Origin of the sequence: Roseovarius sp. ZX-A-9 (assembly GCF_028369135.1) — a bacterium.
Classification (GTDB): domain Bacteria; phylum Pseudomonadota; class Alphaproteobacteria; order Rhodobacterales; family Rhodobacteraceae; genus Roseovarius.
In genome coordinates, this window is record NZ_JAPWHW010000009.1 from 56,077 (window position 1) to 111,794 (window position 55,718).

Sequence of the window (55,718 nt, forward strand, 5' to 3'; positions counted from 1 at the left end):
GGCTGCTGACCCACGGGCTGGCCCCATGATTGCGCATGTCCACGGCAATGATCTTGCGGGTGTCTGACAGCCGCTTGGCGATCACGCCCCAGTTGCGGGCCGAGCCGTAGAGGCCATGAGCGATCAGCAGACCGGGCAGATCGGAGCGGGTTCCATGTTCGATGAAGTTCAGCATGATCCCTAGATAGGCGGTTTGTGCGCAAAGCTGAATGGCCGAATTGCGCGCCCCCTGAAATCTTTCGACAAGGGCAGGCCAGTGCAGCCCGGAATGCGCGTGGCGCGATTTGCCATGCATTGAGGCTTGTGCGGGCGCGCGGTATGATGCGCGTGACTGGATGGGCAGGGCTGGAACAGTGATCGATCAGGATCGGTTCGCGCGCGATATCGCCGCATTGATGGACAAGCTGGGCGACAGGCTGGGCGTGCGCGGCGCACGGCTGAGCACGCGGCTGCGCCGGGCAGGGCGACGTCTGCCGAAATCCGGCCATCAGGCAGGTACGGTTCTGGCCGAGGCCGAAAGCTGGATGGCAAACCCCAAGCTGCGGATACGTCTGGATGCGGCCCGTATCAATGCGGCGTTGGCCGAGATCAACGGTCAGCTTGACGGTATCGATCCGGCGGACCGGCGCAAGGGCATGCTGCTGGGCATGGCAGGCGGGATGGTGTTCAACCTGATGCTCGTGGTGGCCGCTTTGATCGCGGTCCTGCGGTGGCGGGGCCTGATTTAACGCAACTTGCCCTGATGATCTGTGGTCATGCGCGGACCACCGAAAACGGCGGCACCTTTGGAAGGCGCCGCCGCGTTTTGTTCAGAGGTTGGGGTAGAGCGGGAACCGGGCACACAGTTCGGCCACTTCGCCGCGCACCTTGGCCTCGACTGCGCCGTTACCTTCGGCACCGTTGGCGGCCAGACCGTCCACCACTTCGACGATCCAATCGGCGATCTGGCGGAACTCGGCCTCCTTGAAGCCGCGCGTCGTGCCAGCAGGGGTGCCGATGCGCACGCCCGAGGTCACGGTCGGCTTTTCGGGATCGAAGGGCACGCCGTTCTTGTTGCAGGTGATATGCGCCCGGCCCAATGCGGCGTCGGTGATGTTGCCGGTCACTTTCTTGGGGCGCAGATCGACCAGAAGCACATGGGTGTCGGTGCCGCCAGTGACGATATCCAGCCCGCCCTTCATCAGTTGATCGGCGAGGGCCACGGCATTGGCGCGCACCTGCTTGATATAGGTCTTGAACTCGGGGCGCAGCGCCTCGCCGAATGCAACGGCCTTGGCCGCGATCACATGCATGAGCGGGCCGCCCTGAATGCCGGGGAAAATGGCCGAGTTGAATTTCTTGGCCAGTGCCTCGTCATTGGTCAGGATCATGCCGCCACGCGGGCCGCGCAGCGTCTTGTGCGTGGTGGTGGTGGCCACATGAGCATGCGGGAAGGGCGAGGGATGCTCGCCTGCTGCCACGAGGCCGGCAAAGTGGGCCATGTCTACATGCAGATACGCGCCGACCATATCGGCAATCTCGCGCATGCGTTTGAAGTCAATCTGGCGCGGGATGGCGGAACCACCTGCGATGATCACCTTCGGCTTGTGCTCTTTGGCCAGCGCTTCAACCTGATCGTAGTCCAGCAGATTGTCCTGACGACGCACGCCGTACTGGATCGCGTTGAACCATTTGCCCGACTGGTTGGGGGCTGCACCGTGGGTCAGGTGGCCCCCTGCATCGAGGCTCATGCCCAGAATGGTATCACCGGGTTGCAGCAGGGCCTGCATCACACCTTGGTTGGCCTGGCTGCCCGAGTTGGGCTGCACGTTGGCGAATTCGCAACCAAAGAGCTGCTTGGCCCGGTCGATGGCGAGGGTTTCGGCCACGTCGACAAATTGGCACCCGCCATAGTAGCGCCGTCCGGGGTAGCCTTCGGCATATTTGTTGGTCAGGACCGTGCCCTGTGCCTCCATCACGGCGGCGGAAACGATGTTCTCGGACGCGATCAACTCGATCTCGCCGCGCTGGCGACCAAGCTCGTCAGTGACGGCTCCAAAGATTTCGGGATCGCGCGTGGCGAGGGATTCGGTGAAAAAACCGGAATCGGACATGGGGGCAGGCTCCGTCTGGGGTTGCGGTTGCGCGATTTCGTATCGGAAACCCTGATAGTATGTAAGGCTGTAAAGCGACAAATTCCCTTGCAGGACCGTCATGGCTGGTGCAGGGGAAAGGGATGTGCCGTTTGGCGCAAGAAGATGTGCCGTTTGGCGCAAGAAATGGTGGACCAAAATCGGAACCCTTGAGGCCATGACAATCAGGATCGCCTTTGTCGCCAGTGAGACCCCGACCGCGCAGATTGCGCGCGCGGCGCTGGTCTGTCGCTTCGGTGAAGTGGCCGAGGATGCGGCGGATGTCATCGTGGCACTGGGGGGCGACGGGTTCATGCTGCACACGCTGCACCGCACGCAGGGTCTGGATGTGCCGGTCTACGGGATGAACCGGGGAACCGTCGGGTTCCTGATGAATGACTACAGCGAAACGGACTTGCCCGATCGGCTGGCTGCTGCCGAAGAAGAAGTGATCAACCCGCTGGCCATGGAAGCCGGATCGGTGGATGGCGCGATACATCATGCGCTGGCGATCAATGAGGTCTCGTTGCTGCGGGCGGGCCCGCAGACGGCACAGTTGCGCATCACGGTGGACGGGCATCTGCGGCTGGAGGAGTTGATCTGCGACGGCGCGCTGGTGGCGACGCCCGCAGGGTCCACGGCCTATAACTATTCTGCGCATGGGCCGATCCTGCCGATCGGATCGGATGTGCTGGCGCTGACGGCGGTGGCCGCGTTTCGTCCCCGGCGATGGCGTGGGGCGCTTCTGCCCAAAAAGGCAACCGTGCGGTTCGATGTGACTGATCCGGACAAGCGGCCCGTGATGGCGGTGGCAGACAGCCGCTGGGTGGAAAACGTGCTGTGGGTCGAGATCAGGTCAGAGCCGCTTATCGGGCACCGTATCCTGTTTGACCCGGGCCATGGCCTGGAAGAACGGCTGCTGCGCGAACAGTTCGTCTGACCCCGACAATTTTTCTTTGCCAGTTTCGGAACAAGCACGGGCGTGCCGGCGTTTTGATTGCGAATACCGGTACGGTGATGATCGCCGTGCCAGAGCGCAACCGAAAGGAAAGGATACCTGTCATGAATTGGGATCGTATCGAAGGCAACTGGAAGCAAATCAAAGGCTCTGTCCAGGAAAACTGGGGCAAACTGACCGATGATGAGGTCGACCAAGCGCAAGGCAAGCGCGATCAGTTCGTTGGCTTGATTCAGGAGAAATACGGCGTCGCCAAGGATGAGGCCGAGCGTCAGGTCGATGAATTCGCTGCCAGGCAGTAACGCTTTGCAGGAATGAGAGTCGACAGGGTGATCCCGCTGGGGTCACCCTGTTTCCGTTACAGGCTGCGCATCTCGTCCGCCCTTGCGGGCGTTATCGGCAGCGAGAGTGTTGGCTGCCCAATAAAAGACGGGTCGCGCGCTACTTTGCGTAGCCGATGGTTTGCAGCGCTGACTTGATCTCGTCCAGAATGGCCGGGTCGTCGATGGTGGCGGGCGGCTTGAACGCCTCGCTATCGGCGATCTTGGCGATCGTGCCGCGCAGGATCTTGCCCGAGCGGGTCTTTGGCAGGCGGTCCACCACCAATGCCAGCTTGAACGCGGCGACCGGGCCGATCCGGTCACGCACAAGTTTCACGCATTCGGCGGCAATCTCTTCGTGCGGGCGATCCACCCCTTTGGACAGGCAGACGAAACCAACGGGTGCTTGGCCTTTCAACTGGTCCGCCACACCGACGACGGCACATTCGGCCACGTCCGGATGGCTGGCCAGCACTTCCTCCATCGCGCCGGTCGAGAGGCGGTGGCCCGCCACGTTGATCACATCGTCAGTGCGGGCCATGATGTAGAGATATCCGTCCTCGTCGATCAGCCCCGCATCGCCGGTCTCGTAATAGCCGGGGAAGGTGGTGAGATAGGATTTCACGTATCTCGCCTCTGCATTCCATAGCGACGGCAGCGTGCCGGGGGGCAGCGGCAGCTTGATGGCGATCGCACCCAGTTCGCCGGGCTTCATCGGTTGGCCATTGTCGTCAAGGATCTGCACGTCGTAGCCGGGCATTGGCACGGTGGGCGAGCCGATCTTGACCGGCAATGCCTCGATCCCTGCCGGGTTGCCGACGATGGGAAAGCCGGTCTCGGTCTGCCACCAGTGATCGTAGACAGGCACTTGCATGACCTTTTGCGCCCATTCGATCGTGTCCGGATCGGCTCGTTCACCCGCAAGATAGAGCGCGCGCAGGCAGGAGATGTCGTAGTTCTTGATCTCCTCCCCCTTGGGGTCCTCGCGCTTGATCGCACGCAGGGCGGTGGGGGCGGTAAAGAAGCTACGCACGTTATGCTCGGAAATGACCCGCCAGAACGTGCCCGCATCGGGCGTGCCGATGGGTTTGCCTTCGAACACGACCGTTGTGTTGCCGTGAATGAGCGGCGCGTAGCATATGTAGCTGTGGCCAACGACCCAGCCGACATCCGACGCGGCCCAGAACACATCGCCCGGATCGACGTTGTAGATGTTCTTCATCGTCCAGTTCAGCGCCACCAGATGCCCGCCCGTTGGGCGCAGCACGCCCTTTGGCGCACCCGTGGTGCCGGAGGTGTAGAGGATATAGGCCGGATGGTTGCCTTCGACGGGCACGCATTCAGCCGGCTCGACCCCGTATTGGAAGCCGTGCCAGTTCACGTCGCGACCTTCGATCAGGTCGGCCACCTCTTGTTCGCGTTGAAAGATCACGCAAAATTCCGGTTTGTGGCTGGCCATCTCGATGGCGCCGTCCAGCAGTGGCTTGTAATGGACCACACGGCCGGGTTCGAGCCCGCAGGACGCGGCGATAATGGCCTTGGGGGTGCAATCGTCGATGCGGGTCGCCAGCTCATTCGCCGCGAAGCCACCGAAGACCACCGAATGGATCGCGCCCAAGCGTGTGCAGGCCAGCATGGCCTCCAGCGCCTCGGGGATCATGGGCATATAGATGATGACGCGATCACCTTTTCCGACGCCCTTGGCGCGCAGGGCGCCCGCCAGGTTGGCAACACGATTGCGCAGCTCGACATAGGATATTTCGCGCTTGGTGTGGGTGATGGGGCTGTCATAGATGATGGCGGTCTGTTCGCCGCGCCCGTTTTCTACATGGCGGTCCACCGCGTTGTAACAGGTGTTGACCATGCCATCACAGTACCACTCATAGAGCGGCGCATTGTCATCAAAGAGCGCTTTGGAAGGTTTGCGGGTCCAGTCGATCGCCTCGGCGGCCTGCATCCAGAACGCTTCGGGGTCAGCCTTCCAGCTGTCATAGACGTCTTTGTATGCCATCGTATCCTCCTCCAAGGCGTTGGTTTGTGTTAGGCCCGCGATATCCTTGCGGCAAGCGGCTTGCGCTGTTGCGCGGCGGAAGGACGCAGGATTTTGCAGTCTCGCCGCGCAGCAAGGTGCAAATTTTTGCAAACTCTTATTTCAGGCATGGTTTTCGCGCCGCGATTATCCATTTTTGCAAACTTGCAAATGCCATCATGCAAAGCAGCCCCGAATCACACTTCAACCGTAATGCGCTACTGGCGTGCCTGCGATGGCCGCCATGTTCAGCAGCCCGCGCGCCGTCACGCCGGGAGATACGATATGCGCGCGGTTGCCCATGCCCATCAGGATCGGGCCGACTTCCAGCCCGCCGCCCTTCATCTTGAGGATGTTGCGCACCGCCGATGCAGCATCGGCGTTGGAGAAGATCAACACGTTGGCCGACCCTTCCATCCTGTTGTCGGGCAGCAACCTGGCGCGCAGTTCCGCATCAAGGGCCGCATCGACGTTCATTTCGCCTTCGTAGCAGAAGTCGCGCGGTTCGGAGTCAAGCAGTCGCAGCGCGGCGCGCTGGCGCTTGCCGGAATCCTCGCCCTGATTGCCGAATTGCGATTGCGAGCAAAAGGCGATCTTGGGTTCAATCCCGAAGCGACGCACATGGCGCGCCGCCCCGATCGCGACCTCGGCCAGATATTCGGGGCTGGGATATGTGCGCACATGGGTGTCAGCGATAAAGAGTGGGCCGTCTTCCAGTATCATCAGCGAAAGCGCACCCTGTGGGCGATATTTGTCATTCCCCAGAACCTGGGTGACGTAGTTCAGGTGCCAGCGATATTCGCCGAAGGTACCGCAGATTAGGCTGTCCGCTTCGCCGCGATGTACCATGACCGCACCGATTGCTGTGGAGTTGGTCCGCATGACCGCCTTGGCGAGGTCGGGGGTGATTCCGCGTCGCTGCATGATCTGGTGGTAGGTTCCCCAATAATCGCGGTACCGCGGATCGTCTTCGGGGTTTACCAGATCGAAATCGCGCCCGGGCCGGATATCGAGCCCCAGACGCTCGCAGCGGGAGTCGATGACCGATGGGCGCCCGATCAGGATGGGCCGTTCTGTCGTCTCTTCCAGGATGGCTTGTGCGGCGCGCAGTACCCGTTCGTCTTCGCCTTCGCTAAAGACGATGCGGCGCGCGTCCTTCTTGGCGGCCTCGAAGACCGGACGCATGAGCAGCGACGATTTGAATACAGATGCATCGAGCCGGGCCTTGTAGGCTTCCAGATCGGGGATCGGGCGGGTGGCGACACCGGTTTCCATCGCGGCGCGCGCCACGGCGGTCGAGACGATCCCCGAGAGACGTGGATCGAAAGGTTTGGGGATGAGGTAATCGGCGCCGAATGACATTGCCTCGCCCTGATAGGCGGCGGCGGCCTCGGCCGAAGTGGTCGCGCGCGCAAGGTCAGATATGCCTTGGACGCAGGCCACCTGCATCGCATCGTTGATCTCGGTCGCGCCCACGTCGAGTGCCCCGCGAAAGATGAACGGAAAGCAAAGCACGTTGTTGACCTGATTGGGGAAATCGCTGCGGCCGGTGGCGATGATGGCGTCTGGCGCGACCTCGCGGGCGACGTCGGGCATGATTTCGGGCGCGGGGTTTGCCAGCGCAAAGACGATCGGACGGTCAGCCATTTTCGCGACCATTTCGGGGGTCAGGACATTCGGGCCGGACAGGCCAAGGAAAAGGTCGGCCCCCTCTATGATGTCATCCAGCGTGCGCAGTTCGGATTTCTGCGCAAACTCCGCCTTTTGCGGATTCATGTCCTCGGTTCGGCCTTCGTAGACCAGCCCGTTGATGTCGCACAGCCAGATATTCTCGCGGCGCACGCCCAGTTTCAGCAGCATGTTGAGGCAGGCAATTCCAGCCGCGCCGCCGCCGGTAGAGGCGACCTTGATGTCCTCGAATTTCTTGCCGGCCACATGCAGTGCGTTGGTGGCCGCAGCCCCCACGACGATTGCGGTACCGTGCTGATCATCGTGGAAAACCGGGATGTTCATCCGCTCGCGGCAGATTTTCTCGACGATGAAGCAGTCGGGCGCCTTGATGTCTTCAAGGTTGATCGCGCCGAAGGTGGGGCCGAGCGCGCAGACGATTTCGGCAAGGCGTTCCGGATCGGATTCGTCCAGTTCGATGTCGAAACAATCGATATTGGCGAATTTCTTGAACAGGACGGCCTTGCCCTCCATCACCGGCTTGGAGGCCAGCGCCCCGATATTGCCCAGCCCCAGAACGGCGGTGCCATTGGTGACGACGCCCACAAGGTTGCCGCGCGAAGTAAAGCGGCTGGCATTGGCAGGATCATCCCGGATTTCCAGACAGGCTTCGGCCACGCCCGGTGAATAGGCGCGCGCCAGGTCGCGGCCATTGGCCAGCGGCTTGGTTGCGCGAATTTCCAGTTTTCCGGGTTTTGGGAATTCGTGATAGTTCAGCGCCGCCTGACGGGTGGTCTCGTTGGCATTATCGTTCATGTCCTGATCCCCTGACGCTAATTGATTTAGCATTCAACTATATCGCCCGACTGTGACGGTCGGCGTGATCTTGTTTGGTATGTTCTACGCCAGCTTGCATCTTTGAGACGCTGCGCGCAATCTTTGGATGGGTCTGTAGGGGCAGGAGGAAGACAGGATGGATTTGCGCGCGGCAGCAGCAGAGGTGCGCGCCATGGCTTATGCCCCATATTCGGGGTTTCGGGTCGGTGCGGCGATCCGCGCGGCATCGGGCAAGGTTTATCGGGGCTGCAATGTCGAGAACGTCGCCTATCCCGAAGGCACCTGTGCCGAGGCGGGCGCAATTGCCGCGATGATTGCGGGTGGGGATGCGGAAATCGCAGAAGTCACTGTGATCGCGGGCGGCCCGACACCGGTCGCTCCCTGTGGTGGATGCCGTCAGAAGCTGGTCGAGTTTGGCGCAGGTGATGTGCCGGTGACGATGTGCACGGTGGACGGGCAGGCGCAGACGGTGGCACTGCGCGATCTGTTGCCGGGGGCGTTTGTCGCCGATCAGATGGGCGGCAAGTAAGGAATGGATGCACGCCAGATTATCGCCGCGCTGCGCGATGGCACCGATCCAGGGGCCGATGCGCTGCGTTGGTTCGCGCAAGGTTTGGCCAGCGGTGTCGTCAGTGATGCGCAGGCCGGGGCGTTTGCGATGGCGGTACGTCTGCGGGGACTTGGGCCAGCGGGCCGCACGGCCCTGACGCTGGCAATGCGCGACAGTGGTGACCTGCTGGAATGGGATCTGGACCGGCCGGTGATCGACAAGCATTCGACCGGCGGGATCGGCGATTGCGTCAGCCTCGTTCTGGCGCCGGCGCTGGCGGCCTGTGGCGGGGCGGTGCCGATGATCTCGGGCCGGGGGCTGGGCCATACCGGCGGCACGCTGGACAAGCTGGAGGCGATTCCCGGCCTGTCCACCCGCCTGAGCGAGGCGCATCTGCGCCGAATCGTGTCAGAGGTGGGCTGCGTCATCGCGGCGGCCAGTGCGCAGCTCGCGCCCGCCGATGCGCGGCTTTACGCCGTGCGCGACGTGACCGCGACTGTGGATAGTATCGACCTTATCTGCGCCTCGATCCTGGCCAAGAAGCTGGCGGCAGGGCTGGATGCGCTCGTGCTGGATGTCAAGACTGGCAGCGGGGCTTTCATGGCGCGACCCGAGGACGCGCGCGCCCTGGCCGGGGCGCTGTGTGAGACGGCCAATGCCGCCGGGTGTCGTACCAGTGCGGTGATCTCCGACATGAGCCAGCCTCTCGCCCCGGCGCTGGGCAATGCGTTGGAGTTGGCAGAGGTGATGCAGGTGCTGACCGGAGTACGACGCGGGCGAATGGCAGAGCTGAGCACCCTGTTGGGCGGCGTGTTGCTGGAACGCGCCGGACTGGCCGCGACGGTGGATGACGGTGCCAAACGGATCGCGGCAGCGATCGCGGATGGGCGTGCCGCCGAATGCCTTGGCCGGATGATCGCCGCGATGGGCGGTCCCCGGCGATTTGTCGAGGATTGGCAGCGGTTCCTGCCCGAGGCGACAGTGATCCGCGAGGTACCCGCTTGGCGGGGCGGTTACATCACTGCGATGGACGGGACAGCGCTGGGCATGGCGGTCGTGGAACTGGGTGGCGGCAGGCAGGTCGAGCGTGATCTGGTGGATCCGTCTGTTGGCCTCAGCGATGTGCTGCCTCTGGGCACGCAGGTCAGTGCGGGACAGCCGATCTGCTGCATTCATGCTGCGCGCGTGGCGCAGGCGGACCGCGCCGAGGCAGCGTTGCGGGCGGCGATCACGATCAGCGATGCGTCGGCGCCGGTGCCCGATCTCATCCGGGCGCGGGTCGACTGATGGCGCGCGCATTCCTCATCGTGCTCGATTCCGCCGGTATCGGTGGTGCGCCGGATGCCGACCGGTATTTCAACGGCGATCTGCCCGACACGGGCGCGAACACGGTGGCTCATATCGCGCAGGCGGTGGGTGGGCTGCACCTGCCGCATCTGGATGCGCTGGGGCTGGGCGCGGCGGTCATGCTGGCCTCTGGCGTGGCCGCGCCGGGGCTGGGCGCAACACCGACCGGCCTCTGGGGGGCGGCAACCGAAATTTCGCGCGGCAAGGACACGCCGTCGGGGCATTGGGAACTGGCCGGTGTGCCGGTTCCGTGGGGCTGGCATTATTTCCGCGCGACCGATCCGGCATTCCCGCCCGACCTGTCACGCGCCGTGGCCGAAGCGGCAGGCACGGCCGACATTCTGGGCAATTGTCACGCGCCCGGCACCACCATCATCGAGCAGTTGGGCGCTGAGCATCTGCGCACAGGTTGGCCGATTTGCTACACCTCCGTCGATAGCGTGTTTCAGGTCGCCGCGCACGAAGCGGTCTTTGACCTGGCGCGGCTCTATGACCTTTGTGCTGCGATTGCGCCACGATTACATGCGATGAACGTAGGCCGGGTGATCGCGCGCCCCTTCACCGGCGACGCGACGCGCGGCTTCCGACGTCTGCAGGGGCGCCGCGATTTCGCGATTGCGCCGCCCGCACCGACATTGTGCGATTGGGCCCATGATGCGGGCCGGGCAGTCCATGCGCTGGGCAAGGTTGGCGACATCTTTTCGATGCGCGGCATTGATGATGTCGTGAAGGGCGGCGACGCGGCGTTGCTCGAGGCGCTGACCGGGCTGATCGACGATGCGGAGGATGGCAGCCTGACCTTCGCCAATCTGGTCGAGTTTGACAGCGACTATGGCCACCGGCGTGATCCGCAGGGATACGCCGAAGCGCTGCGACGGTTTGATCAATGGCTGGGCACCGCACTGGGGCAGTTGCGCGAAGGGGACATGCTGCTAGTCACCGCCGACCACGGCAATGATCCGACGTGGAGCGGCACCGACCACACCCGCGAGCGCGTGCCGGTTCTGATTGCCGGGCGCGGCACCGGCACGCTGGGCCATGTCGCGATGACCGACATAGCTGCCAGCGTTGCGGCGCATCTGGGCATTCCGGGGCAGGGGCCGGGGCGCAGCTTTCTCTGAGTGACGGCCCGTCAGAACGCGCGGCCCATTGCTCTTTGCTACCGCAACTGTCTAAAACCGGCAGAAGCGCAGACCGGAGGGACCCCATGCAAGACCATCTCACAATCGTCAAACACCCGCTCGTACAGCACAAGCTGACCCTCATGCGGGAGAAGGGCACCTCGACCGCGGTCTTTCGCCAACTTCTGCGCGAGATCAGCCAGCTTCTGGCGTATGAGGTGACATACGAGTTGCCGATGGCCACCAAGATCATCGAAACACCGATGGAGGAAATGGAAGCGCCGACGCTTGCCGGGCGGAAGCTGGCGCTGATTTCGATCCTGCGCGCCGGCAACGGCCTGCTGGATGGAATGCTGGAGCTGATCCCCTCGGCGCGGGTTGGGTTTGTCGGGCTTTACCGCGACGAGGCGACACTGAAGCCCGTGCAGTATTACTTCAAGGTGCCGGACCGGCTGGAAAAGCGGCTGGTCATCGTCGTTGATCCGATGTTGGCCACGGGCAATTCGTCTGCTGCCGCGGTGGACCTGCTGAAAGAGGCCGGCGCGCGCGATATTCGCTTCCTCTGTCTGCTCGCCGCGCCAGAAGGTGTCGCCCGGATGAAAGAGGCGCACCCGGATGTACCGATTGTCACAGCCTCGCTCGACGAGAGGCTCAATGACGCTGGATATATCCTGCCGGGGCTAGGAGATGCGGGTGACCGCATGTTTGGCACAAAATAGGCTGCTTGGCTGTTTACTCAACGTTCTTTTTGAGGCACAGTTTCCCCACATCTTGTGGGGGCAATATGAAAATCACTAGAGCCATCGCACTCGCGGTCATCGTAGCGTCTTGCGGCTTGGGATATGCTCAGGCAAAGGCGCTGAAAGATGCCGGCGAGCCTGCCGAATTTCCGCCTTCGTCCTATACCGGTCGGCAATATGTGGACAGCAAGGGCTGCGTCTTCATCCGTGCCGGAATTGACGGAAATGTAACCTGGGTGCCGCGTGTCTCGCGCGGGCGTCAGACCGTCTGCGGCTACCAGCCATCGCTGGCAAAAGCGCCTGCGCCAGCGCCTGCGGCGAAACCGGCAACGAAGCCTGCCAGCGTCGTTGCCGCGGCTCCTGCGCCCAAGCCAGCGCCGCGTGTCGTGAAGGCTGCGCCGCAGCCGGTGCGCGCCAAACCTGTGCCCACTGCGCGCGTGCCCGTGGCCGCCGCGCCCGTCGTCGTCACCGCCCCGGCACCGAAGCCAAAACCAAAACCGAAAAAGGTGGTCGCCACGGCCCCCGCACCGGAACGCCGTGTTGTTCAGGCACCGACAGGCTGCCCCGGACGCAGCGCGGTGTCGCAGCGCTACATGGGCGGCAGTTACGCGGTCCGCTGCGGCCCTCAGAGCGAGGAACACGTCACCTATTCGACGAATGCTGCCGCGCCGCGCCGGGTCGCACCCGTGCCGATCGTGACACAGGTTCCGACCTACACCGCGCCCAGCTACCAACCTTCGGACACCGCGCCCCGCTACCAGACGTCGGGGACAACCCAGGCGATGGCACCCAGCGCCGGCTACACGACCGCTACACGAGTCGCGCCCAAGCATGTCTATGAAAACCAGGTGGCCAGTTCGAGAGGTCTCAGCGGCATACCCGAAGGGTACAAGCGGGTCTGGATGGACGGGCGGCTGAACCCGCATCGTGCGCATCAGAATTTTGCCGGCAAGGCGCAGATGGATCTGGTCTGGACCAAGACCGTACCGCGCCAACTGTTCGTCCGTGAAACCGGGCAGGTGGTCACGCCGGCCTATCCTGGGCTGATGTACCCCTATACCAGTTACGAACAGCAAGCGCGCGCCAACGTCTCGCCCGCCTACGCCGCCCGTCAAGCGCGTAGCTATGGGTCGACAGGGGCCGCGCCTGCCTACGTCACCCAGACGCCGACGGTTTCGACACGCTCCAGCGCCACCGTGCCAAGTCAACCGGAGGCTGCCGCCAGCCACCGTTTCGTTCAGGCGGGAGTCTTTACGACACGGGCGCAGGCTCAGCAGGCGGCGCAACGTGTCGCGGGCTCCGGGCTGCCGGCGCGGCTTGGAACGATGCGGCGGAACGGGAAGACCTACAGCCTTGTGTTGGCAGGGCCTTTCAGCAGCCAATCGAAACTGAACTCGGCGCTATCGCGCGTGCGCGGTGCGGGCTTTAACAACGCAAAGCTGCTAAAATAAAGCAAGTTCGCCGATTGTAGACAACATCGCAGGGCCGATCCTTCCCCGGGGTCGGCCCTTTTCCTTTTGTGCCAGCATGTCGCGTCAAATCAGATCAGCTAGCGATCCGCGTCAGCTGCCGCAGATCCCCTGCAGACGCAGCCAATCGCCATCGCTGAGGATTGGTTCGGGGGATGCGGCCTCGAACGGGTCTGCCTCGATCAGCGGCAGAACTGTCTCGCCCGAGATGTCACGCGCATAGGCGTAGGGTGTCGAGCGCACGGACCAAGCGCGAAACCCGTCGAGCAGAACCTCGTCATCAAGGGGCGCAGGTGGGGCTGTCAGCAGATGCTCGGCATAGCGTGTCAGTGCCGCATCGCCGGGATGGCCGGTGGTCATCAGGCGGAAGGTTGCGATCAACCCGGCATGACCGAGAAGCAGGTCGAGCGGATCGTGGTCGCGGGCGCGCAGACGTTCGGCGATGATGTAGCCGGCTACCACGTCGGGCTCCTCGTGGTCCTCGACCAGCGAACGATTGAGCACGATGGTGCCGCCGGGCAGGGTGATCGCATCGGTCCCGCCGTTGCGCACAACCACCAGACTGCCCGCGCGCTTGTCCGAGGGCAGACGTGCTGCGAGCTTTGCCAGTGCTGCAGTTCCTCCTGCCGCGCGGCAGGGCGGGCCGGTGACCGGCAACATGTGCAGCAACAAGGTGTGGCCGATCTCGGCGCGTTTGACATCGGGCACGACCGAGACCGCATGGCTGCGCACCGCGCCGGGCAGCCAGAATATCGCCAGTCCTGCCACCGTGAGCAGCGACGCCAGCAACACGACCAGCCGCAGCCGCCCCGGGTGCGGGCGGCGGCGTTCGACGGCGGCGCGCAGTTTTTCGATGGCGTCGATCATCGCGGTTTCGGAGGCGGCCAGCTCCAGTGTTTCACCGGGATCGCCGTCAGGGTGGTAGATTGCGGGACGGTGGCCCGGATTGGCACGGGTGATGGCGGGGATCGACCAATGGGTCAGCGGCCGGTCACGCAGGTCACTGATGATCAATGTCGCATCACCGATGGAAACCACCACTTCGGTGCGCTGCGCATCAGGTGCGACGCGCCAGAGGCCGGAGGCTTCCAGCCGAACATATTCATCAAGTGCGGTCATATTGCGCCGGGCCTGCTCTGCCTCGTTCCGCCCAGCCTAACACGTTGCAACCTGGCGCTCAATTGCGCGATATCCGGCACCGGGGCCGAGGACTTTCGCCGAAAATTCTCGCTCGTGGCGAGGAATCAAAGGTCTTTGGCACGTTTGCGCAATTCGAATTTCTGGATCTTGCCGGTCGATGTTTTTGGCAGTTCCTCGAAAACGACCTTCTTGGGCGTCTTGAACCCGGCCAGCCGCTCGCGCGCATAGGCGATGATGGCGGCCTCATCCGTTTGGGCGCCTTCCTTCAGCTCGACGAAGGCGCAAGGCACTTCGCCCCATTTCTCGTCTGGTTTCGCCACCACCGCGCAAAGCAGGATCGCGGGGTGGGTCATCAACACGCCTTCGACTTCTACCGAGCCGATATTCTCGCCACCCGATATGATGATGTCCTTGGCGCGGTCGGAAATCTGCAGATAGCTGTCGGGATGCTGGATCGCGATATCACCGGAGTGAAAGTAGCCACCTTTGAACGCTTCTTTGGTCGCTTCGGGGTTCTTGAGATACCCTTTCATCACCGTATTGCCGCGAATCATGATTTCACCCTGGGTAGTGGCATCCATGGGGGTCTGGGTCATCGCATCGGGGGCCATTGCGGTGATGTCTTCGACCATGCACATGGGCACACCGGTCCGGGCTTTTATCGCATAGCGTTCCTCGTCGTCCTTGTCGTCCCACTCGGCATGCCATGTGCATTCGGTCACGTGCCCGTAGGTTTCGGTCAGCCCGTAGACTTGCGTTACCTTGAAACCCAAAGGCTCGATCGCGCGCAGCGTGGCGGCGGGGGGCGGGGCGCCGGCGGTAAAGACATCGACGATGTGATCGAACGGGCGCCGGTCTTCATCCTTGGCGTTCACGATCGCATTGAGGACGATGGGCGCGCCGCCAAAATGGGTCACGCGCTCATCTGCGATGGCGTCATATATCGCGCGGGCATTGATGTCGCGGCAGCAGATCACTGTGCCGCCCAGCAGGGGCATCATCCATGTATGGTTCCAGCCATTACAGTGAAACAACGGCACGATGGTCAGGTAGCGCGGGTGGCGCGTCATCTGCCAGCTGAGCGCCGTGCCCATGGTCATCAGATACGCGCCCCGGTGATGACAGACGACGCCCTTGGGGCGCCCGGTGGTGCCGGAGGTGTAATTGAGCGCGAGGCTCTCCCATTCATCCTCGGGCATGCGCCAGTCGAAAACGGGATCGGCGCCCGCCAGCAGATCCTCGTATTCGATATGGCGCCCGGTGGCCGCATGGCCTGCCTGGGGGTCAGCCACCTCGATGATCGTCGGCGCCGTGCCCTGCATCTGCGCAATCGCGGCCTCGGCCAGCGGGATGAACTGCGTATCAACCAGCACCACCCGCGCCTCGCCGTGACCAAATATGTAGCTGACGGTATCAACCTCCAGCCGGGTATTGATCGTGTTGAGCACAGCCCCGGTGGCCGGTACGCCGAAATGGGCCTCTGCCTGGGCGGGAATGTTGGGCAGGATCGTGGCCACCACATCGCCGGATTCAACACCCATCGCGCTCAGCGCGGAAGCGAGCCGCGTGCAGCGATCATGGTACTCGCCATAATTGCGTCGGATGCCCTTGTAGACCACTGCTTCGTAATCGCGGAACAACGTCGCGGCGCGGCGCAGATGCGACAACGGCGTGAGCGGCACGAAATTCGCGGCGCATTTGTCCAGCCCTGTCTCGTCCTTCATCCACCCCATGCCATCCTCCCCGATGATCCGATTCTGGTCGCGTTCAACCTGTTGAGGATATTAAGTTTGGCGCGGTGTTCAATTGCTTTCTCTTCCGTGCCTTTCGGCTGAGGAGATGATGCTGGCCCTGAGCCGAAAAGTGACATTCTGCTGCTGCGGTTCCTGTTGCGATCAGTCCAGGTGATAGCCGCGAAACTCCTTGACAGTCGCCAGGCTGAGCAATGTCTTGATCTGCAGGACAGACGGGATCTGCGAGATCCGGTTGCGGTAAAGATCGGCGTAGGCGGCGGTGTTGCGCGCGGTCACACGCATAAGGTAATCCAGCTCGCCTGAAACGAGATGACATTCCAAAATTTCCGGCATCCGCGCGATGGCGGTTTCAAAGGCCTGGATGTCTTCCTGCCGCTGGCTGGTGAGGCGGACTTCGATGAACACCTGGATTTCGAGTCCCAAAGCCTCGCGGCTGAGGCGCGCACCATACCCCTCGATCAGACCTTCAGCCTCCAGATTCTTGACCCGTCGATGGCAGGCCGAGAGCGACAGTCCGACCCGCTCTGAGAGGCGTGCCATGGAAATCTGACTATCATACTGAAGTATGGAAAGAATTCGCCTATTTGTGTTATCCACGATAAAATTTCCGAACAATTGGCTGTATTCCACCGATAATTACAGAAAAATTTCCAAAAGGGAAGGAAAGAGCGCGCCATTTACATTTGACAGCCGGGTAGAGTGGTGGAACGCCTAGAAGGGCGGGAATAAACCCATAGGGAGGGAAAGAATGTCTCATACAATCGTCGTCGGGTACGACGGCAGTGACAGTTCGCTGCGCGCGCTGGACTTTGCCGTTGACCGCGCCAAGTCTGAAAAGGCCGAATTGGTCGTCGCCCATGTGCTGGAGTGGTCGCCTTACTCGTTTTTGACTCCGACCGAGCTGGAAGAGCGGCACAAGCGCCGCACGGAAGAGCTGGAACGTGCCCGCAAATTCGTTCTGGAGCCGCTGATGAAGCGGCTGAGCGACAGTGGCGTGAAGGTTGCAACCGAACTGCGCTATGGTCGGTCGGCGGACACGCTCTGCGGGATCGCAGTGGAAAAAAAGGCAAGTCAGATCATCGTTGGCCGTACCGGTGAGGGGGGTCTTGCCGCGCGGCTTTTTGGCGCCGTCGCCGGCAGCGTGGCGCAGATTGCGACCGTTCCGGTCACGATCGTTCCATAATTGATAAAAACGAGGGACATATGACACAATTCATGAAATCCGCGGCGCTTGCCGCGACGGGCCTTGTGGCGGCATCTGCCCCCGCGATGGCCCTAACGCTGGATGAAAAGGTGAACCAGGTGTTCGCCAGCGCAACCGGCTGGTTCGTCAACTTGATCTTCAGCCCATTCCCCGGCTCCGAAGCATTACTCGGCTATGCCTTCCCGTGGATCGTGCTTTGGCTCGTCGTCGCGGCGACGATCTTTACGCTCTATTTCGGTTTCGTGCAGTTTCGCGCCTTTCCACATTCCATCTCGTTGGTGAAAGGCGACTATTCCGACCCCAACGACGCGGGCGAGGTCAGCCACTTTCAGGCGCTGGCAACGGCGCTGTCGGGCACCGTCGGTTTGGGTAACATCGCCGGTGTGGCGGTGGCGGTCGGTATCGGCGGCCCCGGTGCTACATTCTGGATGATCCTTGCGGGCCTCATGGGCATGGCATCGAAATTCACCGAATGTACGTTGGGTGTGAAATACCGGAATGAATATCCGGATGGGACCGTCTCTGGTGGTCCGATGTACTATATGACCAAGGGTTTCGAAGAGCGTGGCCTGCCGCTGGGCAAGTTCATGGCGATCCTTTTCTCGATCTTCTGTATTCTTGGCGCTCTTGGTGGCGGCAACATGTTCCAGGCCAATCAGGCACATGCGCAAATCACCAATGTGGTCGGTGACTATCCCGGCTGGATCACCGGCATCATCTTTGCGGGTATCGTGTTTGCCGTGATCGTGGGCGGCCTGCAATCCATCGCCAAGGTGACCGAGAAAATCGTGCCGATCATGGGCGTGCTTTACGTTGCGACGGCCATCATCATCCTGCTGATCAACTATGACAAGATCGGCTGGGCCTTCGGCCAGATCTTCGGGGGGGCCTTTACCGGTCTCGGCGTTGCTGGTGGTATGGTTGGTGCGCTGATCCAAGGCTTCAAGCGTGCTGCGTTCTCGAACGAAGCGGGCGTTGGCTCGGCGGCGATTGCCCACTCGGCAGTGCGTACCAAAGAGCCGATCACCGAAGGTTACGTGTCGCTGTTGGAGCCGTTCATCGACACTGTCGTGATCTGCACCATGACGGCGCTGGTGATCATCATCACCGGTCAGTTGGTCTCGGACCCGACGACGGGCCTGTATATGCTCAATGAAGCGGGTAACGCGATCCAGACGATTGACGGCAATTCGGGTGTGGCCCTGACCTCGGCCGCGTTCTCGGCTTCGTTCGGTTGGTTCAAGTACATCCTCGCGATTGCGGTGATCCTCTTTGCCTTCTCGACGATGATCAGCTGGTCCTATTATGGCCTCAAGGCATGGACCTTCCTGTTTGGCGAAGGCAAGAACAAGGAACTGGTCTTCAAGATCATCTTCTGCATTTTCGTGGTTATCGGTGCTGCGGCCAGCCTTGGTCCGGTCATCGACTTCTCGGATGCCGCGATCTTTGCGATGGCGGTGGTCAACATCGTCGCCCTCTATCTGCTGATGCCGATCGTGAAGCGCGAGATGAACAGCTACATGAGCCGTCTGAAGTCGGGCGAGATCAAGAAGTTCCACTGACCCCAGAGGGCGGTGGTGTGAAACGGGGCAGGGCGCGCAGGCGCCCTGCTTTTTTGTGCTCTGCGGTGGGCTGGAACACCGCGCTGCGCCAATGCGGCAGATGCGAGCGCGGCGCGACCCGATTGAAGCGCGTCATTTGAGTTGAGACACAGCTTGAGCCCGAAACGCGCGCAGCCTACTTATGTCGTGGGCGTTTCGACAGATTGCCGTGTTTCAACAAGATGCCGAAACGCTTTAGGGTGATTTCATGATCATCTCACCGGGCCGCAATTATATCTTCGTGCACATCCCCAAGACCGGCGGTACCGCGATGGCGCTGGCGCTGGAGGGGCGGGCGATGAAGGATGATATCCTGATCGGCGATACGCCCAAGGCATTGCGGCGGCGCGGACGTCTGAAGGGGGTGACCGCCGCCGGGCGGCTCTGGAAACACTCGAGGCTGGCGGATATCGACGGGTTTGTGGATATGGCGCAGATCGCGGACGCATTTACCTTTGCGTTGGTGCGCAATCCCTGGGATCGGATGGTGAGTTATTATCACTGGTTGCGCGTTCAACGGTTCGACCATCCGGCGGTTGCCTTGGCGCAGTCGCTGGATTTCTCGGCGTTCCTGCGCCACCCACAGACGGCTGCCGCATTCCGCGCAAGCCCCTATGGGCACTACATGACCGATGCCAAGGGGCGCGAGCAATGCCGGAGCTATATCCGCATCGAACATCTGGAGGCGGACGCGGCGGCGCTCTGGGCGCATCTGGGGTTTTCATTGCAACTGGCGCGCGCGAACCCCTCTGACCGTGACCCGGACTATCGCCGCTATTACACGGACAGGGATGCCGCGCATCTTTCGGATATCTGTGCTGCGGATATCGCGCGATTCGATTACGAATTCTGATCGAGACACGCGGTGGGTGTGTGATTGTTTCTGCTTTCACGCCAATCACTTGCGCAAAGGGTGCTCCGTTGAGCAAGTGCGGTCAATGACAGGATTAAGCCGTAATTTTTTCTTAACCGTACCCTTTTCGTTTGGCTCAGTGACCACACCAAAGTGTTTGGCAAAAGGCCGGGGCACCAAGGACCGTTGCATCTGTTTTGCGTTCGCCCGCTGGCTCGGAAAGAACGTCAGGCACTTCGAGGGCTCTTTATGCTGCACCGGGCCGGACCATAGGGGATAAAGAGGATGTTCGACAGGAGCATGGCAAACGACGTTGCACTGCAACCCTCAGAAATGACGGGGATCATGACCGGTACGCGGGTGGCGACACGCGCGGGCTGGTGTCCGATCGAAAAAGTGGACGCCGGCACCGAAGTTCTGACCTTTGACGCCAGCTTTCAAGAGGTGCGCGATGTGCAGCGTGCGCCGATCTGGACGGACAATAAAGCCTGTCCGCAACATCTGTGGCCCCTCGAAGTACCGGCGGGCGTTCTGGGCAACCGGGACACGCTGATGCTGATGCCGGACCAATCCATACTTGTCGAGATTGATGCCGCCGAAGTGCTGTTCGGTGATCCGTTCGCCTTGATCCCGGTGCGCGCGCTGGATGGGGTCTGCGGTATCACGCGGGTTCCGCCGGAGCCAGAGATGATAGCAACGACTTTGCGTTTCGATGCCGAACAGATCGTGTTTGCCAATAGCGGTGCGATGTTCCTTTGCCCGTCCACGAATAACCTTCTGGATATCGCGCTGTCTGACTCGGCGCCGGAACAGGAATACGCTGTATTGCCGATGGGGGCTGCGCAACAATTGGCGGCTCTGCTCGGGGCGGCGATCCATACCGAAGCCCCCCAGAACTGGCCAGAGGCTGCAGCCGCGCCGGTTTCCTGACCGGAACGCTGAAATTGACCCGATGACCCGGCAGTTCGGCCAGCGCACAACGTTGCGCGGGCTGGCCTGATCTTGCCCATGGCTAAATTCTCGTGTGCCAAACCTGGGTTTTTCATGTGCCGTACCCTTGCAACACTGAAGGGCGGCGGGCGTTTTGCATTTTCCGGATCTCAGGAAAACCGCGGCCCGGGCCGCTGAAACGCGGCCCGGACACTGAAACGGGGGATCAGGCGGCCGCTGCTGCGTCGGCAAACCGCCCGTAGAAGCTCTGGCCTTTTTTCGCCATCTCGCGCAACAGGTCAGGGGTCGCAAAGCGCGGGCCGAACGCTTCGGCCAGGGCATCGCACCGTTCGGCGGCATAGGGTGTGCCGAGGATATCGAGCCAGGAGAACGGACCGCCCGACCACGGCGCAAAGCCCCAAGCCAGGATCGCGCCCACGTCACCCTCGCGGATATCCTCCAGCACGCCTTCCTCAAACGCGCGGACCGCTTCGAGAACCTGCGCGAACATCAGGCGATGCTGCACGGTGATCAGATCGGGCTGCTCTTCGGCACGCGGGTATTTCGCTACCAGACCTTCCCAGTAGCCCTGACGCTTGCCCTTTTCATCATAGTCGAAGAAGCCGGCGTTTGACTTGCGGCCCAGTCGGCCTTCGCCTTCCATCCAGAAGATCACTTCGTCCACGGCCGCATCGGGATAGGCGTCGCCCATCGCGGCCTTGGTCGCGCGGGCGATCTTGGCGCCGAGGTCGATCGAGGTTTCATCGACCAGTTGCAGCGGGCCAACGGGGAAGCCCAACTGCCGTGCCGCGTTGTCGATCAGCGCTGGTGCCACGCCCTCGGCAACCATGCGGATGCCTTCGTTGATGTAGGGGATGATGCAGCGGTTGCAGTAGAAGAACCGGGCGTCATTCACCACGATGGGCGTCTTGCGGATCTGGCGCACATAGTCGAGCGCCTTGGCCACCGCACGCGGGCCGGTCTGCTCGCCCTTGATGATCTCGACCAGCATCATCTTCTCGACCGGGCTGAAGAAATGGATGCCGATGAACTGCTCAGGCTTGTCGCTGGCCTTGGCCAATTCGGTGATCGGCAGGGTCGAGGTGTTGGTGGCAAAGATGCAATCGTCGCCGACGACCTTCAGCACGTTCCTGGTTACCTCGGCCTTGACGGCAGGATCTTCGAACACCGCCTCGATGATCAGGTCGCAGCCCTTGAGCGCGGCATAATCCGTGGTCGCGGTGATCCGGTTCAGCGCCTCTTCCTTCTTGGCCGCAGTTGCCTTGCCGCGCTTGATGCCCTTGTCCATGTAGTCGGCGGTATAGGATTTGCCCTTGTCCGCCGCTTCCTGTTTCTGGTCGATCAGGACAACCTCCATTCCGGCCATGGCAGAGACCAGCGCGATGCCTGCTCCCATCATGCCTGCGCCCATGACGCCAACCTTTTTCACCCGTTGATCGGGGACGTCGGGGCGGTTCGCGCCTTTCTCCAACGCTTCTTTGTTGATGAAGAGGCTGCGGATCATCGCCGAGGACGACGGGTTCAACAGCACATGGGTGAACCAGCGCGCCTCGATCTTCAGTGCAGTGTCAAAGGGCACCAGCGCGCCCTCGTAGACCGCGCTCAGCAACGCCTTGGCGGCGGGGAAGGCACCTTGGGTCTTGCCGTTGACCATTGCCGAGGCACCGACGAAGTTCATGAAGCCGGCGGGATGGTAGGGCGCGCCGCCGGGCATCTTGTATCCCTTTTCGTCCCAAGGTTTCACAATCGTGGGCTCGCTCAGCACCCAGGCGCGGGCGGCGTCCATCAATTCGTCCGCCGGGACGACCTCGTCCACGACGCCTGCCGATTTGGCGCGCTTGGGATCGTTCAGCTTGCCTTCCAGCAGCAACGGGGCCGCGCCGATCGCGCCAAGCTTGCGCACCAGCCGGGTGGTGCCGCCCGCGCCCGGAAAGATACCAACCATGATCTCGGGCAGGCCGATCTTGGCCTTGGGGTTGTCGGCGGCAAAGATGCGATGGCAGGCCAGCGGAATCTCCAGACCGATGCCCAACGCAGTGCCGGGCAGGGCGGCGGCAATCGGCTTGCCGCCCTTGTTCGTCTTGGGGTCCATGCCCGCGCGCTCGATCTTGCGCAGGATGGCATGCATGCCCATGACACCGTCAAAGAGGCCGCGCGCGGGATCGTCGCCCGCGTCATCCTTCATCTTGGCGATGACTTTGAGGTCCATGCCACCGGCAAAGCTACCCTCCTTGCCGGAGGTGATGACGATGCCCTTGACCGCGTCATCGGCCAGCGCGTCATCGACCAGTGCCTCGAGGTCAAGAAACCCTTGGGCGTTCATCACGTTCATTGACTTGCCGACCGTGTCCCAAGTGATGATCGCGACGCCGTCGGCGTGTTTTTCCATCGTGAAATCTGTCATCTCGTGTATCTCCTCTTTGCCGGGCTGCTGGTGGTCAGCTTGCGTCGGCGATGTGGGTCTTGATCGCGCTCAGCATCTCTGCTGCGGGGGCAGGGGCGAGCGTGATATGCGTGTGGTAGTCAAATCTTTGCCGATCCATTGCACTTCCCGGATCGCCGTTCAGGCGAAAGACGATATCGGGTGCGGAAGTATAAAGCCGGATCAGCGCCCCATCGTAGACATTCACGATTTCAAGCGTGCCAAAACTTTGCGCATCGGCAAGGGCTTTGACCGCGACGAAAGGGTGATCGTCTCCGATGGGGTGGGTGAATGACATTTGTCAGACCCGCTCGATGATCGTGGCGGCACCCATGCCGGACGCGATGCACAGCGTGGCAAGGCCGGTTTCCTTGTCGGTGCGCTCCAACTCGTCCAGCAGCGTGCCGATGATGATCGCGCCGGTCGCGCCCAGCGGGTGCCCCATCGCGATGGCACCGCCATTCACGTTTACCAGCGCCGGGTCCACGTCGAATGCCTGTTGAAAACGCAGGACGACCGATGCGAAGGCCTCATTCACCTCGAAGAGGTCGATATCACCGATCTGCATACCGGCATCGGCGAGGATCTTCTGCGTTGCGGGCACGGGGCCGGTCAGCATGATCGTGGGATCGGTACCGATCTTGCAGGTCTGGCGGATACGCGCGCGCGGCTTCAGGCCGTATTTCTTGCCAAATTCCGCATTGCCGATCAGCACACCGGCCGAGCCATCGACGATGCCCGAGGAGTTGCCGGCATGGTGGATGTGATTGACCCGCTCCATATGCGGGTATTTCAGCTTGGCCACGGCATCGAAGCCCGGCATCACCTCACCCATCTGCTGGAAACTGGCATTGAGGCTGCCCAGCGTCTGCATGTCGGTGCCAGGGCGCATGAATTCATCATGGTCCAAAATGGTCAGACCGTTTTGATCCTTTACCGCGATGATCGACTTGGCAAAGCGCCCCGCGTCCCATGCCGCCTTGGCGCGCTTCTGGCTTTCTACCGCGAGGGCATCGGCCTGATCGCGGCTGAAGCCGTATTCGGTGGCGATGATATCGGCACTGATCCCTTGAGGGACAAAATAAGTGTCCATCGCAACGCTGGGATCGACGGCAATCGCCGCCCCGTCGCTGCCCATCGGCACGCGGCCCATCATCTCGACCCCGCCGGCGATATAGGCCTCGCCCGCGCCACCCTTGATCTGGTTCGCGGCCAGGTTCACGGCCTCCATGCCGGAGGCACAGAACCGGTTGATCGCAAGGCCCGGGATGGATTCGTCTAGATCAGAGGCCAGCACGGCGGTCCGCGCAAGACAGCCACCCTGTTCCATCACCTGGGTGACATTGCCCCAGATCACGTCCTCGACAGCATGGCCATCGAGGCCATTTCGTTCCTTGAGTGCGTTCAGAACCTGGGCGCTGAGGCGCACGGCCGTCACTTCGTGCAGTGCGCCATCCTTGCGGCCCTTGCCGCGCGGGGTGCGCAGCGCGTCATAGATAAATGCGTCAGACATCGTGTGTCTCCTTGTTCAGGCGCGGTCAGCCGGGCTGCCGGGCATCAGGTCATAGGGGTGTTTCCAGCCGGGGGTGTTCTGGATGTTTGAAAGCCACCGGTCGATTTGGGGCCATTCCGCGCGGTCAAAGCCGAAAGGTTCGGGGTAAAAGAGGTACCCGCAACAGGAGATGTCGGCATTGGTGATCGCACCTCCCACGATCCAGTCGCGCCCCTCGAGATGCGTGTCGAGCGCAGCATAAGCCGCCTTGAGACGGCCCTGGATAAAGCCGATCACCTCTGCGGGGCGCTTCTCTGCCGGCAGGAAATTCATCAGGAAACGAGTCACGCCCGCCTGGGAGCTGAGCTTGTGATTGTCCCAGAACACCCAGCGCATCACTTCGCGCTGTTCTTCGGGGGTGGCGCCGCCGAATTTACCGGTCTTCTCGGTAACATGCATCTGCATGACGCCCGATTGGGTGAGGGTCACGTCGCCGTCCACCAGCACCGGCACTTCGCCCATCACGTTGAGCTCGCGGAATTCGTCGGTGCGGGTTTCTCCGCCGAAGAAATCCACATAAACCGGTTCCCAGTCCAGTCCCGCCAATTCCAGCGCCAGAGCTGCCTTGTAGGCGTTGCCGCTCTCGCCCATGCAGTAAAGTTTGATCGTCATCTCGTTCCTTTCGCCGGTGCGCCCGGCACGGTCTGTGGGGTTGAGTATTTTCGGCAAAATGAAGTTTGGTCGGATTCACCTTTTATTAATCCAGATGCAGTCTGGTGAGAGATGCGGAACAGGCTGGAGAGCCGATGGCCGTGCAAAGTGAAGCTCTGCCCCGCTGCCTGATGCCAGTCGGCCCGTGCGCGGGGCAGGGTGGACTTGTCCCTTTCATTTTGCGGAAAATACTCCCCGCGGAGCGTCCCGAAGGGGCTGTATTGATCTTTCGCTGTCTGCATCAGAGGGCCCTCGCAATCAGTTCCTTCATGATCTCGTTGGTGCCGCCATAGATGCGTTGAACGCGCGCATCTGCCCACATTTCGGCCACCGCGTATTCCTGCATGTAGCCGTAACCGCCATGCAATTGCACGCAGTCGTCGAGCACCGCGCATTGCGTGTCGGTCAGCCAGTATTTCGCCATCGCGGCTTTTTCGACGCTCAGCTTGCCGTCGAGATGCTCGACGATGCATTCGTCGAGAAAGGCGCGCGCCACCTTGGTGCGGGTCAGGCATTCGGCCAGCTTGAACCGGGTGTTCTGGAACTGGGTCAGTGGGCCGCCGAATGCTTCGCGTTCCTTGCAGTAGCGGATGGTGCGTTCGACCGCGCCTTCCATTGCACCCACCGCGCCGCAACCGATGATCAGACGTTCCTGCGGCAGTTGCTGCATCATCTGGTAGAAGCCCTGGCCTTCTTGCTGTCCGAGGATGTTCTCGTGAGGAACCTCTACATTGTCGAAGAAAAGTTCCGAGGTGTCAGCCGCGTGCAAACCGATCTTGTCGAGGTTGCGCCCACGGGTGAATCCCGTCGCGCCGTCGGTTTCCACCACGACCAGAGATATTCCTTTGGCACCCGCCTTGGGGTCGGTCTTGGCGGCGACGATAATCAGATTGGCGTGCTGCCCGTTGGTGATGAACGTCTTTTGTCCCGACAGGCGATAGGCGTTGCCATCGCGCAGGGCCTTGGTCCTGATGCCCTGTACGTCCGATCCGGCTGCGGGTTCGGTCATCGCCAGCGCGCCGACCATCTGGCCCGAGACCATCTGCGGCAGCCAGCGTTTTTTCTGCGCCTCGGTGCCATAGGCAAGGATGTAATGCGCAACGATGCCCGAATGGATCGGGTGGCCCCAACTGGCGAGGTTGGCCCGCGGCGCTTCCATCAGGATGACGGCCTCGTGGCCGAAATCACCGCCGGCGCCGCCGTATTCTTCGGGGATAGAGGGGCAGAGCAGACCCAATTCACCCGCCTGGGCCCAAGTTTCACGATCCATCTCGCCCGCTTTGCGCCAGCGCTCGAAATGCGGCGCCCACTCGGTTTCGATGAAGCTGCGGGTCATCTCCGCCAGCATCGTGTGTTCGTCTGTCATCCATCCCATACGGACGGCTCCCTCTTCAGCGTTTGCGCGCATCAAGCTCGGAATTGAAGATCCGAAGCCGGTGCGCGAACGTGTCCTCGTCAATCACGCTGTCGAAATTTTCAAACAGGAAGGACAGTGCCTCGCCTTCGTCCAGACCGGCCTGCTGGCTGAATTTGCGCAGGCGGCGATAGCCGTCTTCGGTCATCGCTACGTTGAAACGCCGTGTCAGGCGAAAGCGTTTTGGCATCTGCCGTCCTCCCTTGGGGTGAGTTCCGAACCCACCTTAGCTTCAGAACTGGTCGACGCTCAGCCCCATTACCGGGTCTGCACCCGATTGAATCCGCGCCAGATGCATCCCCGTCGCGGGCAGGCGGCGCTGCATGTAGTAACGCGCCGTCACCAGTTTGGCCTGATAGAATGCCGTGTCGCCGCTGCCGCCCTCGAGTTCCACCAATGCGGCTCTGGCCATGCGGCCCCACATCAGCCCGAGGCAGACATGCCCGAAAAGATGCATGAAATCATAGCTGCCCGCCAGTGCCGCGTTGGGGTTTTTCATGCCATTCTGCATGAAGAACATGCCGGCGGCCTGCAGATCCTTGGAGGCGGCTTTGAGCGGCTCGATGAATTCGGCCATGCCGTCCATGTCGGCATTGTCCTTGCAGAAGCTCTTGACCATGTCGAAGAAGGCCATGACGTGCTTGCCGCTGTCTAGCGCCAGCTTGCGACCCACCAGGTCGAGCGCCTGCACACCGTTGGCACCTTCGTAAATCATTGCGATCCGGGCGTCGCGGGTAAATTGCGACATGCCCGATTCCTCGATGTAGCCATGCCCGCCATAGACCTGCTGCGCCTGCACGGTCATGTCGTAGCCCTCATCGGTCAGGAAGCCCTTGACGACAGGGGTCATCAGCGAAATCAGCCCTTCGGCCGCCGCGTCATCGCCGCGGTGCGACCGGTCGATCAGCTGCGCGCTCCACAGCAGGAACGCCCGGCCGCCTTCAACGAAAGACTTCTGGTCCATCAGCGAGCGGCGGATATCGGGATGCACGATCAGCGGATCGGCGGGGCCTTCGGGGTTCTCGGTGCCGGTCACGGCACGGCCCTGCAGCCGGTCCTTGGCGTATTCCAATGCGTTCTGATAGGCAATCTCGGCCTGCGCCAAGCCTTGCATGCCGACGCCGATGCGGGCTTCGTTCATCATGGTGAACATCGCGCGCATGCCCTTGTGCTTCTCGCCCAGCAGCCAGCCCTTGGCACCGTCATAATCCATCACGCAGGTTGAATTACCGTGGATGCCCATTTTCTCTTCGATCTTGCTGCACGCCACGCCATTGCGCTCGCCCAGGCTTCCATCCTCGTTCACCAGAAATTTCGGCACAATGAAAAGGGACACGCCCTTGATGCCCTCGGGGCCGCCGGGGATCTTGGCCAGCACCAGATGGACGATGTTGTCGGCCATGTCATGCTCGCCGGACGAGATGAAAATCTTCTGCCCGGAAATCTGATAGCTGCCATCGTCCTGCGGTTCGGCCTTGGTGCGCATCAGTCCCAGATCGGTGCCGCAATGCGGCTCGGTCAGGTTCATGGTGCCGGTCCAGTCGCAGGAGAACATCTTCGGCAGATAGGTCGCCTTTTGCGCTTCCGTGCCATGCACGAGGATGGCAGATGCCGCGCCATGGGTCAGGCCCTGATACATGGTAAAGGCCTGGTTTGCCCCCGAGAACATCTCGCCCACGGCAGTGCCCAGGATATAGGGCATGTTCTGCCCGCCGAATTCCACGGGCAGGTCAAGCGCAGTCCAGCCGCCTTCGCGCATCTGATCTAATGCCGCCTTGAAGCCGGTCGGGGTGCGCACGACGCCGTTTTCCAGCTTGCAGCCTTCGGTGTCGCCGACGGCGTTGAGCGGCTGCAGCACTTCGGAAGCAATCTTGCCCGCCTCGTCGAGAACCGCCGCCGTAAATTCAGCGTCAAGTTCGGCGTAACCCGGGATATCTGCCTGAGACACGTTCAGTACATTGTGCAGGACAAACTGGATGTCCTTCGTCGGGGCGGTGTAGTTCGGCATGTCGTACGTTCCCTGAGTTGATCCTAAATGTATGGGCTGTAAATCCTGAGCTTATTCAGCGGCCTCACTGAGGTTGTTCATCGACGAGAGCGTCTGCTCTACCCAAGCCATCTGCTTGCGCAGGTCGGAAATGGCATTGTCGAGCTCAGCGCGCTGCACTTCCAATTCGCGTAGACGCTCGGACCCCAATTCGAGGGTACGCAGCATCTGTGTGTGCTGCCGGTCGCCCGTGTCGTAGAGATCTAGAAGCTGGCGGATTTCTTCGAGGCTAAAACCAAAGCGCTTGCCGCGCAGGATCAGCTTCAGCCGCGCGCGGTCGCGCTTGGTAAAGAGGCGTTTTTGCCCGTCGCGGATTGGCGCAAGAAGTTCCTTGGATTCGTAGAAACGCAAGGTTCGGGGCGTGACGCCAAAGGCATCGCACATTTCGCGAATGGTCATGATTTCGACGGTCATTTCGGTCCTGCAGTATCGTTAGGGTTGCACTTGATATGTGCTTTGAAGGGCTGCTTACAACAGGTGTTCGGGTTGACGTAAGTCCGACGTAACGTCACTTTCAAGGGAAGTGTCTCGGGAAGATCAATTTGTCGGGCTGAAGCCCGGCACGTTCCTACCCCTTGAGCGAGGCTGCCGTGTCGTCGCGCAGTTTCTGAAGCTCTTCCATTGCTTCCTCGATCTGCTCGCGCTGATCGGCCAATTCGCGCAACTGCTTGTCCGCCAATTCGATCCAGCTGCGCATCTGCGCGGTTGTGCCGTGTTTTTCGTAAATCATCAGCCACTGGCGGATTTCTTCGAGGCTGAAGCCGAATTTCCGGCCCCGCAGGATCAGGGTCATCCGCGCCATTTCGCGCGGACCATAGAGCCGCGCGCGGCCGTCACGTTCGGGCTGAAGCAGCTCGATATATTCATAATATCTCAGAGTGCGCGGCGTCACGTCGAATTTCGCGCACATCTGCTTCAGGGATAAACGTTCTTCGGTCATGGTTTCTCGCAACAAACGCGTGATAAGGGACCAAGTTCCGACAGCGTGCCTCAATTTCCGGCATTGTTAAAGCCCCTAGAGCCCTTTGCATTTTATCTTAAACAAGGAACGCGCAAAAGGCCCACGCTCATTTAAAGTTGTAGACGTTTCACATCTGATCTGTGTCTGGGGGTAGCGTTCAAAACGCTTTGGATGGCCGTATCACGCTGCTGGGCGCGATCGGCAAGGCAGGGCACGGCAGACGGCTGGCCCTTGCGTGCGCGCGGATGAGTGTCAATAACGGTCAGGTGACCGCGAACCAGATCCAAGGCGAGGCCCGAAATATGAGCAGCACAGCGACCGGCGACGCAAACCACCCGGGGTTGCAGTTCTTTCGCGAATTACCGCATGCGGTGGCGCTCGGCATAAAGGCGGATTTGATGAAAGATGGCCGTGCCGAGATGTCCATGCCCTGGAATGAGAAGCTGGTCGGTGATCCCGAAAGCGGCGTCATTCATGGCGGCGCGGTCAGCGCGTTGATGGATACCTGCTGTGGTGCTGCGGCGATGAGTCATCCCGGTGCCAACGGTGGCACGGCGACGATTGCCCTGCGGATCGATTACATGCGCCCCGCCACGCCCGGCCAGACGATCCGCGCGCGTGCCGAGTGCTTCCATATCACGCGGTCGGTCGCCTTTGTCCGTGCCACTGCGCTTGACGATGACGACGATCGCCCGGTGGCCACTGCAACCGGAACCTTTACCGTGGAGGGCAAGTGATGGCAGAGCAACCGCGCCGCCCACGTCCCGAGCCTGTGCAGGTCGTCAAGCAGCGGCGCGATGCCGCGCTGACCGCGTTGGTGGAAGGCGTGCCCTATATCCGTTTTCTGGGGATCAGCTTTGACCGGCGCGGCGACGAGCTGACCGGCGTTCTGGCCTATCAGGATGCGCTGATCGGCAACCCTATGCTGCCCGCGTTGCACGGCGGCGCGACGGCTGCGTTCATGGAAGTGACGGCGATCATCAGCCTCAGCTGGTCGATGCTCTGGCCCGAAATCGAAAGCGGTACAACGCTGGCCGAAACGCTGGTTGCGGGGCAGATGCCGCGCCTGCCAAAGACCATCGATTTCACTGTCGATTATCTGCGCACTGGCCTGCCGCGCGATGCCTATGCGCGGGCCAAGATCAACCGGTCGGGGCGGCGCTATGCCTCAGTGCATGTGGAGGCGTGGCAGGACAACCGTGACCGCGCCTTTGCCCAGGCGACGGGGCACTTCCTGATGCCGCGCCGCGATGGCTGACAGCATGGCACCTGCCTCCGGGCCGTTGACGCATGCGCGCGTGCTGCGCATTGCGGGGCCAATCGTGATTTCCAATGCGACGGTGCCGATTCTGGGGGCGGTGGATACCGGTGTTGTGGGGCAGTTGGGACTGGCCGCGCCGATCGGTGCTGTCGGGATCGGCGCGATCATCCTCACCGCGATCTACTGGATTTTCGGGTTCCTGCGGATGGGCACCAGCGGGATGACAAGTCAGGCCAATGGGGCAGGCCAGACCGGCGAAGTGGCGGCGATGCTGACCCGGTCGCTGATGATCGCAGCGGTGGGTGGTTTGACGATCATCGCGCTGCAACTGCCGCTTTTCTGGGGCGCGTTCAGCATTGCGCCAGCCAGTGCCGAGGTAGAAGGCCTGGCGCGCGATTACATGAATATCCGCGTCTGGAGCGCGCCCGCCATTATCGCCCTTTATGCCGTGACCGGCTGGCTGATCGCGTTGGAGCGCACCGGTGCCGTCCTGATGATTCAGGTATTGATGAACGGGGCGAATATCCTGCTCGACCTGTGGTTCGTGCTGGGCCTCGGCTGGGGCGTGGAGGGCGTTGCCTGGGCCACCTTCATTGCGGAATGGGGCGGGTTGGGCCTTGGCCTGTGGTTCTGCCGGGCGGCGTTCGGCGTGCCTGCATGGCGCGACTGGGGGCGCGTCTTTGATCGGGTCCGGCTGCGCCTGATGCTGGGGGTGAACCTTGATATCCTGCTGCGGTCGATGATGCTGGAGGTGATGTTCGTCTCGTTCCTGTTTCTTGCCAGTGATTTCGGCGACGTGACGCTGGCGGCCAACCAGGTGCTGCTGCAGTTCTTGCACATAACGGCCTATGCGCTGGACGGGTTTGCCTTTGCCGCCGAGGCGCTGGTGGGGGCCGCGTTTGGCGCGCGCTCTGCCGTGCGGGTGCGCCGGGCGGCGCTGCTGACCAGTCTCTGGGGGATAGGCTGCGGCGTGGTTCTGGCGGTGGGGTTCGGCATTGTCGGCGTCTGGGGGATCGGCCTGATGACCACAGCGCCGGATGTGCAGGCCGCCGCGCAGCTCTATCTGCCCTATATGATCGCGGTGCCGCCGCTGGCTGTGGCGGCCTATATGCTCGATGGCATCTTCATCGGCGCCACGCGGACGCGCGACATGCGCAACATGATGGCGATCAGCCTTGCGGTCTATGGCATCGCGGTGTTGCTGCTGCTGCCCGCCTTTGGCAATCACGGGCTCTGGATCGCGCTCCTGATTTCCTACGTGACGCGCGGGTTGTCATTGGGCGCGCGCTATCCTGCGCTGGAACGAGCGGCGGCAGACTGATGCGCTGCATGTTCGCCGCTCGGGCCCCGCTGTGCTAGACTTCCCGGAGATAGCACAGAGGGCAGAGTATGGAGCTTGGCGCATTTTCGGTCAGTCTGGCGGTCAAGGATCTGGCCCGCTCACGCGCGTTTTACGAGGCGCTCGGGTTCGCAGAGGCAGGTGGCGCGCCCGATCAGGGCTGGCTGATCCTGCGCAATGGCGACACGGTGATCGGTCTGTTCCAGGATATGTTCAAGGGCAACATCCTGACCTTCAATCCCGGCTGGGACCAGAGCGGTGTGTCGCAGGCTGCGTTCACCGATATCCGGCAGATCGAGGCGCGGCTGAAGAAGGCCGGGCTGGAGATCGAGCGCGAAACCGGCGGCGGTACTGGTCCGGCCAGCCTGATCCTGCACGACCCGGATGGGAATGCGGTGATGCTCGACCAGCATGTGGATGCGCCAGACACCTGACGCACCGGGTGATCAGTCCGTGGTGTGCAGCCGCGAGCGTTGCACCAGCAGGATCGTCAGCAGCGGCAGGATGAAGCCCAACGCGCCGGTAGTGATCAGCAGCCAGCCGAGCTGGGTGTAATCGGCAGGCACCTCCACGCCACCGGTGGTATCGGTGATCTCGCGGTTGACCACGAAAACCTGGTTCAGATATTTCGTCGCCAGGGAACTGGCCGAAAGCGCGAGATTGGTGAAGGATGCCATGACCGCAAAAAACGTCGCCTTGAGGTTGTCGGGCGCGTTGCGCGCGATCCATGCCAGCATTGGGATGAGGGCGATCTGGCTCAGCGGGGATTCCGCCGCAGTGTCCAGCACGGCGATGAACCGTGCATCGACCAGCCCGCCGGTCAGCGGTGCGGTGATGTCCTGAATGCCGTAGTATAGCGAGATGTTGGGCAGGGCGAGCACCCCGGCCGCGATGGTGAGGATCAGATAGACTTGCGTCAGCCTGCGCTGTGCCATGAACGGGCGTAGCACGATCATCGCCACCAGTGTCAGCAGCGCTGCCACAAGTTGCAGGACCGACAGGAATTGCGGATCGAAGCCGAGCTCGTCGATCGAAAACCACGTGGCGCCCTGTCCGGGCAGGGGAACGGCGCGAAAGACGAAGATGATCAGCGCCGTACCCACCAGCATCCGCGCTTGCGCGGGAGACAGGACGCGCAAGAGTTGCCGCATCAGCAACAGCACGATGGTCATCGACCCGGCAAAAACGATCTCTTGCGCATAGGGCACTTTTAACAGCCCGACGCTCAGCGAAAGGGCGACGAAGGCACCGCCGCCGATGAAATACCAAGGATTGACCTTTGTCGGCGGGCCGGGCCGGTGTGTCAACGCGCCGGTATCCAACCCCGCCCGCACCGCGCGACGGATCGCAAGGCGCCGCTGGAGCGAGGCGAGGATCACGCCCGAGACCGAAATCAGTGGCACGATCATCGCGATAAGGTAGATATCGGCGTAAACCTCTGCCTTGGCGGGTTGCGTCAGATCCTCCACCCCGTCGAATGCGATGATGTTGATCATGGCCACAATGAGGGTGCCGCCGATCAGCGCGACGCGCCCCAGCATCTGCATCGTCGTATGCATCCCGCGCAATATATCATCGTCCAACGGCGCGCCGTCCGGTGCGTGCCGTGGCACTGCCTCGACCGACATCGCGTCAGCGACGGCGTCCTGCAACACCAGACCGCAAGGGGCCAGCAGCGTTGAAGCGATGAACCACGCCTCGATGGGCAGCACTGCTCCCATGACATCGGGCGCGGAGATCAGCAGGTACATGATGCCAAAGCTGCTCGCGACCAGTGCTGCCCCTAGATAGAGCAGCAGCCATTTCCAGCGCCAGACGATATCCACCAGATGCCCCAGCGGCATTTTCAGCGCCCAGGGCAAGCCGGCCCAGAATGAAAGCCCGGCCAGAAAGGCAGCGGACAGCCCCAGGTATTCCTTGACGAAGAACACGCCGACAATCGCAGTCAGTGTCGAAACCCCGTAAGCAAGATAGACCATCAGCGGCGGCAGAAACGACCAGCGCATCTGTCGAAAAAGGTCGAAGAGAACCGCATCGAACCAGCGAAATATGGTCTGGGTCAGTTTCATTTTGTCCTGTCTCTCACCGGCGTTGGCACAGGATCAGCCGCATTGAGGTATAATGCAATGCGGCATGTCCGGGCATGGCCATCCGGTCAGAGCAGACCAAGCAGGGCTTCGGGCGGGCGTCCGATCACAGCGGCATCGTTGGTAATTCCGATGGGCCGCTCGATCAGTTTCGGATTCGCGGTCATTGCTGCAAAAAGCGCGTTCTCAGGATCCGAGAGGCTGAGCCCCAATTCGCGGAAAATGGTCTCGCCGGGGCGCATCATCTTGGCCACGGGGCGTTTCAGCAGCGCGTGCACCGCGCGCAGTTCCGCCTCTGACGGGGCGTCTTCCAGATAGCGCCGGACTGTCACCTGCGCGCCGCGCTCCTGCAACAGCGCCAGTCCCGCCCGCGATTTCGAGCAGCGTGGATTGTGCCAATAGGTGATCATAGCCACTCCTCCCGTTTGGTGCCGACTGCGTCCGCGACCGATGCATGTCCGTCCGCCTCCAGCAGCCGATCCAGCCCGGCGGCGATGCGCGGCACCAGCGACAGCCCCTCGTATACCAGCGCGGAATATAGCTGCACCGCCGTGGCGCCTGCGCAGATCTTGGCATAGGCATCTTCGGCGCTGGCGATCCCGCCCACGCCGATCAGCGGCATGGCGCCGTCGGTCAGTTGTGACAGCCGCGCCAGAACGCGCGTGGATTTCTCCATCAGCGGCGCGCCGGACAACCCGCCCTTTTCAGCGCGCGCCGCACTGGTCAGCCCGTCGCGGTCCAGCGTCGTGTTGGTGGCGATGATCCCGTCCAGTTTGGCGGCGCGGGCCACTTCGGCAATCTCGGCAAGTTCGGCATCGCTTAGGTCCGGCGCGATCTTGAGGAAGATGGGGATGGGCCGCTCCAGCCAGTCGCGCACTTCCATTACGCCTTCGAGCAGCGCCGTCAGCGCCTGGGCGCCTTGCAGGTCGCGCAGCCGTTCGGTGTTTGGCGACGAGACATTGACCGTCGCGAAATCCAGGTGCCGCCCACAATGGGCCAGAACACGGGCGAAATCCTCGGCCCGGTCGGCGCTGTCCTTGTTGGCCCCCAGATTGAGGCCGATCACCGCGTCCTTGGGGCGCGCGGCAAGACGCCCGGCAGCGGCGTCCATGCCGGCGTTGTTGAACCCGAACCGATTGATCACGGCGCGGTCCTGCGGCAGCCGGAACAGGCGCGGGCGCGGATTACCGGGCTGGGCCTGCGGCGTCACCGCACCTACCTCGATCATGCCGAAACCCGCGCGCGCCAGCGGTGCCAGCACTTCGGCGTTCTTGTCGAACCCGGCGGCGAGGCCGATGGGATTGTCTAGGCGCATTCCGGCCAGTTCGGTCCGTAGGCGCGCGGTGGTGATCCGGCCGGGCAGGGGAACGAGGCCAAGGCGCAAGGCACGCAACGCCAGACCATGCGCCGTTTCCGGATCGCACCGGTGCAGCAGCCGCAGGCCGAGCCGCTCCAGCATGGTCATTCCATCCCGGCGGGGAACTGATGCTTCCCGTCCATCAGGGGCAACGGCTGTGCCCACGCCACGTCCGACAGGCGCAACTCCCGGTACAGATGCGGGAAGAGCGCGCCACCGCGCGACGGCTCCCACCGCAGGTCATCGCCCAACCGGTCGGTCTCAACCCCAAGCAGAACCAGACCGTCTTCGCCTGCGAAATGCTTTGCGGCGGTTTCGGCCGCCTGTTCCGCGGTCGAGAAATGCACATAGCCATCGGCCAGATCGACAGGCGCACCTGCAGACTGGCCACTGGCGCGCAGTTCGGCCCATTCGGCGGCGCGGAAAATCTTGTAAATCACCATGGCGGGGTGATGCCCCGGCATGTGCGCGCGGTCAAGCGCAGATGGGTTTGACGCGGCCTGCGTGGCAGGGCACCATCTGCGGCGTAACTGCGTTGCCAAAGGAGTATGTTGATGATCCGCCCCCTGTTGACCGCTGTGGTGCTGGGCTGCGCGGCCCTTCCTGTGTTGGCCGAGGACCGTCTGACGATTCTGCATACCAATGACTTTCACGCCCGGTTCGAGCCGATCAACGCATACGATTCGACCTGCAAGCCCGAGGACAACGCAGAGGGCAAGTGCTTTGGCGGCACCGCCCGGTTGATCTCGGCGATCACCGCCGCGCGGGATGCCGCCACGGCGCCGGTGATCCTTGTCGATGGCGGCGATCAGTTTCAGGGCACGCTGTTTTACACCCACTACAAGGGCAAGCTGGCCGCCGAGATGATGAACCTGCTTGGCTATGACGCCATGACCGTGGGCAATCACGAGTTCGACGACGGCCCCGAAGTGTTGCGCGCCTTTGTAGACGCGGTCGAATTTCCGGTGCTGATGTCCAATGCCGATCTCTCGGCCGAGCCATTACTGGCAGACAAGATTGCCCGGTCCGTCGTGATCGAACGCCGTGGCATGACCGTGGGCCTCATCGGCCTCACGCCGCAGAACACCGATGAATTGGCCACGCCCGGCCCGAATGTCACATTTTCCGATCCCGTTGCGGCCGTGCAGACCGAGGTGGACCGCTTGACCGATGCGGGCATCACCCGGATCATCGTGCTGTCGCATAGCGGCTACGCCGTTGATCAGCGCGTGGCGCAGGAGACGACTGGCGTTGACGTGATCGTGGGCGGGCATTCCAACACCTATCTGCACCCCACCGATCCCGAGGCCGAGGGGCCGTATCCGACCATGATCGGCGACACCGCCATCGTGCAGGCCTATGCCTACGGCAAATTCCTCGGCGCGCTGGATGTCACTTTCGATGCATCTGGGAAACTGGTTTCTGCGACCGGCGCGCCACAACTCATTGATGCGGGCGTGGCCGAAGATGCAGGCGTGTTGGCCCGGCTGGCGCAGGCGGCAGAACCGCTCGAGGAGCTTCGCAACAAGGTCGTGGCCGAAGCGGCCCTGCCCATCGGTGGCGATCGTGACGCCTGCCGTACCGGCCCCTGCGCGATGGGTATCGCCGTGGCCGAGGCAATGTTGGAGCGGGTCAGGGATCAGGGTGTCGAAATCGCGCTGCAAAACGGCGGCGGTGTGCGTTCTGGCATCGATGCGGGCCCCATAACGATGGGCGAGGTGCTGACTGTTTTGCCATTCCAGAACACGCTTTCGACCTTCCGTGTTTCGGGGGCCGAGGTGCTGGAAGCACTTGAAAACGGTCTGAGTCAGGTTGAGGAGGGCGCAGGCCGATTTCCGCAGGTCGCAGGCATTGAGGTGGTCTATGAACCCGCCGCAGCACCCGGCAGCCGGGTGCGCGCTGTGACAGTGGCGGGGGCGCCGCTCGATCCCGATCGGCTTTATGGCATGGTGTCCAACAATTACTTGCGCAATGGCGGCGACGGCTTTGCCGTGCTCAAAGGCGCGCGCGAGGCCTATGATTTCGGTCCCGATGTGGCGGATGTGCTGGCCGAATATTTCGCCCGGCGTATCCCTTTCATCCCAATGGTCGATGACCGCGTCCGCACAAGTGCCGAATAACCCCATGTCCTTCATTTTGCCAAAAATACTCAATGCACTCCGCAGCAAAGGTCACCCACGCCCATGAATCAAGTCAAAGACCAATACGAGGTTTACCCGTACCCCGAGCGTGATCCCAAGGATGAAGCCAAGCGGCTGATCACCGGCTCTCCCTCGCACCCGTTGGAGATTGACCATTTCGTGTTTGGCGGGCAACGCGACTGGTCGCGGCCGCTGCGCGCGCTGGTGGCGGGTGGCGGCACCGGGGATGGGCTGATCCAATTGGCACAATTGATGGCGCAGGCGGGCAAACCGTGCGAGATCACTTACGTTGACCTCAGCGCGGCGTCGCGCAAAGTGGCCGAGGCGCGGGCGCGGGCGCGCGGGCTGACCGGCATCCGCTTCATCACCGGCAGCCTGATGGACGCGCCCGATCTGGGGACTTTCGATTACATCGACTGCTGCGGGGTGTTGCACCATCTGCCTGATCCGGTTGCCGGTTTCGCGGCGCTGCGCGCGGCGCTGGCCCCCGGCGGCGGGCTGGGGTTCATGGTCTATGCGCCTTATGGCCGGTCCGGTGTTTATCCCTTGCAAGAGGCATTCGGCGCGCTTTTCGAGGGCATGTCACCGGAAGAGCGTCTGAAAGCGGCGCGCAAGATCATGGAGACCTTGCCCGAGGGACATCCTTTTTCCAGCAATCCCAACGTGGTTGACCACCGCAAAAGCGACGCGGGGTTCTACGACTTGTTGCTGCATTCGCAGGACCGGTCTTTCACGGTTCCCGAACTTCTCGATACCCTGGCGCAGGCGGGCTGGGCATTGAGCGGCTTTGCCATGCCGGCACTTTACGAGCTGGACCGGCTGGCCCCGGTGCCCGAACATCTGGACATCCCCGCGCAAATGGCCGTGGCCGAGAAACTGCGCGGCACGATCAAGACGCATGTTGGCTATGCCGTGGCTGCCGACGCGCCGGTGGCGCCCGCGTCGGGCAAGAACCGGACGCTGGTTCCGCATATTCGTGGCATTGCACCGCAGAAACTGGCGCAGGGTCTGGCACAGGGGCAGCGGCCCAAGCTGGCCTATCCCGGGACCAAGAGTCACCTGTCGCTGGGGCGCGAGGCAGCGCCTTTGATCGGGGCGATCAACGGTCGCCGGTCGCTGGCCGAGATTGCCGCCGCTGCACGGCTCGATCCCATCGCCATGGGCGCGCAGTGGTCACGGATCGAACGCGAACTGGTCAGCTGGGGGATGCTGCATTACTCGGGTATTCTGCGCTAGGCCATGTGCGGTCGCTTTGCCATCACCTTGCCGAATGACGCGATGGCACAGCTATTCGCGGCGCGCCCGGCGAACGATCTGCCGGACGTGCCGAACCGCAATGTCCGTCCGACGGATCAGATCCATACGGTTATATCGGACGCAACAGATCGCAGGCTGGCGCCGATGCGCTGGGGGTTTGTGCCTGTCTGGTACAAGGCTCTGAATGACGGGCCGCTGCTGATCAACGCCCGGGCCGAGACGATCGCGGAAAAGCCCGCCTTCAGCGAAGCCTGCCGCGCCCGGCGCTGTCTGATCCCGATCAGCGGTTTCTATGAATGGACCACCGGCGCAGATGGCAAGAAGCAGCCGTGGTATATTGCCGCGCAGGACGACGCACCGCTGGCCTTGGCAGGTATCTGGCAGGATTGGACGCGCGGCGAAGCGTCAGTTCGCAGTTGCGCCATCGTGACCACGGCGGCGAACGAGGCATTGAAGCACATTCATCACCGGATGCCGGTCATCGTGGATGCCGCCGATTGGCCGTTGTGGCTGGGCGAGGCAGGCAAAGGTGCCGCCACCCTGATGCGGCCCGCCACAGATGGCTTGCTGAAGTTCGAGGCGCGCGCGCCTGAATAAGGTGGAGGCCGGCATTGGCGCGGCGGTCAGTCGCCTTCGAAGGCGCAGAGCGCGTGCACGTCCATCCCCAGCGCTTCCAGCCGCTTGCGCCCGCCGAGATCCGGCAGATCGACCACGAAGGCACATCCCGCGATCCGGCCGCCCTGCCGTTCAATCAGGCGGATACCGGCCTCGGCAGTGCCGCCGGTTGCCAGAAGATCATCGACAAGCAGGATTGTCTCACCGGCTTCAATGGCGTCCTCGTGCAGCTCGACCGTCGCATCGCCGTATTCCAGTTGATAGTCCTGCGCGATGGTGCGCCCCGGCAGCTTGCCCGCCTTGCGGACCGGCACGAAGCCGACGCTGAGCTGATGCGCCACGGCGCCACCAAGGATGAAACCGCGCGCCTCCAGCCCCACGACCTTGTCGATCCTCAGCCCGGCATAGGGGTGCAGCAACTGGTCGATGGCCATGCGGAATCCGCGCGGATCGGCAAAGAGCGTGGTCACATCGCGGAACATGACGCCCGCCTGTGGGAAATCGGGGATGGTGCGGATATAATCCTTGATCGTCCGGGTCGGGGGCATTCGCAGTACCTTGTCTGGTTATAATCTGGCCGGTGGGGTTTGGCCGATCCACTGCCCGCATGCAAGCGCGGGCTATGCCTTTGCCTACCACAGCGTTGGTTTGGCGACCATTAGCCAGAAAACCACGACAAGCGCGGCAAAGGCGGGCCAGCCGAGGATGAACCAGATGCGATAGGCGCGGATGGCGCCCTCTGGCAGAGATGCGCCGTCGCGTGCCGCGCGGGCGGCCAGATCGCGGATGCGGATTTGAAGCATTGCGACCGGCGCCCAGCAGGCAAATGCCAGCACGTAAAGCGCTAGCGACAGCAGCAACCACGGCGCGCTGAGGGGATGCCCCTGTAAATGCGCCAGCCAGATTCCGGTGAGCGGCTGGATCAGGCCCGCGGGCACTGTGAATAGCCAGTCAGCCAGAACGACACCGCCCGCAACGGTCGCCACGGTTTGTGCTTGCCGCGTGCGCATCGCCCAAACCATCTGAAACGCGGTGCCGATACCCGTACCGAAAAGCAGTGTCGCGCTGAGGATATGCATCCATTTGGCGATGAAATAAGGGTCCATTCAGCGTTCCTGTTCCAGAATGGCCGAAATGGCGATGAGCATCATGACGGGGATGTTTTTCAGCAACCCGCCCAGCGGCAGCAGCCACAGCCCGGCATTCAGCCAACTGAACGCAAGGGTATAGGTCAGCACCACGCCCACTTGCAGGCCCGCAAGCGTTCGGGGCTGCCAGCCCCGCAAGAGCGCGGCCCCGATCCCGAGGTCAAGCACACCGCCGAGCCGCGCCAGCGCGATGAGCATGCCGTCGCCCAGCATAGTGTCGGGCAAAAGCGGCAGAAAAGCCGCGCTGGGCAGGGTGAGGCCGATCACCCCGGAGGCGAGCCAGAGGAATGCCAGCACGATCCGCAAAACCGGGCGCATCAGGTAGAGCCGCGCGTGCCAAAGATCCTGCGTTCCCGCAGGGCGGGCCGCCATAAATTGGCTGAACCCGCGCAGTTTTACCGTAAGCGCCGCGATGGCACTGTCGGGGTGCGCCAGAACACCGCTTTGCAACTGCGCCACCGCTGTGGCCGAGATCGGTCCCCAGCGCAGGGCGTCGCCCATTCGCCCCAGACCGTGCGCCAGCCAGAGTGGCAGCCGTAACAACGGCACTTGGCGCAGACCCATCCATGCCCGCAAGCTGCGCAGCATTTCGGCCTGGCTCAGGGTTTCGGGGCCGCCGATACTATGCACGCCGGGGCCGGGTGGATGGCGCAGCAGGTGGTCCACGACGCGGGTCAGATCGGCAGCATGTACCGGGTTGAACTGCTGGTCTCCACGCCCCACGACCGGCGTGAAAAACGGCAACGCAGCCAGCGCACGGGCCAGCGACGAGCCGCCATAGGATGTCTCGCTCAGGACCAGACCGGTGCGCAGGATGGTGATGCCGTGTGTTGCCGCGACGGCTTCACCCGCACGCCGGTGGCGGGCAAACCCGGTTTCGCTGCCGTCGATCCCGACGGCCGAGATCAGCAGCCCACGGGCGGGCACGGGCAGGGCGGCGTAGATCGCTTCGGGGGCTGCGACATGTACGGCATGTGAAACGGTTTCGCCTGCGTTCAAGACGCCCGCAGCGTTGACGACATGGGTAACGCCCGCCAGCTTGCCCTGCCAAAAGGCGGGGTGTTGCGGTTCATCCGCCGCAAGATCGGCGCGGAGTGTTTCGAACCCCATCCATTCCAACGCGTCCGTGCGCCGGGCCGAAGCCAGCACCTGCCAACCTGCCGCGCGCAGCCCGAATGCAAGATGGCGGCCGATGAACCCGTCCGCGCCGAGGATCAGCACGCGGCCCGGGTCTGCTGCGGCTTGGGACTTGTCCATTTCTCAGCGCGCCATCAGCCCGCGCGACGCAGCGCGGCGGTCATCACCCCCATCGCGATTAACGCGCCGCCACCCGCCCGGGTGAGCCAGGTGATCACGCCGGGCCGCCGGATGCTCTGGCGCAGTCGGTCCGCCAGCAGCGCGTAGGCAAAGGAATTGACCGTCGCAAGGCCAACAAAGGTGCCGATCAGGAGGGCAAACTGCGGCAACAGCGGCGCGTTCAGCGAAACGAATTGCGGCACGAAGGCGATGAAAAACGCGATGGATTTCGGGTTGAGCGCGGTCACCGCCGCCATATGCCAGAAAACACCCTGGCCGGTAACGTCGCGCCCGGCTGTGCGTGCCTCAAGCCCGGCCGAGGGCGCACTGCGCAGCAGCTTGACTCCGAGATAGACAAGATAGAGCACACCGACCCATTTCAGCGCGGTAAAGAGCGTCGCCGAAGCAAGCACCAGCGCGCCCAGACCCAGCAACGAGGCTGTCATCGCCGCCAGATCGCCCAGTGCCACGCCCGCTGCGCTGGCCACCGCAACCTTGCGCCCCTGGCTGAGCGCGTAGCTGAGTACCAGCAGCACGGTCGGCCCCGGTATCAGGAGAAGCGCGGTAGAGGCAGCTACAAAGGCGAGCCAGAGTTCCAAGGGCATGTTGCAATTCCTTCCCTAAGTCGGGCTTCAGTCCGGCGCGCTGTTCAACACCCGTCCCGCCACTGCATCCAGCCGCGCCACCAGCGTCGGATCACGGGCCTCCGGCGCGGTCAGTATGGCAAATTCCAGCGCCCGGTCACAGCCATGGGGGCAAGGGTCGCGATCTGCCCCGAGGCGTGCAGGCAGGCCGCGCAGCATGTTCCGGCCCTTGTCCGCATTGCCGGTCAGCGTGGCGATGATCTGTGTCACGTCAACCTCGCCGTGATCGGGGTGCCAACTGTCATAATCGGTGATCATCGCGACAGAAGCATAGCAAAGCTCTGCCTCGCGGGCGAGCTTGGCCTCGGGCATGCCGGTCATGCCGATCACATCGCAACCCCAGACCTCGCGGTAGAGCCGCGATTCCGCGAGCGACGAGAATTGCGGGCCTTCCATCGCAAGGTAGGTGCCGCTGTCGTGGACCGTGATACCGGCGGCGCGAGCGGCCTCGGTGCAGGCCTGCGACAGGCGCGGGCAGGTCGGATGCGCGATGCTGACATGGGCGACGCAGCCCGGCCCAAAGAACGATTTTTCGCGCGCAAATGTGCGGTCGATATACTGATCGACGATGACGAAATCACCCGGCGCCATCTCGTGCCGGAACGACCCGCAGGCGCTGACGCTGATGACATCGGTGACGCCCAGACGTTTGAGCGCATCGATATTGGCGCGGTAGGGCACGGAGGACGGGCTGTGTACATGCCCCCGGCCGTGGCGCGGCAGAAAGGCGAAGGCGATGCCATCCAGCGTGCCGGTCAGGATCTGGTCCGAAGGCGCGCCCCAAGGGGTCTCGACGCTTTGCCATTCGGCGTCTTGCAGCCCGTTCATCTCGTAGAGGCCCGATCCGCCGATCACACCGATCATGGGTTTGGTCATGTATTTCCCCATCGCATCCATTGTCACTGCCCTGATTGATAGGCGGCGGTCACGCGAATGAAAATGCCTGTTATCCGTCCCGCGCCCTATCTTGGGCGTGTGCCTTGCAGGATCGACCGACCCTGCAAGGCCTTTTCCGCGGGTCAGCCGAGCAGGTTTACCACCTCGTCGGTGCTCCAGACTGCGTTGGCGATGTAGCGGAAGTTGATCAGCGCCGCGAGATACCCGTCCCCTTCCGGGAGCATCGCTGCCGCCGTGCCATCGCTGACCACGGCCACTTCGAACCCCTGTTCTATCAACTCGCGCATATGGCTCTCGGTGCACAGGTTGGCGGACATGCCCGCGAGGATCACCTGATCGATGCCGTTCTTGCGCAGTTGCAGCGCCAGGTCGTTATGCTCGGGGCCGTAAAGCTTGTGCGGCGAGGTGACGATGGTCTTGCCGTCGTGGATATAGGGTTTGTAGCGGTCAAGGAAATCCGCGCCCGACCCCTCGAACCCCTCCAGGCTGAGCGGGTCCTTGCGGTCGAACATGCCGATCTTGTGCATCAGCTTTTCCAGCGCACCCTCGAATTTCCAGCCCTTGTCGGTGGGGTAGTAGTAGTGCGGTGACACGGCGACGGTGATGCCCGCAGCCTTGGCTGCCTTGAAAAGGCGCTCGATATTCTCGACCGTATTGTTGCGGGTAACACTGTCACCGACCACGCCCCAGGTCACGCCGTCGGGGCTGAGAAAATCGTTCTGCGGGTCGGTCACCACCAGCGCGACACGCGCCAGATCGAGCGTCATGTCGCTGGGCGGCAGCGCCGGATCGGCAGGGGCTGCATAGGGATCGTCCTGTGCCTGCGCCTGGGTGGTGGAGGCGGCCAGCCCGGTGGCGGTCGCCAGGGCCGCGGTGCCGGTCAACGCCTGGCGGCGGGTGAGGGTGGGGGCGCCTTTATCGGCAGGGAGGTGGCAATTGCACATGGTCTTGTCCTTTCTGGATCTAGGGATGTCACAGGCCATAGATGTCGGGGTGGATGTGCCTTTTCGTCCCGAAAGCGTTGCTGAAGTGATTATTTATGTGCCTGTGCTGCCGAAGCGTGGCAGAATGCCCCTATGGAAGATCAGCAGAGTCACGACCGGATCCTGTCCGAACTGGACATCTCCGCCGAACCCTTCGCCATCTGTGCACTGGAGGGGAAATGCTCCATGGGGCTGGGCCGCAATCCCGGCGCGACGCTGCATTACGTGCTGGGCGGTACCGGTAGCCTGGGGTTTCAGACGGAACAGCCGATCGCGCTGATGCCGGGCCGGCTGGTGCTGGTTCCGACCAGCCTACAGCATTCGCTGCGCAATCATGGCGGTCGGCAGACGGGGCTGCCCGCCTGCAAGCCGGCGGGACTGGAGCTCGCGCAGCACGTGGCGCAGGGCAGCGGCGCGGGCAACATGGTGGTGCTGTGTTCGACCATCTCGCTGGGGCTGCGCAACACCCACGGGCTGATCGACTTGCTGCGCCGGCCGCTGGTGTTGGACATGGAGACCGCGCCGACCGCGAAACGCGCGATGCAGGCGCTGCTGCACGAGATGATGCAGCCTAGGGTCGGCCGTGCCGCAATGATCCGGGCGCTGCTGCTGCAATGCATGATCGAACTGCTGCGCGAGCGGTTGGAGGCGGGCGATCCGGCGGTGCTCTGGATCGGCGGGCTGGTCGATCCGGGGTTATGGCAGGCGTTGCGCGCGATGCTTGACGATCCCGGAGCGCCGCATTCTCTGGAGACGCTGGCCGCGACGGCGGGCATGAGCCGCTCGCGTTTTGCCGAGCGATTCCAGCAGGCTTGCATGGCGCCGCCGATGGCGTTCTTGCGCGAATTGCGGCTGGCGCGCGCGGCGCAGCTACTGATCGAGCGGCGCGACCCGGTAAAGCGCATTGCCCGCCAGGTCGGGTTCGAGAGCCGCAGCGCCTTCACCCGCGCTTTCACCGCAAGTCGGGGGCAATCGCCGCGCGCTTTTCGCGACGGGCGCGGCTGAACTGCGGCGCGCCAGACGCCGCATCTCTATCTGGTAAAACCGCTCGCAGCCCTGTAAGGAGACCGCTCGCGCATCAGGACAATTCATCACGGGACACACGCTTTGAAACAAGCTATTCTGGCCGCCTTCGCAAGTCGCATCGACATGCCCGATCTGGGGGTCATGCAGGATGAGAAATTCAGCCTTAGCCGTCTCAGGATCGAGTTGCTCTCGGGGCTCACGGTTGCGCTGGCGCTGGTGCCCGAAGCGGTGGCGTTCGCTTTCGTCGCCGGGGTTAACCCGCTGGTCGGCCTTTACGCGGCATTCCTCGTCGGGCTCGTTACTGCGCTGATCGGTGGGCGGCCGGGCATGATTTCGGGTGCGACAGGCGCGCTGGCAGTGGTCATGGTCGCCTTGGTCGCGCAGCATGGGGTGGAATACCTGTTTGCAACGGTGGTCCTGATGGGGATCATACAGATCGTCGCGGGCGCGCTGCGATGGGGGAAATTCATCCGGTTGGTGCCGCATCCGGTGATGCTTGGCTTCGTCAACGGGTTGGCCATTGTCATTTTCCTTGCCCAGATGAGCCAGTTTAAAGTGCCAGGCACGATGTCGAATACCGGCCACGGCATGTCGGGTGGCGTGTGGCTGAGCGGCACGCCGTTGCTGATGATGCTGGGGCTGGTGGGTCTGACCATGGCGATCATCTGGATCACGCCGCGCATCACGCGGGTGATCCCCGCGCCGCTGGCCGGGATCGGCGTCGTAGCTGGCCTTGTGATCGCCTTTGGGCTGGACGTGCCTCGGGTTGGCGATCTGGCCTCGATCCAGGGCGGGCTACCCAGCTTTCACGTGCCGATGGTGCCGCTGAACTGGGCGACGTTCGAGATCATCCTGCCCTATGCGGTGATCCTCGCGGCCATCGGCCTGATCGAGAGCCTGCTGACCCTGAACCTCGTGGGCGATATCACCGGCAAACGCGGCGGCGCCAGCCAGGAATGTATAGCGCAAGGGCTGGCCAACACGCTGACCGGGTTTTTCGGCGGGATGGGCGGCTGCGCGATGATCGGCCAGTCGATGATCAACGTAAAATCCGGCGGGCGCACCCGCATCGCGGGGGTGGCAGCTGCCATTTTCCTGCTGATCTTTATCCTTTTTGCCGCAAAGGCCATCGAACAGATCCCGCTTGCAGCGCTGGTGGGCGTGATGTTCATGGTAGTGATCGGGACTTTCGCCTGGAACTCGCTGACCATCCTGCGAAAGGTGCCGCTGACGGATGCGGCGGTGATCTTGCTGGTGACCGCGGTAACGGTGAAATACGACCTGGCCATCGCGGTGGTCGTGGGCGTGATCGTCTCGGCGCTTGCCTATGCGTGGAACAATGCCAAGCGTATCCACGCGATCGAGCGTGCTTCCGTGACCGAAAAGGGCGCCAAGGTATACGAGATCCAGGGCCCGCTCTTTTTCGGTTCTGCGGCCGGGTTCATGGAAATTTTCGATATCGAAGGGGACCCCGAACAGGTGATCGTCGATTTTGCGGCCAGCCGGGTTGTTGACCAGTCCGCCTTGCAGGCGATCGAAGCGCTTGCGGCGCGATACGAAGCCGCCGGTAAACGTATCCAGTTGCGCCATCTGAGTCGCGATTGTCACCGTTTGCTGTCGCGGGCAGGGCATCTGGTTATCGATAGCGACGATGACCCCGATTATGCCATGGCGGTGGATTACGGTGTGCGTACCGGGGTGCTGGGCGCTGGGCACTGATCAGGGCCGGAGGCAGGGGACATGATCTTTCTGGTGATCCTTGCCGGGCTTCTGCCTTCGTTTCTGCTGGTCGGACTAGGCGGTCTGGTGCGCCGCCGCTTGTCAGAGAATGCCTGGCAGGGGCTCGACCGGCTCAACTTTGAAATCCTCTTTCCCGCGCTGCTGTTTGTCGCTGCGTCCAGCCGGCCTATCGAGCTGAGCACTGTCGCCACCATCGCGCCCGCGGTATGGGCTTTGCTGAGCTGCGGTCTGATCGCGGGCTATGGCGCGCGCCGCTTTGGCCCCGAACGATTCCTCGATTTCGCGGGCGCGTGGCAGACTGCCTGGCGGTTCAATTCTGCCATTGGCATCATTGCGGTGGGCGCGCTCAGCACGTCCGAGCCGGCATTGATGGCAGTGGCGATCGGGATGGCGGTGCCGCTGGCCAACGTGTTCGCCGTCTCGGCACTGTCGCGCGGCGGTGCGCTCGGGCCGATGGCGACGGTGCGCAAAATCGCTCTGAACCCGTTTCTGCTGGCCTCGCTAAGCGGGGTGTTGTTGGGGCTGTCGGGCTATCGCCTGCCGGGCGTGGTGCTGGCACCGCTGACCTTGCTGGCTGACGCGGCCATTCCCATCGCGCTGATCTCGGTCGGGGCGACGATGAACTGGCATGCTCTGGCGCGTCTGACGCGCTTCAGCGGGACGCTTTGCGGGGTCAAGCTGATCTTGCTGCCCGCGCTGGTGGTGGCGGTGGCACTGGGGCTGGGGGCTTCCGGGCCGCAGGTGGCCGTCTTGCTGGTCTTTGCGGCCCTGCCCACGGCCTCTGCCGCGCATGTATTGGCGGCAGGCTTTGGCGCGGATCGCGAGCTGTCAGCGACGCTGGTGGCGCAATCGACACTGCTGGGAGCGCTGACATTGCCGGTCTGGGTCACTTTGGCAGAGATGTTGTTTCTACGCTGAACGGGTGGGTTAGTCGTCTGGGCGGTCCAGGCTGAACACATTCTCGACCACTGCATAATCGCGGTAGCCCAGCCGCGAAAGGGGATGGAATGTGGTCACGTCGAAATACCCGTCCACCAGGCAATCGTCGCGGATATGCACACCGGTGACTTCACCGAAGATGGCGTAATTGTCCACGCCGCCCAGTTCCAAGATATGCGTCATCCGGCATTCCATCGAGGCGGGCACACCTGCGATCCGCGGGCAATCGATGGTGGTGCACTCGGCTGCCTGCAACCCCGCATGCGCAAATTCATCCACGTCGCGTGCCAAAGTGGCAGACGAGGCGTTCATCTGGTCGCGCATGTCCTGCGCCACGACATTGGTGCAGAAAACGCCGGTTTCGCGGATGTTTCGCACCGAATCCTTGTTGCCGTTGGAGGCGAACATCACCTGCGGTGGCACATAGGCCACGGCATTGAAGAACGAATAGGGCGCCACATTGCGCACGCCGTCCGCGCCACGCGTGGAAATCCAGCCGATGGGGCGAGGCGACACGATGGCGTTGAACGGGCTGTGCGGCAGTCCGTGTCCGTTTTTCGGCTCGTAAAACATCTGGCACCGGCTGATCGTTGATCTGGGTTTGTGCCAGACCTAACGCCGTGCTAGGCGCTTTGCCACCCGTAAATCGGACCAAGGATGCCCCGCGTGCGAGAGCTGCGCCCAGAAACACAGGACGACTGGTGGGAGGTCGAGGCGCTTTACGACCTGTGCTTTGCGCCGGGTCGTGAAGCCCTGTCATCGTACCGGCTGCGCGACGGGATTGCCCCGGTGCGCGGTCTCAGCCTTGTGGCGCGGGATGCGGGTGGCATTCTGGGCGGCGCGATCCGGTTTTGGCCGGTGCGGATCGGGGCGCATGATGCGCTGCTTCTGGGGCCTGTTGCGGTGCACCCGACGCGGCAGGGCGAGGGGCTGGGCGGCCTTCTCATTCGCGAAAGCCTGGAACGTGCCCGAGCGCAGGGCTGGGCGCGGGTCATGCTGGTGGGTGACGCGCCCTATTATGGTCGCTTCGGATTCACGCGTTTGGACTCGGTCGAGATGCCGCCGCCGACCAACCCGGACCGAGTTCTGGGCATATCGCTTGTGCCGGGCGCTTGGGACAAAGTTGCGGGTAAAGTCACCCGCGCAGAACCCGAACCTTGAATTTCGGGCCAATCCGTCCGATCTTTGGTAGATGATGGATCTGCTTGACCCTCCGATTGACGAAGGCGCTGTAGAAGCGAAGCTGGCTGAACTGGTGCGCAGGCACGATTTGGCCGGCAATTTTGGCATTCAGGTGCTGAACGTGGTTGGGGGGCAGGCCGAAAAGCTGCTGGACCGGCTGCCCGCAGAGATGCGCGACCGGCTGGGAGATGGCACCGAACAGGCGCTGCGCCTGGCGATGCAGGCGGCCCATGGCTCGCGCAGTGTGGTGGGCGGACAGCCCGGCTGGCTGAACCGCGCCGTGACCACCGCCATGGGGGCGGCGGGCGGGCTCGGTGGCCTGCCGAGCGCCATGGCAGAACTGCCGATCACCACCACGATCCTTTTGCGCGCCATTCAAGATGTTGCGGCCGAGCAGGGTTTCGACCCTGATGAGGAAGGTGTGCGTTTCGACTGCATCCAGGTCTTTGCAGCCGCCGGGCCGCTGGACCATGCTGACGGGTCCGATCTGGCGTTTCTCAGCACGCGGGTCGCGGTCACGGGCAAGACGATGCAGGCGCTCATTGCCCGCGTCGCGCCGCGTCTCAGTACCGTTCTGGGGCAAAAGCTGGCGGCACAGATGGTGCCGGTGCTTGGGGCTGCGGCAGGGGCGGCGACGAATTACGCCTATACCAGTTACTACCAGCAGATGGCGCATGTGCATTTCGGCTTGCGCCGCCTCGCGATTATATCCGACCGCGACCATGCAGAACTGGTCGAGGCGTTTCGGGCGCGGCTGAAGAAGCCGGTCGTTCGGGGGTAATATCCGCCCGACAAATGCTGTCTGAATGCCGTCAGGTAGGCCAGATTCCTTACCGGCGTTTGGGCAAACAGCCCTTTTCAGAATTTCTCGCGCAGGTAATCCATGACCGCGCCGCGCACCGACTGATCGCCGCGGGTGCTGGCGGAGTCGATGATGTCGCGCAACTCGCCCAGATGGGTGCGGCGCAGGACTGATTTTACCGGCCCGATGGAGGCCGGGCGCATCGACAGGCTGCGCAGGCCCATCGCCGCGAGGCAGGCGGCCTCGACCGGCCGGCCCGCATCCTCGCCGCAGAAGCTGAGCGGTGTGCCGCTCCGTTCGCAACGTTCGACAATGCTTTGAAGGAAGGTCAGGAAGCTGACATTGAGGGTGTCATAGCGGCGCCGTACGCGCTCGTTCTCGCGGTCGGCGGCAAAGAAGAACTGCTTGAGGTCGTTGCCGCCGATCGAGAGAAAATCGACCTCGCTGTAGAATTTGTCGGGGGCAAAGGCGAGGCTGGGTGTTTCCAGCATCGCGCCAATTTCCACCGAAGCGGGCAGGGGGTGGCCGAGAATACGCTCGCGCTCCATCGCCTTTTCCATCTCGGCGCGGGCGGCACTGTATTCGTCGCGCTGGGCCACGAAGGGAAACATCACAGTCAGCGCGCGCCCCTTGGCACCGCGAATGAGCGCCTGCAACTGCATGCGCATCACGCCCGGTTTGTCCAGGCCGACGCGGATCGCGCGCCAGCCCATCGCCGGGTTCGGCTCGTCCGTGGGCTTCATGTAGGGCAGCACCTTGTCCGAGCCGATATCGAGCGTGCGAAACACCACGCGCTTGCCCTGCGCTGCGTCCATCACGCGTGCGTAAAGCTCGCTCAATTCGGACCTGCGCGGCATCTGGCTACGGATCAGGAACTGCAATTCGGTACGAAACAGGCCAACACCATCGGCGCCGGAATCTTCGAGGCTCGGCAGATCTGCCATCAGCCCCGCATTCATCGTCAGCGATATGGTTTGGCCACAAAGGGTAAGCGCGGGTTTGCTTCGGATCGAGGCGTAGCGTTCCTGCGCCTTGGCCTGCATCGCCATCTTGTCGCGGAAGGCGGCGAATACCGTGTCGTCAGGGCGCAGATGGACAATGCCCTGATCGCCGTCCACCAGGATTGGATCGCCATTGAGCGCTTCGGCGGTGATCCGTGACGCGTGGATGACCAGCGGGATCGCCAGCGCCCGGGCAACGATGGTGGCGTGCGAGCCGACCGAGCCCTCCTCCAGCACGATCCCTTTCAGCGAGCGGCCATAATCCAGCAATTCCGCCGGGCCGATATTGCGGGCGATGAGTATCGGGTCGGGGGGCATCGCTGCGCCTGTCTCGCCGCCCTGACCCGTCAGGGTGCGCAGCAGACGGTTCGACAGATCGTCAAGATCGTGCAACCGGTCGCGAAGATAGGCGTCGGTGACCTGGGTCATCCGGGCACGGGCGGTGGATTGTTCCTTTTCCACGGCGGCCTCGGCAGACAGGCCGCGCCCGATGTCCTCTTCCATCCGGCGCATCCAGCCCTTGGAATTGGCGAACATCCGGTAGGCTTCGAGCACTTCCAGCTGTTCCTTGTCGCCGCTGCGGGCAAAGCTGAGCATACGGTCCACGCCAATACGCAATTCTTCAACCGCATCATTCAGGCGCTGGCGCTCGCGTTCGGGGTCCTCGCCGATCAGGTTCGTCACCACCACGCGCGGCTCGTGCAGCCACACATGACCACGCGCCGCACCATCCTGCGCGGTTGTACCGCGAAACTGCACCGATTGCTGATGGCGCGCGGACATCGCGGCGCCTTCGCCAATGAAGGCGCCCAGTTCGGCCATCTCGGCCAGCACCATCGCCACGACTTCCACGGCATAGACTTCTTCATCGGAAAAGGTGCGGGAGTCTTTTGATTGCACCACCAGCACGCCGAGCTTTTCGCCCAGCCGTTGCACGGGCACGCCCAGGAAGGATGAATAGGCTTCTTCTCCGGTTTCCGGCATGAAGCGGAAACCGCGCGTTGAGGGCGCATCGTCGGTGTTTATTACATTTCCTGTGCGCGCCACTCGGCCAACCAGACCTTCGCCCAGACGCATCCGGGTCTGGTGGACCGCTTCGGGATTGAGGCCCTCGGTCGCACAAAGCTCCAGCGTGTCCTCATCGCGGAACAGGTAGATCGAGCAGACCTCGGTATGCATCTCTTCGGCGATCAGCTGCGTGATCTGGTCGAGACGGGTCTGACCGGCGGCATCGTCGGCCATGACCGTGCGCAAGCGGCCCAACATCTGGCGGCTATCAGTCTGAAACGGCTCGCTCATGTCGCCTGCAATCCCCGGATGCGCCCCTTGGGACGGTCTGCCTGTGCGGTTTCACAGTGGCAAGACACCACGCACGATACACGCAGGGGTTGTGTCAGGCCACTTTGTCCAACTCGAACGCATCATGCAGTGCCTGAACGGCGAGTTCCATGTATTTTCTGTCGATCAGCACGGAAATCTTGATTTCGGACGTTGCAATGACCTTGATGTTCACTCCTTCATCGCTGAGCGTCTTGAACATCTGGGCTGCCACGCCCGATTGGCTGCGCATGCCGATGCCCACGGCTGACACCTTGGCCACGTTGGTATCAGCCACCAGATCGTGATAGTTGATCTCGCCCCGCTCGGCGGCTTCCTGCAACGCCTTTTCAGCGCGTGTGACCTGTTCGACGGGGCATGAGAACGTCATGTCCGTGCGGCCCTCTTCGGAAATGTTCTGGATGATCATGTCCACATTCACGCCCGCCTCGGACAGCGGGCCGAAAATCGCGGCGGCAATGCCCGGCCGATCGGCGACCGAGATGAGCGTCATCTTGGCCTCATCGCGGCTATAGGCGATGCCCGATACGATATTTGATTCCATGATTTCCTCCTCGGAGCAGACCAGCGTGCCTGCGTCATCTGATTGTTCTTCGAAACTGCTGACCACGCGCAGTTTCACATTGTAACGCATTGCCAGTTCCACCGAACGGGTTTGCAAGACCTTTGCCCCGAGGCTGGCCAGTTCCAGCATTTCCTCGAAGGCGATCTTGTCCAACTTGCGCGCTTTCGATGCGATGCGCGGGTCGGTCGTGTAAACGCCGTCCACGTCGGTGTAGATATCGCAGCGTTCCGCGTCAAAGGCCGCGGCAAAGGCGACGGCGGTCGTGTCGCTGCCGCCCCGGCCGAGCGTGGTGATGCGACCTTCGGGGCTGATGCCCTGGAACCCGGCGACCACGGCGACACGCATACCTTCGCCGAATTTGGCGTTGATGTTATCTGTCGGAATTTCTTCGATCCGTGCGGCGGAATGGGCCGAGGTCGTGCGCAGGGGGACCTGCCAGCCCTGCCAGCTGCGCGCGGGCACGTCCATTTCCTGCAGGGTGAGCGCCATGAGCCCCGCTGTCACGTTCTCGCCAGAGCTGACCACGGCATCGTATTCACGCGCGTCGAACAGCGGCGAGGTTTCGTTCACCCAGCCGACCAGCTCGTTGGTTTTGCCCGCCATGGCCGAAACGATGACGATCACATCATAGCCCTTGGCCACTTCAACGCCAACGCGCTTGGCGGCGCGGCGGATGCGGTCAAGGTTGGCGACAGAAGTGCCACCGAATTTCATCACGAGAACCGGCATAAGGGCGTCCTTGGTCTGGTAAGTCGCGCGCGGGTTTACGCCGCGTTCAGCTCAAGGGCAAGTGCCGCTGTCGTGGAACCCGGTAAATACGCATCTTCCGGACCAGATTTCGGCGGGGACGCAGCGTCAGCCCGTGAACGTCCGCAAGACGCGCATCGCATCGTCGGCGCGGTCTTCGGGAACGAACAGGTGGTCGTGAAAATAGCCCGCAACGGGATTGACCCCCATGCCGTGTTCGGCAAGTGCGGTGGCTATGCGCGCGATGAAACCGACCGCCTCCAATGCCGAATGCACGTTGAGTGTGATCATGCGCGAGGCGAACGTATAGGGCAGGGCGGCCGCTTCTGCCTCGGTGCGGGACAGGATCAGTGTCGTGCCTTCGGCTTCCTGAAAGGTCATCCGCGGAGTGATACCGGAGGGTACCCGGCGATCCTCGAGGGTGACGAACACATAAACCTCGGGGTCCATCACCGGGTCCATACTGGCAAGAAGCGTGTCCAGATCATGCGTGCCGGTCATTTCGATTCACTCCAACTAGGGTTATCTGTTTTGGCGCGTTTTGCCGCTTGTCCCGAGCCATATGCAGGATGATGGGCATCAAAAAACATGCGGTCGTCCGTCCCAATTCAGAAAAGCACCAGTCGTGGGCATGGCCAATTCGTCAAAGCGGGCGATCAACCCGCTCACAGATTCCTCGACATCGATACTTGCGCTGCCGCCGCCCATGTCCGTGCGGACCCAACCGGGGTGATAGATGCCGACGGCGATGCCGCGCGGGCGCAGGTCGGTGGCCAGGTTGCGGCCCAGATTCAGCGCTGCCGCCTTGGATGCACGGTAGATATAGCTGCCGCCCGGCGCGTCGTTCTGGCTGGCCATCTGGCTGGAGATGATCGCGATCCTGGGTTGTGCGCTGCGCTCGAGCGCGGGAAGCAATGCCCGGATCGTCAGGAAAACCCCGGTCACGTTGGCGGCGAAAGTCTCGGCCCAGAGCGCGGCATCATAGCCGCTTTCCAACGTATGACCCTTGTCCAGATAGACGCCTGCATTGCACACCAGAAGATCGACGGCACGATCCCCGAGCGACGCGGCAAAGGCCTCGTGTTGCGCCGGATCGGTCACGTCGAGCTTCGCCAGATCACCGCCCCGGCGCGACGTGCCGGTGACATCATCGCCCCGAGCGGCAAAGGCCGCAGCCATCCCTGCGCCAATGCCACGATTGGCGCCCGTGATTACCACATGCATGTCACTCTCCTGATGTCTGCCGGAAACGGCCCTCGCGCCGCGATGGGTCGCGACGGGTCAATTGGATTTGCGCCCGGGAAGAAACGGCAGCGGCGTGACCGGCACACCGTCCTCGATCAGCTTTCTCGCTTCTTCGGGCTTTGCCTCGCCATAGATGGAACGCTCGGGCGCGGTGCCGGCGTGGATATCGCGCGCCTCGCGGGCAAAGTCGCGCCCGACATATTCCGAGTTCTTCTCGATTTCCTTGCGCAGTCGCGCCAGCGCCTGTTCGGCCGGGCTTGCGGGCGTGCTCAACGCCCCTTCGCTCGGTTGAGCAGGTACGTCCCTGTCACGTTTGCGGGCTGCCTGAACCGTCGGGGCCATCATCGCCTTTTCCACATCCGCGCTGCCGCAGACTGCACAGGCGACCATGCCTGCTCCATCCAGTTT

Annotated in this window: 56 protein-coding genes (2 of these 56 only partly in view); 24 read left to right on the top strand and 32 right to left on the bottom strand. The window is 62.6% G+C overall.

Annotated elements, in window-relative coordinates:
- Positions 1–175: the start of an alpha/beta fold hydrolase gene (locus O3306_RS10555; RefSeq protein WP_272007062.1), read on the bottom strand. Its footprint begins 590 nt before the window's first position; the window shows 175 of its 765 coding nt (coding positions 1–175); it begins with the start codon at positions 173–175; its stop codon lies off the left edge, out of view.
- 178 nt (positions 176–353) lie between these two features.
- On the opposite strand from O3306_RS10555, the gene O3306_RS10560 reads away from it, so the two are divergent.
- The gene (locus tag O3306_RS10560; protein ID WP_272006711.1) at positions 354–728 is read left to right on the top strand and encodes a hypothetical protein; all 375 of its coding nucleotides are present in this window, start codon (positions 354–356) and stop codon (positions 726–728) included.
- A gap of 81 nt (positions 729–809) precedes the next feature.
- Here O3306_RS10560 and glyA read toward each other — a convergent pair whose 3' ends face one another.
- The gene (gene glyA, locus O3306_RS10565; RefSeq protein WP_272006713.1) at positions 810–2,093 is read right to left on the bottom strand and encodes a serine hydroxymethyltransferase; all 1,284 of its coding nucleotides are present in this window, start codon (positions 2,091–2,093) and stop codon (positions 810–812) included.
- Positions 2,094–2,289: 196 nt separating this feature from the next.
- Here glyA and O3306_RS10570 point away from each other — a divergent pair, with 196 nt between their 5' ends.
- Positions 2,290–3,051, top strand: a complete 762-nt coding sequence (locus O3306_RS10570) for an NAD kinase (protein ID WP_272006714.1) — start codon at positions 2,290–2,292, stop codon at positions 3,049–3,051.
- 122 nt (positions 3,052–3,173) lie between these two features.
- Entirely contained in the window at positions 3,174–3,371 is a 198-nt protein-coding gene (locus O3306_RS10575) for a CsbD family protein (RefSeq protein WP_272007064.1), read from the top strand.
- Between the two features lie 139 nt (positions 3,372–3,510).
- Here O3306_RS10575 and prpE read toward each other — a convergent pair whose 3' ends face one another.
- Entirely contained in the window at positions 3,511–5,400 is a 1,890-nt protein-coding gene (gene prpE, locus O3306_RS10580; protein ID WP_272006716.1) for a propionate-CoA ligase PrpE, read from the bottom strand.
- Between the two features lie 222 nt (positions 5,401–5,622).
- On the bottom strand, positions 5,623–7,902 hold the full coding sequence (locus O3306_RS10585) for an NADP-dependent malic enzyme (protein ID WP_272006719.1): 2,280 nt from the start codon (positions 7,900–7,902) through the stop codon (positions 5,623–5,625).
- A 157-nt stretch (positions 7,903–8,059) separates the two neighbouring features.
- On the opposite strand from O3306_RS10585, the gene O3306_RS10590 reads away from it, so the two are divergent.
- The 5 genes from O3306_RS10590 to O3306_RS10610 all read left to right on the top strand — a co-directional run bounded on the left by O3306_RS10590 (position 8,060) and on the right by O3306_RS10610 (position 13,132).
- Complete coding sequence (locus tag O3306_RS10590) at positions 8,060–8,452, top strand: cytidine deaminase (RefSeq protein WP_272006721.1); 393 nt, start codon at positions 8,060–8,062, stop codon at positions 8,450–8,452.
- 3 nt (positions 8,453–8,455) lie between these two features.
- The gene (locus O3306_RS10595) at positions 8,456–9,760 is read left to right on the top strand and encodes a thymidine phosphorylase (RefSeq protein WP_272006724.1); all 1,305 of its coding nucleotides are present in this window, start codon (positions 8,456–8,458) and stop codon (positions 9,758–9,760) included.
- Positions 9,760–10,941: a phosphopentomutase gene (locus O3306_RS10600; RefSeq protein ID WP_272006727.1), complete on the top strand. Its 1,182-nt coding sequence runs from the start codon at positions 9,760–9,762 to the stop codon at positions 10,939–10,941. The genes O3306_RS10595 and O3306_RS10600 overlap by 1 nt, the downstream gene beginning before the upstream one ends.
- An 86-nt stretch (positions 10,942–11,027) precedes the next feature.
- Positions 11,028–11,660, top strand: a complete 633-nt coding sequence (gene upp / locus O3306_RS10605) for a uracil phosphoribosyltransferase (RefSeq protein WP_272006729.1) — start codon at positions 11,028–11,030, stop codon at positions 11,658–11,660.
- A 65-nt stretch (positions 11,661–11,725) separates the two neighbouring features.
- A complete protein-coding gene (locus tag O3306_RS10610) occupies positions 11,726–13,132 on the top strand; it encodes an SPOR domain-containing protein (RefSeq protein WP_272006731.1) in 1,407 nt (468 codons plus the stop codon).
- Positions 13,133–13,243: 111 nt separating this feature from the next.
- Here the strand turns inward: O3306_RS10610 and O3306_RS10615 are convergent, their stop codons facing one another.
- From O3306_RS10615 to O3306_RS10625, 3 genes are all read right to left on the bottom strand, one after another.
- Complete coding sequence (locus tag O3306_RS10615; RefSeq protein ID WP_272006733.1) at positions 13,244–14,269, bottom strand: hypothetical protein; 1,026 nt, start codon at positions 14,267–14,269, stop codon at positions 13,244–13,246.
- A gap of 125 nt (positions 14,270–14,394) precedes the next feature.
- Positions 14,395–16,023 carry an AMP-binding protein gene (locus tag O3306_RS10620; protein WP_272006735.1) on the bottom strand — a complete coding sequence of 543 codons (1,629 nt, stop codon included), beginning with the start codon at positions 16,021–16,023 and terminating at the stop codon, positions 14,395–14,397.
- A 162-nt stretch (positions 16,024–16,185) separates the two neighbouring features.
- A complete protein-coding gene (locus O3306_RS10625; protein ID WP_334312350.1) occupies positions 16,186–16,674 on the bottom strand; it encodes an Lrp/AsnC family transcriptional regulator in 489 nt (162 codons plus the stop codon).
- Between the two features lie 118 nt (positions 16,675–16,792).
- On the opposite strand from O3306_RS10625, the gene O3306_RS10630 reads away from it, so the two are divergent.
- From O3306_RS10630 to O3306_RS10645, 4 genes are all read left to right on the top strand, one after another.
- Positions 16,793–17,227 (top strand): universal stress protein, encoded by a 435-nt coding sequence (locus tag O3306_RS10630; protein WP_272006740.1) that lies wholly within the window; start codon positions 16,793–16,795, stop codon positions 17,225–17,227.
- A gap of 20 nt (positions 17,228–17,247) precedes the next feature.
- Positions 17,248–18,810: an alanine/glycine:cation symporter family protein gene (locus O3306_RS10635; protein ID WP_272006743.1), complete on the top strand. Its 1,563-nt coding sequence runs from the start codon at positions 17,248–17,250 to the stop codon at positions 18,808–18,810.
- Between the two features lie 247 nt (positions 18,811–19,057).
- On the top strand, positions 19,058–19,702 hold the full coding sequence (locus O3306_RS10640) for a sulfotransferase family 2 domain-containing protein (RefSeq protein ID WP_272006747.1): 645 nt from the start codon (positions 19,058–19,060) through the stop codon (positions 19,700–19,702).
- 300 nt (positions 19,703–20,002) lie between these two features.
- Entirely contained in the window at positions 20,003–20,632 is a 630-nt protein-coding gene (locus O3306_RS10645) for a Hint domain-containing protein (RefSeq protein ID WP_272006749.1), read from the top strand.
- 226 nt (positions 20,633–20,858) lie between these two features.
- Here O3306_RS10645 and O3306_RS10650 read toward each other — a convergent pair whose 3' ends face one another.
- The 9 genes from O3306_RS10650 to O3306_RS10690 form a co-directional block, all read right to left on the bottom strand.
- Positions 20,859–23,057 carry a 3-hydroxyacyl-CoA dehydrogenase NAD-binding domain-containing protein gene (locus O3306_RS10650; protein ID WP_272006752.1) on the bottom strand — a complete coding sequence of 733 codons (2,199 nt, stop codon included), beginning with the start codon at positions 23,055–23,057 and terminating at the stop codon, positions 20,859–20,861.
- A gap of 34 nt (positions 23,058–23,091) precedes the next feature.
- Entirely contained in the window at positions 23,092–23,373 is a 282-nt protein-coding gene (locus O3306_RS10655) for a hypothetical protein (protein ID WP_272006754.1), read from the bottom strand.
- 3 nt (positions 23,374–23,376) lie between these two features.
- The gene (locus O3306_RS10660) at positions 23,377–24,588 is read right to left on the bottom strand and encodes an acetyl-CoA C-acetyltransferase (protein ID WP_272006755.1); all 1,212 of its coding nucleotides are present in this window, start codon (positions 24,586–24,588) and stop codon (positions 23,377–23,379) included.
- 15 nt (positions 24,589–24,603) lie between these two features.
- On the bottom strand, positions 24,604–25,239 hold the full coding sequence (locus tag O3306_RS10665) for a glutathione S-transferase family protein (RefSeq protein ID WP_272006758.1): 636 nt from the start codon (positions 25,237–25,239) through the stop codon (positions 24,604–24,606).
- Between the two features lie 280 nt (positions 25,240–25,519).
- Positions 25,520–26,653: an acyl-CoA dehydrogenase family protein gene (locus O3306_RS10670; RefSeq protein WP_272006762.1), complete on the bottom strand. Its 1,134-nt coding sequence runs from the start codon at positions 26,651–26,653 to the stop codon at positions 25,520–25,522.
- 16 nt (positions 26,654–26,669) lie between these two features.
- Positions 26,670–26,882 (bottom strand): hypothetical protein, encoded by a 213-nt coding sequence (locus O3306_RS10675; RefSeq protein WP_272006765.1) that lies wholly within the window; start codon positions 26,880–26,882, stop codon positions 26,670–26,672.
- Between the two features lie 42 nt (positions 26,883–26,924).
- Positions 26,925–28,700: an acyl-CoA dehydrogenase C-terminal domain-containing protein gene (locus O3306_RS10680; protein ID WP_272006768.1), complete on the bottom strand. Its 1,776-nt coding sequence runs from the start codon at positions 28,698–28,700 to the stop codon at positions 26,925–26,927.
- Positions 28,701–28,751: 51 nt separating this feature from the next.
- Positions 28,752–29,153, bottom strand: coding sequence for a MerR family transcriptional regulator (locus O3306_RS10685; protein ID WP_272006771.1), 402 nt, complete (start codon positions 29,151–29,153; stop codon positions 28,752–28,754).
- A 154-nt stretch (positions 29,154–29,307) separates the two neighbouring features.
- Positions 29,308–29,679, bottom strand: coding sequence for a MerR family transcriptional regulator (locus tag O3306_RS10690; RefSeq protein WP_272006773.1), 372 nt, complete (start codon positions 29,677–29,679; stop codon positions 29,308–29,310).
- Positions 29,680–30,002: 323 nt separating this feature from the next.
- On the opposite strand from O3306_RS10690, the gene O3306_RS10695 reads away from it, so the two are divergent.
- The 4 genes from O3306_RS10695 to O3306_RS10710 all read left to right on the top strand — a co-directional run bounded on the left by O3306_RS10695 (position 30,003) and on the right by O3306_RS10710 (position 32,734).
- The gene (locus O3306_RS10695) at positions 30,003–30,437 is read left to right on the top strand and encodes a PaaI family thioesterase (protein ID WP_272006776.1); all 435 of its coding nucleotides are present in this window, start codon (positions 30,003–30,005) and stop codon (positions 30,435–30,437) included.
- Positions 30,437–30,958 carry a PaaI family thioesterase gene (locus O3306_RS10700; RefSeq protein WP_272006779.1) on the top strand — a complete coding sequence of 174 codons (522 nt, stop codon included), beginning with the start codon at positions 30,437–30,439 and terminating at the stop codon, positions 30,956–30,958. Before O3306_RS10695 ends, O3306_RS10700 begins: the two co-directional genes overlap by 1 nt.
- Positions 30,959–30,962: 4 nt before the next feature.
- Positions 30,963–32,282 carry an MATE family efflux transporter gene (locus O3306_RS10705; protein ID WP_272006782.1) on the top strand — a complete coding sequence of 440 codons (1,320 nt, stop codon included), beginning with the start codon at positions 30,963–30,965 and terminating at the stop codon, positions 32,280–32,282.
- A gap of 68 nt (positions 32,283–32,350) precedes the next feature.
- A complete protein-coding gene (locus tag O3306_RS10710; protein WP_272006785.1) occupies positions 32,351–32,734 on the top strand; it encodes a VOC family protein in 384 nt (127 codons plus the stop codon).
- Between the two features lie 12 nt (positions 32,735–32,746).
- Here O3306_RS10710 and O3306_RS10715 read toward each other — a convergent pair whose 3' ends face one another.
- From O3306_RS10715 to O3306_RS10730, 4 genes are all read right to left on the bottom strand, one after another.
- Positions 32,747–34,369, bottom strand: coding sequence for a hypothetical protein (locus tag O3306_RS10715; protein ID WP_272006787.1), 1,623 nt, complete (start codon positions 34,367–34,369; stop codon positions 32,747–32,749).
- Between the two features lie 86 nt (positions 34,370–34,455).
- Entirely contained in the window at positions 34,456–34,797 is a 342-nt protein-coding gene (gene arsC, locus O3306_RS10720; protein ID WP_272006789.1) for an arsenate reductase (glutaredoxin), read from the bottom strand.
- Complete coding sequence (locus O3306_RS10725; RefSeq protein ID WP_272006791.1) at positions 34,794–35,852, bottom strand: quinone-dependent dihydroorotate dehydrogenase; 1,059 nt, start codon at positions 35,850–35,852, stop codon at positions 34,794–34,796. The genes arsC and O3306_RS10725 overlap by 4 nt, the downstream gene beginning before the upstream one ends.
- On the bottom strand, positions 35,849–36,187 hold the full coding sequence (locus O3306_RS10730) for a DUF952 domain-containing protein (protein ID WP_272006793.1): 339 nt from the start codon (positions 36,185–36,187) through the stop codon (positions 35,849–35,851). Before O3306_RS10730 ends, O3306_RS10725 begins: the two co-directional genes overlap by 4 nt.
- Positions 36,188–36,298: 111 nt before the next feature.
- Between O3306_RS10730 and O3306_RS10735 the strand changes: the two genes are divergently transcribed.
- From O3306_RS10735 to O3306_RS10745, 3 genes are all read left to right on the top strand, one after another.
- Complete coding sequence (locus O3306_RS10735) at positions 36,299–37,864, top strand: bifunctional metallophosphatase/5'-nucleotidase (protein ID WP_272006796.1); 1,566 nt, start codon at positions 36,299–36,301, stop codon at positions 37,862–37,864.
- Between the two features lie 63 nt (positions 37,865–37,927).
- On the top strand, positions 37,928–39,121 hold the full coding sequence (locus O3306_RS10740; protein WP_272006799.1) for a class I SAM-dependent methyltransferase: 1,194 nt from the start codon (positions 37,928–37,930) through the stop codon (positions 39,119–39,121).
- Positions 39,122–39,124: 3 nt separating this feature from the next.
- Positions 39,125–39,739, top strand: a complete 615-nt coding sequence (locus O3306_RS10745) for an SOS response-associated peptidase (protein ID WP_272006829.1) — start codon at positions 39,125–39,127, stop codon at positions 39,737–39,739.
- 26 nt (positions 39,740–39,765) lie between these two features.
- On the opposite strand, the gene O3306_RS10750 is transcribed toward O3306_RS10745, so the two are convergent.
- The 6 genes from O3306_RS10750 to O3306_RS10775 form a co-directional block, all read right to left on the bottom strand.
- Positions 39,766–40,305: an adenine phosphoribosyltransferase gene (locus tag O3306_RS10750; protein WP_272006832.1), complete on the bottom strand. Its 540-nt coding sequence runs from the start codon at positions 40,303–40,305 to the stop codon at positions 39,766–39,768.
- A gap of 84 nt (positions 40,306–40,389) precedes the next feature.
- A complete protein-coding gene (locus tag O3306_RS10755) occupies positions 40,390–40,863 on the bottom strand; it encodes a DUF2269 family protein (RefSeq protein WP_272006835.1) in 474 nt (157 codons plus the stop codon).
- A complete protein-coding gene (locus O3306_RS10760) occupies positions 40,864–42,162 on the bottom strand; it encodes an SDR family oxidoreductase (protein WP_272006838.1) in 1,299 nt (432 codons plus the stop codon). It abuts the gene before it with no gap.
- 14 nt (positions 42,163–42,176) lie between these two features.
- The gene (locus O3306_RS10765; RefSeq protein ID WP_272006840.1) at positions 42,177–42,806 is read right to left on the bottom strand and encodes a LysE family translocator; all 630 of its coding nucleotides are present in this window, start codon (positions 42,804–42,806) and stop codon (positions 42,177–42,179) included.
- Positions 42,807–42,833: 27 nt separating this feature from the next.
- Positions 42,834–43,721: an S-methyl-5'-thioadenosine phosphorylase gene (locus tag O3306_RS10770; protein ID WP_272006843.1), complete on the bottom strand. Its 888-nt coding sequence runs from the start codon at positions 43,719–43,721 to the stop codon at positions 42,834–42,836.
- Between the two features lie 143 nt (positions 43,722–43,864).
- The gene (locus O3306_RS10775) at positions 43,865–44,686 is read right to left on the bottom strand and encodes a cysteine hydrolase (protein WP_272006846.1); all 822 of its coding nucleotides are present in this window, start codon (positions 44,684–44,686) and stop codon (positions 43,865–43,867) included.
- 132 nt (positions 44,687–44,818) lie between these two features.
- Here O3306_RS10775 and O3306_RS10780 point away from each other — a divergent pair, with 132 nt between their 5' ends.
- From O3306_RS10780 to O3306_RS10790, 3 genes are all read left to right on the top strand, one after another.
- Complete coding sequence (locus tag O3306_RS10780; protein WP_272006849.1) at positions 44,819–45,730, top strand: helix-turn-helix domain-containing protein; 912 nt, start codon at positions 44,819–44,821, stop codon at positions 45,728–45,730.
- Positions 45,731–45,832: 102 nt separating this feature from the next.
- A complete protein-coding gene (locus O3306_RS10785) occupies positions 45,833–47,470 on the top strand; it encodes a SulP family inorganic anion transporter (RefSeq protein ID WP_272006852.1) in 1,638 nt (545 codons plus the stop codon).
- A 21-nt stretch (positions 47,471–47,491) separates the two neighbouring features.
- Positions 47,492–48,409: an AEC family transporter gene (locus O3306_RS10790; RefSeq protein ID WP_272006854.1), complete on the top strand. Its 918-nt coding sequence runs from the start codon at positions 47,492–47,494 to the stop codon at positions 48,407–48,409.
- A 9-nt stretch (positions 48,410–48,418) separates the two neighbouring features.
- On the opposite strand, the gene O3306_RS10795 is transcribed toward O3306_RS10790, so the two are convergent.
- Positions 48,419–49,003 (bottom strand): flavin reductase family protein, encoded by a 585-nt coding sequence (locus O3306_RS10795; RefSeq protein WP_272006857.1) that lies wholly within the window; start codon positions 49,001–49,003, stop codon positions 48,419–48,421.
- Positions 49,004–49,087: 84 nt separating this feature from the next.
- On the opposite strand from O3306_RS10795, the gene O3306_RS10800 reads away from it, so the two are divergent.
- The gene (locus tag O3306_RS10800; RefSeq protein WP_272006860.1) at positions 49,088–49,591 is read left to right on the top strand and encodes a GNAT family N-acetyltransferase; all 504 of its coding nucleotides are present in this window, start codon (positions 49,088–49,090) and stop codon (positions 49,589–49,591) included.
- A gap of 34 nt (positions 49,592–49,625) precedes the next feature.
- Positions 49,626–50,393 (top strand): EcsC family protein, encoded by a 768-nt coding sequence (locus O3306_RS10805; RefSeq protein ID WP_272007068.1) that lies wholly within the window; start codon positions 49,626–49,628, stop codon positions 50,391–50,393.
- A 77-nt stretch (positions 50,394–50,470) separates the two neighbouring features.
- Here O3306_RS10805 and ptsP read toward each other — a convergent pair whose 3' ends face one another.
- The 5 genes from ptsP to O3306_RS10830 all read right to left on the bottom strand — a co-directional run.
- Positions 50,471–52,714 carry a phosphoenolpyruvate--protein phosphotransferase gene (gene ptsP / locus O3306_RS10810; protein WP_272006862.1) on the bottom strand — a complete coding sequence of 748 codons (2,244 nt, stop codon included), beginning with the start codon at positions 52,712–52,714 and terminating at the stop codon, positions 50,471–50,473.
- A 94-nt stretch (positions 52,715–52,808) separates the two neighbouring features.
- The gene (locus O3306_RS10815) at positions 52,809–54,047 is read right to left on the bottom strand and encodes an aspartate kinase (protein WP_272006865.1); all 1,239 of its coding nucleotides are present in this window, start codon (positions 54,045–54,047) and stop codon (positions 52,809–52,811) included.
- Positions 54,048–54,173: 126 nt separating this feature from the next.
- Positions 54,174–54,566: an ACT domain-containing protein gene (locus tag O3306_RS10820; protein WP_272006868.1), complete on the bottom strand. Its 393-nt coding sequence runs from the start codon at positions 54,564–54,566 to the stop codon at positions 54,174–54,176.
- 78 nt (positions 54,567–54,644) lie between these two features.
- Positions 54,645–55,289, bottom strand: coding sequence for an SDR family NAD(P)-dependent oxidoreductase (locus tag O3306_RS10825; RefSeq protein ID WP_272006871.1), 645 nt, complete (start codon positions 55,287–55,289; stop codon positions 54,645–54,647).
- A 57-nt stretch (positions 55,290–55,346) separates the two neighbouring features.
- Positions 55,347–55,718, bottom strand: partial view of a DUF1178 family protein gene (locus O3306_RS10830; protein ID WP_272007070.1) — the 3' portion only. The gene runs 75 nt beyond the window's last position; 372 of the gene's 447 nt are visible here — the last part of the coding sequence; its start codon lies beyond the right edge, outside the window; it ends in the stop codon at positions 55,347–55,349.

Bases quoted from the DNA above. Each gene is read 5' to 3' on its own strand.
- O3306_RS10795 (WP_272006857.1), bottom strand. From the start codon at position 49,003: ATGTTTTACGAGCCGAAAAACGGACACGGACTGCCGCACAGCCCGTTC.
- O3306_RS10750 (WP_272006832.1), bottom strand. From the start codon at position 40,305: ATGCCCCCGACCCGGACGATCAAGGATTATATCCGCACCATCCCCGAT.
- O3306_RS10765 (WP_272006840.1), bottom strand. From the start codon at position 42,806: ATGCCCTTGGAACTCTGGCTCGCCTTTGTAGCTGCCTCTACCGCGCTT.
- upp (WP_272006729.1), top strand. From the start codon at position 11,028: ATGCAAGACCATCTCACAATCGTCAAACACCCGCTCGTACAGCACAAG.
- O3306_RS10640 (WP_272006747.1), top strand. From the start codon at position 19,058: ATGATCATCTCACCGGGCCGCAATTATATCTTCGTGCACATCCCCAAG.
- O3306_RS10630 (WP_272006740.1), top strand. From the start codon at position 16,793: ATGTCTCATACAATCGTCGTCGGGTACGACGGCAGTGACAGTTCGCTG.
- glyA (WP_272006713.1), bottom strand. From the start codon at position 2,093: ATGTCCGATTCCGGTTTTTTCACCGAATCCCTCGCCACGCGCGATCCC.
- O3306_RS10815 (WP_272006865.1), bottom strand. From the start codon at position 54,047: ATGCCGGTTCTCGTGATGAAATTCGGTGGCACTTCTGTCGCCAACCTT.
- O3306_RS10690 (WP_272006773.1), bottom strand. From the start codon at position 29,679: ATGACCGAAGAACGTTTATCCCTGAAGCAGATGTGCGCGAAATTCGAC.
- O3306_RS10790 (WP_272006854.1), top strand. From the start codon at position 47,492: ATGATCTTTCTGGTGATCCTTGCCGGGCTTCTGCCTTCGTTTCTGCTG.
- O3306_RS10610 (WP_272006731.1), top strand. From the start codon at position 11,726: ATGAAAATCACTAGAGCCATCGCACTCGCGGTCATCGTAGCGTCTTGC.
- O3306_RS10675 (WP_272006765.1), bottom strand. From the start codon at position 26,882: ATGCCAAAACGCTTTCGCCTGACACGGCGTTTCAACGTAGCGATGACC.
- O3306_RS10665 (WP_272006758.1), bottom strand. From the start codon at position 25,239: ATGACGATCAAACTTTACTGCATGGGCGAGAGCGGCAACGCCTACAAG.
- O3306_RS10585 (WP_272006719.1), bottom strand. From the start codon at position 7,902: ATGAACGATAATGCCAACGAGACCACCCGTCAGGCGGCGCTGAACTAT.
- O3306_RS10755 (WP_272006835.1), bottom strand. From the start codon at position 40,863: ATGGACCCTTATTTCATCGCCAAATGGATGCATATCCTCAGCGCGACA.
- O3306_RS10680 (WP_272006768.1), bottom strand. From the start codon at position 28,700: ATGCCGAACTACACCGCCCCGACGAAGGACATCCAGTTTGTCCTGCAC.
- O3306_RS10710 (WP_272006785.1), top strand. From the start codon at position 32,351: ATGGAGCTTGGCGCATTTTCGGTCAGTCTGGCGGTCAAGGATCTGGCC.
- O3306_RS10770 (WP_272006843.1), bottom strand. From the start codon at position 43,721: ATGACCAAACCCATGATCGGTGTGATCGGCGGATCGGGCCTCTACGAG.
- O3306_RS10655 (WP_272006754.1), bottom strand. From the start codon at position 23,373: ATGTCATTCACCCACCCCATCGGAGACGATCACCCTTTCGTCGCGGTC.
- O3306_RS10780 (WP_272006849.1), top strand. From the start codon at position 44,819: ATGGAAGATCAGCAGAGTCACGACCGGATCCTGTCCGAACTGGACATC.
- O3306_RS10615 (WP_272006733.1), bottom strand. From the start codon at position 14,269: ATGACCGCACTTGATGAATATGTTCGGCTGGAAGCCTCCGGCCTCTGG.
- O3306_RS10700 (WP_272006779.1), top strand. From the start codon at position 30,437: ATGGCAGAGCAACCGCGCCGCCCACGTCCCGAGCCTGTGCAGGTCGTC.
- O3306_RS10620 (WP_272006735.1), bottom strand. From the start codon at position 16,023: ATGGGGTGGATGAAGGACGAGACAGGGCTGGACAAATGCGCCGCGAAT.
- O3306_RS10705 (WP_272006782.1), top strand. From the start codon at position 30,963: ATGGCACCTGCCTCCGGGCCGTTGACGCATGCGCGCGTGCTGCGCATT.
- arsC (WP_272006789.1), bottom strand. From the start codon at position 34,797: ATGATCACCTATTGGCACAATCCACGCTGCTCGAAATCGCGGGCGGGA.
- O3306_RS10660 (WP_272006755.1), bottom strand. From the start codon at position 24,588: ATGTCTGACGCATTTATCTATGACGCGCTGCGCACCCCGCGCGGCAAG.
- O3306_RS10635 (WP_272006743.1), top strand. From the start codon at position 17,248: ATGACACAATTCATGAAATCCGCGGCGCTTGCCGCGACGGGCCTTGTG.
- ptsP (WP_272006862.1), bottom strand. From the start codon at position 52,714: ATGAGCGAGCCGTTTCAGACTGATAGCCGCCAGATGTTGGGCCGCTTG.
- O3306_RS10800 (WP_272006860.1), top strand. From the start codon at position 49,088: ATGCCCCGCGTGCGAGAGCTGCGCCCAGAAACACAGGACGACTGGTGG.
- O3306_RS10745 (WP_272006829.1), top strand. From the start codon at position 39,125: ATGTGCGGTCGCTTTGCCATCACCTTGCCGAATGACGCGATGGCACAG.
- O3306_RS10570 (WP_272006714.1), top strand. From the start codon at position 2,290: ATGACAATCAGGATCGCCTTTGTCGCCAGTGAGACCCCGACCGCGCAG.
- O3306_RS10825 (WP_272006871.1), bottom strand. From the start codon at position 55,289: ATGCATGTGGTAATCACGGGCGCCAATCGTGGCATTGGCGCAGGGATG.
- O3306_RS10775 (WP_272006846.1), bottom strand. From the start codon at position 44,686: ATGTGCAATTGCCACCTCCCTGCCGATAAAGGCGCCCCCACCCTCACC.
- O3306_RS10740 (WP_272006799.1), top strand. From the start codon at position 37,928: ATGAATCAAGTCAAAGACCAATACGAGGTTTACCCGTACCCCGAGCGT.
- O3306_RS10760 (WP_272006838.1), bottom strand. From the start codon at position 42,162: ATGGACAAGTCCCAAGCCGCAGCAGACCCGGGCCGCGTGCTGATCCTC.
- O3306_RS10820 (WP_272006868.1), bottom strand. From the start codon at position 54,566: ATGACCGGCACGCATGATCTGGACACGCTTCTTGCCAGTATGGACCCG.
- O3306_RS10735 (WP_272006796.1), top strand. From the start codon at position 36,299: ATGATCCGCCCCCTGTTGACCGCTGTGGTGCTGGGCTGCGCGGCCCTT.
- O3306_RS10715 (WP_272006787.1), bottom strand. From the start codon at position 34,369: ATGAAACTGACCCAGACCATATTTCGCTGGTTCGATGCGGTTCTCTTC.
- O3306_RS10600 (WP_272006727.1), top strand. From the start codon at position 9,760: ATGGCGCGCGCATTCCTCATCGTGCTCGATTCCGCCGGTATCGGTGGT.
- O3306_RS10645 (WP_272006749.1), top strand. From the start codon at position 20,003: ATGGCAAACGACGTTGCACTGCAACCCTCAGAAATGACGGGGATCATG.
- O3306_RS10575 (WP_272007064.1), top strand. From the start codon at position 3,174: ATGAATTGGGATCGTATCGAAGGCAACTGGAAGCAAATCAAAGGCTCT.
- O3306_RS10670 (WP_272006762.1), bottom strand. From the start codon at position 26,653: ATGGGATGGATGACAGACGAACACACGATGCTGGCGGAGATGACCCGC.
- O3306_RS10595 (WP_272006724.1), top strand. From the start codon at position 8,456: ATGGATGCACGCCAGATTATCGCCGCGCTGCGCGATGGCACCGATCCA.
- O3306_RS10725 (WP_272006791.1), bottom strand. From the start codon at position 35,852: ATGACCATGCTGGAGCGGCTCGGCCTGCGGCTGCTGCACCGGTGCGAT.
- O3306_RS10685 (WP_272006771.1), bottom strand. From the start codon at position 29,153: ATGACCGTCGAAATCATGACCATTCGCGAAATGTGCGATGCCTTTGGC.
- O3306_RS10650 (WP_272006752.1), bottom strand. From the start codon at position 23,057: ATGACAGATTTCACGATGGAAAAACACGCCGACGGCGTCGCGATCATC.
- O3306_RS10590 (WP_272006721.1), top strand. From the start codon at position 8,060: ATGGATTTGCGCGCGGCAGCAGCAGAGGTGCGCGCCATGGCTTATGCC.
- O3306_RS10730 (WP_272006793.1), bottom strand. From the start codon at position 36,187: ATGGTGATTTACAAGATTTTCCGCGCCGCCGAATGGGCCGAACTGCGC.
- prpE (WP_272006716.1), bottom strand. From the start codon at position 5,400: ATGGCATACAAAGACGTCTATGACAGCTGGAAGGCTGACCCCGAAGCG.
- O3306_RS10805 (WP_272007068.1), top strand. From the start codon at position 49,626: ATGGATCTGCTTGACCCTCCGATTGACGAAGGCGCTGTAGAAGCGAAG.
- O3306_RS10695 (WP_272006776.1), top strand. From the start codon at position 30,003: ATGAGCAGCACAGCGACCGGCGACGCAAACCACCCGGGGTTGCAGTTC.